Below are 55,870 nucleotides of genomic sequence, written 5' to 3'. Positions count from 1 at the left end.
TAAAGCGTCTGCATGTTGCGCATCCCGGGGCAGCGAGTTGGCGAGTCTAACTCGAACACGGCGAACGCTGGTCAAACCCGCAAGCGATTCAATGCGCCCGAAAGCCCCAGACTATCTCCACCACCCGCTCGGCAATCACCAGGTAAACCAGGATCAGCAACAGTTGCAGCGCCAGGTGATACCGCAGCTTGGCCAGCCGGCGAATGCCGTCGCTGATGTTCAACACCATCAACACGGCGGACAAAATAATCAGGCCCCAGCCCGCCACGCTGGAGGCGAACACGCCGATAAACAGTTCACGTTGCCCGAGCAAGGTATTGGTCCCCGCCGCAAACAGCAGCGCGCACACCAGCAGGTTTTTTACGTTGTCGAAAATCTGCGTGCTCAGGTCGTTTTCCAGCAAAGCTAAATAGCGTTTCCATAAGGTGTGCATGGGTCAGTTCCAGGTAGGGATCGCTCGCCAATCAAAGTAGTCCAATCGCCCGTACACTGCACTACTGCGCTGACTCCATGAGGATTTTTGCATGAAATTGATGATTGGCTTGGCCGCCCTGCTGTTGGTATCGGCCTGCTCCACCCACTCGCCCACCGCTGCACCGGCACAGGACGCCGCCGCGTCCACCTGCCTGGCGGGCGGTGGCACGATGAGGCAGGTCGGCAAGTTGCAGAGCTGGAAGTGCATCACGCCATACAAGGACGCGGGCAAGGCCTGCACTGATTCGAGCCAGTGTGAGGGTGAGTGCCAGACCAGCGTGACCACGCAATCGGGTAACGGCCCTGTAGCGGGCACGTGCCAGGTGGACAACAGTCACTTCGGCTGCTCGGCGACGGTGGAGAAAGGCAAGCTGGGCCGGGCGATTTGCGTGGACTGATGGGCGCCACCTAACCCATGTGGGAGCGGGCTTGCCTGCGATGAGGCCGTGCCAGCTGGCATTAGTGTTGCTGACCCACCGCCATCGCAGGCAAGCCAGCTCCCACAAGGTTTCTGCGGTGCAGCTTGGAGGTGCGCCACATCGGAGGGCCGGTTGGTTTGCGTGGACTAATGGGCGCCACCTAACCCATGTGGGAGCGGGCTTGCTCGCGAATACGGTGAGTTGAAGTGCGCCCCAAAAGTTGGACAGCTAATGGTTAGGCGACCGCGGACCGGGTTATGAAAACGCAAGCGCGTTACCTGGCGGACCGCGCCGGAGCGGCGAATGCCACGCCAGCCGCCATTTGACTGCACTCGGGCCCCTGATCAGCGCTGCACCGGGATGCGAATATCACCGCCACGGCACTGGCTCTTCACGCTCTTGGGGCAACCGGCAAAGCGCAGTTCCTTGCTCAGGCACACGCGCACTTCAGACAACTCCTTGCCCTTGCAGATCACCGCCATGCCATGGTCGCCCATGGCCGGGTTGCTCTTACGGAACAGCGCCGCGATTTCCCCAGCTTCCAGGTAATTCGGTACGTTGAATGGCTGCAATTGCTGCGGAATCTGCACCGCCGCCAATGCCTTATCGGTCGCCTCCAGGTAACCCGAAGCGTCCAGCCCGCTGCACGTACCGTGCTTGGTCCATTCATGCTTGAGCAAGGCCTGGGTGGGAAACATCAACGCGCCTTTGGCCAAGTCCTCTGTCGACAGTCGCGATTGCGCATCACACGACGCCGGCCAGCCGCCTTTGGCGTATTGCGGCCATAACCCATGCAGCACAAACCCATAGCCTTTGCCTGTGCACTGTTCGTTGCCGGGGTGCGTCAGGCAGAAGGTCGGCGACCACGACAACGACAGCACATAAAAATCAAAATCCCCCGCCGGCCGCTGCTCCCGGGGTGCCGCTTGCGTCGCCATACTGGCCAGCACCAGGCAAATTGCCATCCATGTTGTTTTGTAGTTCATCCCTCTAATCCTTGAAAAAAGTAAGCCGCTATTGTTGAAACCGGCGGCCATAAACGATAGTGGCCAAAGCAACACAACGGGTTGGAAAACTACTCAGGACGGTTGGGATTGCGCTGCAATACTTTGTCCAGAATTCGATCGGTCTTCAACGCCTCGATCGCCAGCGAAGGATGCTCGGCTTCGCCACGAATGTGCGCGTTCATCGCCAGCACATGATGCCACTGGATATGTTCGTGGTGAGGCACTTCGAGCACTTCGTTAACCTCGCCTTCAAGGCGCAACGGCTCGTTTTCGAATACCGCAAAGGTGATGCGGCCACGGCTGCCGATCAGCTCGACGCGATCTTCGCGACGGTCCGCGACGAAGTTCCAGCACCCCATGCCCAGCGCACCTGAGCCGAAGGTCCAGCAGGCCGTCACCGCATCTTCCGCCGCATACAGCCCGGCCTGGCGCGCGGTGAACCCGGTGACTTCGACGATATCGCCGGCCAGGTACTGCAACAGGTCAAACCCGTGGCTGGCCAGGTCGGCAAAGTAGCCACCGCCGGCGATCGTCGGGTCAGTGCGCCAGTTAGCGGCGCTGGTGTCGGCGGCGGCTGGCGGCTTGGTAAACGTCCAAATCACTTGGCGCAACTCACCGATGCGCCCGTCGCGCAGCCAGTCACGTACTTGCTGGAAACGCGGCAACGAGCGGCGGTAGTAGGACACAAACAAGTGCAGCCCGGCGCGCTCGAAGGTGCGCTGCATCAACGCGCTTTGCTCGGCGTTGAGGGCCATGGGTTTCTCGACGCAGCAATGCTTGCCGGCCGCGGCCACCATCAAGCTGTATTCGAGGTGGCTGTCAGGCGGTGTGGCGATGTACACCGCGTCTACTTCGGGGTCGTCAATCAGTGCCTGGGCGTCGGTATAGAAACGCGCAATGCCATGGCGTGCCGCATAATCGCGCACGGCCGCCTCACGGCGCCCCATCACCGCCACCAGGGCCGAGCCTGGCGCTTTGTAGAAAGCGGGTCCACTCTTCAACTCAGTTACATCACCACAGCCGATCATGCCCCAACGTACGGTAGTCATCTGTTGTCCTCGTCCGTTTTCATCAATCGGTCAGTATCCACATCCCCACCCCTGTGCGCCATAAGCACTTAGCATGACAATTGCATTACACTTTTATGACACTCATCCCGCGCGTGGGCACACTCGATGAAAATAAGGGCCACTGTCATTTGCGAACACGAGGGGCATATCCTCTTCGTGCGCAAGGCCAGATCAAAATGGGCACTGCCCGGCGGCAAGGTCGAGCGTGATGAGCGCCCGGTCGGTGCAGCCGAGCGCGAGCTGGAAGAAGAAACCGGGTTAAACGTGGACGGCTTGCTGTACTTGCAGGAACTTAAGGCCCGCGACACCGTGCACCACGTGTTCGAAGCCTCGGTGGTAAACATTGCCGACGCGCGGCCGCGCAACGAGATCGTCGCTTGCCGGTGGCACGCCTATGGCGCCCTGGACGAACTGGACACCACCGACGCCACCCGGCACATCGTCAGATCCTTCCTACGTCGCCTGTAATTGCGCGCTCTACACGCTGCTCAGCAAACCTCGCTTCATTACCTCACTTGCTTTCTGCCGTTCGACAAAGGATTTGACGAACGCGGCAGCGGCTGAAGATTTCGTCTTCGCTCGTCCAGCCTGTTTAATCGGGTCATCGCCGATATTTCCCTTTCCCTCGCAGGACGTTTCCGAGAAAACCCCAACCGCTTGCGCCTCCCAATTCAGCTAGCTAGTCTCCACCCGTCACTGCCAATTCAGTGACCGGGTTTAGCAGCCTGTAAATGACTAGTCGCGACGCTTCATTTTTTTGCAGCGTTTTTAACTGACTAGAGGTACTTCATGATGAACACAGGAAACGCGGATCAACCGTTCAGAGACAGTGACCAAACACTAAAGTACGCCGCGTATAAGCGCGCCCTGGATCACTATCTCTCCCCTGCTCCCTCACCCGATACGGTAGAACCGATGCTATTCACCGTTGACCCTGAAACCAGTTTTGAAAGTGCTTGGGTGCATGCCAGCAGCTTGTTGTGCTGTGCGTCTGCCACAGCGCAAGAGGCTGGCGAGCGATTGGACGGGACGTCGCAAACACTGGTGATTTCGGTGCTGCATCTGGTGGATATGGCGAGGGCTTTGGTGGATCGAGCGGTGGAGTGTGTAGAACCGGGTTGAGGTGAGGTAGACCGAGGCGCCTGTATCGCAGGCAAGCCAGCTCCCACAGAAAAGCAGAGCATTGAGTGGTGGCAGCTAAACTCGGTCAAAATTGTGGGAGCAGCAGTGCGCCGATTCGACTTGCTCGCGAATGCAGTGGGTCAGTCAGCTTATTTGTAACTGAACCACCGCATTCGCGAGCAAGCCCGCTCCCACAGTTGGATTCCAGTACATCAGACAGATGTGTGTGTTGCTGTGCTTCTGCTTCTACCACTCAGGTGGTTGAGACGAGTATTACTCAGGGGATGGCGGCGCTTGATGAAATGTTTGAAAGCATTGCGACGGGTTTTTACAGGTGGCGGCGTTCAAGGAGTAACGCCGTACACACACTGAGGAAATATCATGACCCGTCGCCTTTATAGGCTGGTTGCCGCCCTGTTGATCGTCAGCCTCAGCGGCTGCGTAATCCTCCCGGAACACCGGCATTGCTGCTGGCGCTACTACGGCGCAATCACTGCCCCAACCAGCACCGTCAATAGCTAGCCGAATGCCGCAAAGCCACGACGCCCGGCCTTGAGCTCGGTGCGCAGTTCGCCAATCAGGTTGGCGATGGAACGCACGCTGTCCAGGCCTTGGGGCGAGACCCGGGTCAGCAACAGGTCGACACGCCCGGACGCCGGCTCGAACACGCTGATGCGCAACGAGCCGTCGCTGTTGAGGCTGCAATCACACGACAGCGGCAGGAAGCCTGCGGCCATGATGCGGTTGAGTTCGGTGATCGGAATCATGACAAAACCCCGTCTCTGGGTTCGACCCTATAGGTGTGATGCATCCAGCATAGATAAGCTTTTGCCGGCCACAGAACAATTAATTCAAAAGTGATACATGTGCCGCATTTTGCCGTGTAAACGCTGGCGTGCTGGCGCCAAAAACCCAGCACGCGACCTCTCGTCTGCTGCGATGCCGAAGGCTTGACTCTCGGCGTCGTTCAAAACACGATCTTGGCTCTTTGCCATCATTCCGAGCCGCCGCCATGAGCCTGACTCCACCGAGCCCGCCCGACAGTGCCGTGTACAAAACGCTGCTGGAGTCAACCAAGGCCATCCCCTGGCGCATCGATTGGCAGACCATGACCTTCAGCTATATCGGCCCGCAGATCGAAGCGCTGCTGGGCTGGGCCCCGCAAAGCTGGGTGAGCGTGGACGACTGGGTCGAACGCATGCACCCGGACGACCGGGAATACGTGGTGAATTTCTGCGTGTCGCAATCGCGCGCCGGTGAGGATCACGAGGCCGACTACCGCGCGCTGACGGTAAATGGCGACTATGTGTGGATCCGTGACGTGGTGCATGTGGTGCGCAAGGGCGATGAAGTTGAAGCGTTGATCGGCTTCATGTTCGATATCAGCGAGCGCAAAAAGACCGAAGAGCACCTGATCCGCCTGCAGAAACAACTGGAGGAATATTCTTTCCAGGACGGCCTCACCGGCATCGCCAACCGGCGCATGTTCGACACCGTGCTGGAGCGCGAATGGGCCAGCGCCCAGCGCAGCCAGTTGCCGCTGTCGTTGATCATCCTCGATATCGATTTTTTCAAGCAGTACAACGATCACTACGGCCATATCAAGGGCGACGAAGCCTTGCGCCAGGTGGCGCGCACCTTGTCGCTGGCGGCCAACCGGCCACGGGATTTCATTGCGCGTATCGGCGGCGAGGAGTTTGTGTGGTTGCTGCCGGAGACGGATGCGGCGTCGGCGCGGCAGGTGGCACGGCGTTGCTTGCATCTGATTTGCCAGCAGCAGATCGAGCATGGCTTTTCGGCGGTTTCCAAGCTGCTGACCCTGAGCCTGGGGGTCGGTACGCATATCGTTACGCCCAACAGTAATATGCTGGCGTTTATCGAGTCAGTCGATAAGTTGCTGTACCAGGCCAAACGTAATGGGCGTATGCGGGCAGAGTTTGCCGACAGTGAAGTTTGACGCCGAGGTCAAATTTCGGGCAAAAAAAATCCCAAGTAGCTGATGGAAACTTGGGATTTAAAAATGCATAAACCGTGGGAGGTGAACGCCCGGCTATAGTATCGATTGAGAAAAGCCGGAACAAGATTATTTTAATCCTTTCGTCGGATTAAAATCGTCGTAAGTCATTCAATAACCACACATTTTTTAAGGTAGACGGGATTATAAGTGCCACTTTTTGGTGCAAGTACCGCTTATATTTCCTTGTATTAAAAATGGTTATTACCAAATGCGATGTAACGCTGTTGGAGGACTGCCCATTGAATTGACGGCACGTCTCGCGAAGTTCAGCGCTGTTTGACGCCGCCGCGCCGGCCACACGTTCCACTTGCCTGCAAAGGGCCAAACGCTCGACCACCTCTGCCCGTTCCCGATCGACTTGGGCATTAAGCCGCACGAAATAGCCGCCCAGTAACACCGCGACGCACACAACCCCAATCGCAAAGTAGCGAAAGCTGTAGGACGAAGGGGCTGGTGATGGGTTCATGGCATTAAGGCACCCTGCTCTTCTCATAACGAACGTCATCACCCTCGACGCGGTCAACCTTCGACCAGCCCAGCCGTTGGTAAAAACCGTTAGCGCGGATTTCGTCGCGCCCGTCCGTGACCAGGTACAGCGTGTCGTGGCGTTCAAACAAGGCTGCTTCCGCCACCGCCATCAAGCGGCGGCCCAGGCCACGGCCTTCGAAGCCGGGCTGTACGAACATCGCAAACACCTCGCCTGCGGCCAGGTCGACCATGGAAAAGGCGGCGGGCTGACCTTCCACTTCGGCGATCCACACGCACGGTGCTTCGCGGATGCTATCCGCCACCACCTGTGGGGTAATCCCCAAGTCGTTCATTTGTTCGCGGCTCAGGTGGTTTTGCACCACCGAGGTGCGGATAGCGAAGAGCGTGTCGATATCGTCCAGTGTCGCCACACGTATCAGCGTTTGCATACAGGCCTCCTGTTGAAGGATGCAATTGTATGCACATAGAAACATAAGGTTTGTGGTGGATTTGTAAAACGCGCGGCCTACAAGGGCTGCGCCTGTTGCTGACGGCGAAACTGCCCCGGCGCGAAGCCATGGGCCTTGCGGAAACAACGAGAAAAGTAGGCTTCATCGGTAAACCCGCAGCGCTGGGCGATAACTCCGATCATCTGCGCACTGTTGAGCAACAAAGTGCGCGCCAATTGCATGCGGCGATCAAGTACCCACTGGGAGAACGGTTTGCCGGTCTCCTTGCGCAACAGGTGGGTGAGGTAGTTGGGCGATAGGAAAGCAGCGGCGGCGGCATCCGTCAGGTTGAGGGTCGGCTCGTGCAGATGCTCGCGGATATAGCCCTGCACGCGCGCCAAGGCATCCTTGCGCCCGCGTCGAGTGGCGTTGTTGGCGGCAAATGCTTGCAAGGGCTCGGCGTACTGCTCGCAGACCAGGCCGATCAGTTGGAACACGTAGCCTTTTAACCGCTCGCGCGCGCCGAAGGTGCGATGGGCGTCCAAGGCACGCATATGCGTGAGCCAGGTGTTCACTTCGTCGAAGGCGGCGTCGTCGAGGATGAAATCCAGCTGCTCCTGAAAGCGAAACGGTGACAGCTCCGGCGCCTGGCCGATGGGGATGTCTTCCAGGTCCAGCGGGTCGCAGGTCAGTTGCGGCAGGAAAAACGCCTGGCTGAAGTTGATCAGCATGAACTCGCCGTCTTCAGGATGGGGAATCACGTGCAGGCGATGGGGCAGGATAAACGCCAGGGCCTTGTGCGGAAACGGCCGCACCGCGCCGCCGATATGCTGCACGGTGTCGCCGCCCAGGTTGATCTGGATCTGGAAGTACTCATGCCGATGCGGGCTGGTCAGCGCCGCCCGCCCGCGCTTGTCGCGGATATAGAAGTCGGGGCGGTCGCTGCGCTGCTCCATGCCATAGGTGGTGACGCGGGTGCCTGGCATAACGGTCTCTCGGGTGGCCTGGGCACCACTTTAGCCTCAACCTTGGCCGAGGGTGAAGCTCAGCTCGCCGATGCCGTCGATACCGGCCGTGACCACATCCCCCGGTTGCAATGCACCGACGCCTGCGGGTGTGCCGGTGAAGATCAGGTCGCCGGCCTTGAGCGCCACGGATTTGGAGGCGTGGCTGATGACTTCGCTGACGGACCAGATCTGATCAGCCAGGTCGCCGACTTGGTGTTGTTCACCATTGACCTTCAGCCAGATTTTGCCGCTGGCCGGGTGCCCTACCACACTCACCGGCTGCAAGGCCGTGCTGGGCGCCGACTCATCAAAGGCTTTGGCCCATTCCCACGGGCGCGAAAGCTTTTTCGCCTGGGCTTGCAGGTCGCGGCGAGTCAGATCGATGCCGACACCGTAGCCCAAGATGTGGGAAAAGGCGTCTTCAGGACTGATATCCACCCCGCCCTTGCCAATGGCCACCACCAGCTCCACCTCATGGTGCAGGTCGGCGGTCAGCGGCGGATACGCGATCACGCCTTCGGCAGGCACTACCGCATCGGCCGGTTTCATAAAGAAGAACGGCGGCTCGCGATCCGGGTCATGCCCCATCTCGCGGGCATGTTCGCTGTAGTTACGGCCCACGCAAAACACCCGGCGCAGCGGGAAACGCGCCGCGCTGCCTTGGATCGCCAGGGATGGAAGCTGCTCGGGGGTGAATACGTAATCAGTCATGGCCTGTGCCTCGTGGTTTACCTGGCGCCAGTATGGCGAGCGGCGCCAGGGCAAAGTTGGACAGGCTTACGCAGATTTTGCACTGGCCGGTGCAGGTAATGGGTTATTTACGCGCCACCTTATAACGCAGGCAATCCTGATAAAAACTCTGGCGAATCGCCTCGGGCTTGAACCGTGAACGGCTGTCATAGGTCTGCTCGGTGATGCCCATGGCCATCATGCGCATCCAGGATTTGCTGAACTTGATGGTCTGGATCTTCTGCCGCGCGGCATACAGCGACACGCCCGACAGCTTGAGTTCCTGGGCCCTGGCGGCGGTGCCCGCGCCCCAACTGCACATGTACTTGTCACCCTCGCGCAGCTCCCGTGCCTGCACGGCAGCTGCACCGCCTGCCATGGAGCAGGCGATCAGCATGATTCCAACAGTGCGCATTTGCATTCCCACCTAACCACCTGAAAATAAAAGCGATTCTGGCGCGGATTTTGTTACAAAGGGGCCATTAAATTGCCTTATCGGCCGAGCCGAACGAGCTTGCTCGCGCGGGGCTGCGAAGCGGCCCCAACACCTGACACCTCAGTCTGCCGGGTGTATACGAGTGTCCTGATGAGGGGCCGCTTCGCGCCCCAGCGCGAGCAAGCTCGCTCGCCACAAAAAGCTTGCTCATCCAGTTACCACTGATAAGTCGCACTCGCCTGCACGGTGCTGTTGGACTTGCTGGCGCGATTATCCAGGTAGCCGTAGGCCGCGGTGATGTCCAGGTTATCGTTGAGGCTGGCCTTACCTTCCAGTTCAAAGCCACGCGATTGCGGGTTGAACGACTCTGCGTAGCTGGCATACGGCGCCAAACCGTTATCGAACAGATAGACCACGCCGACGCGGCCGGTAAACGCCTTGCTATCCAGGGACGACTTGCTCTTGGCACCGGAGCGGCCATGGGCGCAAATCGGGCACGGATGAGCGTGTTTTTTTATTTGCCGCGTTTTTGCGCAATCAGTTGGATCGCTTTTTTGTGTAAGTCTCCTGGCTAGTTCTTCGCGGTTTTTACCCGCTTAAAGTCGTCCCTTTCTGATTTTCCCAGCCGTTCATCCAGGCGCTTTTTCCTGCGGCATGCTCCGACGCCTTGCCATTTTGCCGAGACGTCACGGATGACCAACGCTGCCCACATCGCCTTTATCGAACATGAACTCAACGGCTTCCATCTGAGCCTGGCGGAGTATCGCCAGCAGATGGGGGCCTGGTACGCGCGGGCGCTGGACTCGGTCAGCCACGCAACGGATTTGCCGTCACTGCTGGGCATGGATCGGGTGTTGCGGGTGGGGGCCTCACAGACCACGGCTAGCATGACCGACCCGGATGTTCTGGGCACCGTCGTCATGTGCCCGCTGGGCGGCGAGCTGAAGATCGAGAGCCTATTCGAGTCAGTGTACGACGTGCCGATCGGTGACATCCCGGTTGAGGTGATTCGGCTGGAGGACGGCAGTTCCACCGTTGTCATGCTCGATGAGCACGGCAAAGGCTCGCATACCTGCGTGGCCGGCGGGCGGTATCAGGTGCGGGTGCAAGGCGGCGCGTCGATTCAACAGGTGGACGCGTTGTTTGCGTCCTACGCCGGGCTGACGGCGGACCTCGAGCAATGGCTGCGCGAGCAATGGAACGACTTCAAACCCTATTGGCAGCAATCGACCGCCAGCGCGATTGGCAGCGGCGTACTGGCCGGCAGCTGGGCGGCGATCCGCGACGTGTGGGACAGCATCAAGCTGGTGCAGGCGATTCTTGAAGACCCGCTGAAGTACGTCGAACAACTCGGCAACGAGGCGGCCAAGTTGGCGCAGTTGGCCACCGATGCACCCAAAGTCATGGAAAAGGCCATGTTGCTCGCCAGCGATGAGGCCGCGCTGTACCTGATGGTGCGCACGGCGATGCTGTGGCTGGACGCACTGCCGCCTGGCGAGATCGCCGAGGTGGCGGCGGGGTTTGTGGTGTCGCTGCTGATCGACCTGGTGATTGGCGCAGTGTTGATGATCGCACTGCCAGCGGCGGGTGTGGCGTATCTGAGCTTGCGGCTGGTCAAGTATGGCGCGCGGATTCTTGAGGCGGCCGTTGGCTTTGTCAGGAGCCTGCTGGCGATTCTGACCCAATTCATGCAGGCGGTGGATCGCTATAAGGCCGTGGCGGTTCGCGGCGTGGTCGGTGGGCTGAAGCAAGGCACGATGCAGATGCGCTGGCGGGCGCGGCAGAACGCGGTGTTGAAGCACAAAGAGCATGTGGATGATGTGCCTGCCTCGGCGAAGAATCCACAGGGGGATGCAGCGGCGCCTGCGGATAAAACGGCCACCAATGGCTGCCCGGTGTCGATGGTCACCGGCGAGGAGTTGCTGACTCTTACCGATGGCGCGCTGGATGGGATATTGCCGTTTGAGTGGACCCGTTTGTACCGCACCAGTGCGGTGGAAGTGGATTGTGGGTTGGGGTTTGGCTGGAGTCACTCGCTGGCGCAGCGGTTGGTGGTGGACGGTGATTCGGTGGTTTGGACGGATCATGAGAATCGCAGTACTGAGTTTCCGCTGCCTACTGTGGCTAGGCCCGCGATCACCAACAGTTCGGCCGAAGCGGCGATTTACTTGGGGTCGCTGCCTGATGAGTTGGTGCTGGCTCAGGCGTCACGGTTTTATCACTTTCGCGACGGTGTGCTGACGGCGATCAGCGATGCGTATGACAACCGGCTGCGTATTTCGCGTGATCGTTTGGGGCGGGTTGAGCGGCTGGATAACGGTGCGGGTCGGTCGCTGTTTTTGCGCTATGAGCTGGGCCGCATTGTTGCCGTGGACTATCAGGTTCATCGCGCCAAAGGGTATGAACCCTACGTCTGGGTGACTGAGCAGAATCTTGTTTCCTACGCCTATGACGAAGCTGGACGACTGGTTTCAGCGACTAACGCTGTAGGCGAAAGTGAGGTTTATCGGTACGACGATCAGCACGTCATTCTTGAACGGCAGTTGGCCGGTGGGGCGAGTTTCTTTTGGGAGTGGGAACGGGCTGGTAAGGCGGCGCGGTGTGTCCGCCATTGGGCCAGCTTTTCGCAGATGGACACGCGGTATGCGTGGGAGGACGGCGGCAGGGTTACGGTTCACAACGCCGATGGTAGCCAGGAAGTTTATGTCCATGACCAGCGGGCGCGGCTGGTGCAGCGCATTGATCCGGACGGCGCTGAGCATTTCAAATCCTATGACGCCAAGGGCCGGCTGACGGTCGAGCAAGACCCGCTGGGGGCGGTGACGGCGTATCAGTACGACGAAGCCGGGCGTTTGGTGGCGCTGTTTCCTGGGGAGGATGAGCCGACTTCCTACGAGCATGACAACGGGTTCGTACGGGTCGTACGGCGTGGTGAGGCGGTTTGGAAATATGAGCGTAATGACCAGGGCGACATTACGCGTAAGACTGATCCTGACGGCAACGTTACGGACTACACCTACAACAAACACGGGCAACTGATTGGGGTTTGGTATCCGGATAATGGGTGCCATCGGCTGGTCTGGAATGAGCGTGGGCAGCTCGTTGAAGAACAACTGCCGAATGGCGGTATCAAGCGGTATCGCTATGACGATCTTGGGCGACAGACGGCACTTGAGGACGAACATGGCGCCCTGACCCAGTATCAACGGGACGGTGTAGGTCGGTTGATTCGCGTCCTACTTCCAGACGGCGCAACGCGGGAATACAGCTACAACCCCTACGGAAAAATCACCGCCGAACGCGATGAACTGGGCCACGTCACCCGCTACGAATACGCCGACGGCCTGCACCTGATCAGCCGGCGCATTAATTCTGACGGCACCCAGGTCAAATACTGCTACGACAACGCCCGGTTACTGCTGACCGAGATCGAAAACGAAGTTGGCGAGACCTACCAGCTTGATTACCACCTCAACGGGCTGATCCAGCAAGAAATCGGCTTTGACGGCCAGCGCACGGCCTACGTCTACGACCTCAACGGCAACCTGCTGGAAAAGACCGAACACGGCGACGACGGCAGTCAGCTTCTTACCCGTTACGAGCGAGACCCTTCCGGCCGCCTCGTACGAAAAACCCTGCCCGACGGCTGTGTTGTTGACTATGCCTACGACCGCCAGGGCAACCTCCTCAGCGTCGACGACGGCCACTGGGCGCTAGCCTACGAATACGACGCCCAAAGCCGCCTCACCGCCGAACAGCAAGGCTGGGGCACCTTGCGCTACGGCTACGACGCCTGCGGTCAGCTGAAAAACCTGCGCCTGCCGGACAACAATCGTCTCACCTTCAACCACGACAAAGGCGGCCACCTCGCCACCGTCGAGTTAAATGGTGCGCTGCTAACCTCCCACCTATTCAAAACCGGCCGCGAGCATCAACGCCAACAAGGCCAGCTCCTCAGTCATTACCACTACGACGAGCAAAACCGCCTGCACGCCCACGCGGTGACTCAAGAAAACCATGACCTCTACCGCCGCCACTACGACTACGACAAAACCGGCAACCTGACCCGCCTGCTAGACACTCGCAAAGGTGAACACCACTACCACTACGACCCCCTCGCCCGCCTGACTAGGGCCGACCACTCGCAAGACGTGCAGGAACGCTTCGGCCATGACCCGGCGGGCAACCTGCTGATGCAAGACCGACCCGGCCCGGACATCGTGGCGGGGAATCGGTTGATGATTCAGGGCGATCATCATTACGACTATGACGCCTTCGGCAACCTCATCCGCCAAAGGCGCGGCAAGGGTCACCAACTCGTCACCGAGTACCGCTACGACTGCCAGCATCGGTTGATCGGCATTACCCAACCGAACGGGCAAACGGCCAGCTACCGCTATGACCCGTTTGGGCGGCGGATCAGCAAAACCGTCGACGGCATAACCACAGAGTTTTTCTGGCAAGGCGACAAGCTGGTTGCTGAGCATCACGCAGATCGTCACCGCAGTTACATCTACGAACCGGACAGCTTCCGTCCGCTGGCACTGCTGGCAGGCTTTGGCCCGCAAGACACCCAACCATTCCACTACCAACTCGACCACCTCGGCACCCCGCAGGAACTCACCGCCCCCAACGGCGAAATCGTCTGGTCAGCGCATTACCGCGCCTACGGCCAAATCAGCCGCCTCGACATAAACAAGATCGACAACCCGCTACGCTTCCAAGGCCAATACTTCGACCCGGAAAGCGGGCTGCACTACAACCGCCATCGCTACTACAATCCAGATATTGGTCGTTACCTGACTCCCGACCCGGTGAAGCTGGCGGGTGGGATCAACGCGTACCAGTACGTGCCTAACCCTACGGGGTGGGTAGACCCGCTGGGACTGAATCGGTGTCCGGGTGGAAACGGATGTAAACCGACACATAACATTGAGGAGCCATCCTACGCAGCTCGTGTTAACGAGCACGAGCCCGAAGCCCCCATAGGGGCCGACAGTAAACTCTCCCGAAATGGGGCATTCAGAAGGGCGAAAGAAATTGGCGGCGTCCCTAAACACCAACATCCGGCACGCGTTTATCGAGAGACACTTACCGATCAAAATCGCTATACACAAGGACGTGTCTATGAGTTTAGATTACGCGAACGAAAAATTGAAATTCGCGAACACTCCCTTGGGCACAAGAAAGGTAATCATGCGCCCCATTTCAATACTGAAACAACTATCAAACACCGTAAAGTCCCACTGGAAATCGGCGATGACTCTCACACATACTTTAAGGAGTGACTAATGAAAACCGTCTTCATCCGAGAAGTCGGCATTCACCCATGGGGTCAGCTATACGCGACCAACGAGCACGAGTTTTCGACAATTTCCCTACTAAACCAGGACTTTGAAAATGTTTGGAAAACATGGTGCGAACTTGCATCCGCACTGACCTCGGAATGGCCAACAATCACAATGTGGTACACCGTGGGATTCCCGTACGAAAGTAAAACCCAGGAATATCTGGCTTTAAAAAATTTCGCAAAAACATCAAGCCCCAAAGACATTTTTAGAAAAAACGAGGCAACCTCGATCTATTCTGGAATAGAGCACTTGAGTTCAAAACCTGATCAGATAGACCCGACCGCACTCACTAGTTATCGTTACACCGTGACACTTATGCAGAAAAAAAACAGCGAACCCAGCGACGCATGGAACAATCTTAGTAATCTAAGCCACTTATCGACATCAGATGATTTCAAGCTCATATTGGCAGACCGAACCGTACTAGCGTTCAGCTTCTATGACGCAGAAACACACGGAGTAGCCCAAATTTTCTTCCACTCAGAGCATTTGCCCTTCCTAAACGATGCAATTAGCAGGATGGAAATCAAAGAAATTCAGCAAGAAGACGTCTACAGTTACATACACAGCTGAGTTATAGAAAATGATCCCGCCTCTTTGGAGTCGGCTTTGCCATACCCGTTTTTCATGATCGCCTGCCCGGAAAATGGAAAGACGAAGATTATAACACATAGCAGAACTGGGCTGACCCACTCCAAAACTAGAGACTTATAAATAACAAACCTCCCTCGCAGAGAGATTTTTAGCGTAGTAACACAGAAGTAAAACGGATACTTTTTTCTCACTGCAAAATCAAAATCAGCCTATATTGAACTCAAAGGTAAGTTTTTATCTCTGTATGCCCTTCCTTTACAAGGAAGCCACCCATTTCAATGAGCCTCCAAGTAAATGAAGACAATTTGCGTGCCGCTCACGACAGAAGCAATGAAATTGCTAGACATAAACAACTGCCCCGACGCTCTACTTGAGAGTGCGAAGCTTACGCAAGAAGAATACCAACAATTTTTAGAGTCTGGCGCGTTAGAAAGCATAAATATTGAAGCTGGAAAGATAATCGATGAATATGAGGACGAAATCATAAGTACTCCTGCAGATCTAAGCAAAACCTTGAAAATACTGAAGACACATTTAAGACCTGAAAACTCAAAAACACTAAATAAATTGATTCACTTAAACGTATTGGCAATCAATAAAAACACAGGATTATTTTTCTTTTTTTAACCCTGGAAACTTAAAACCAACGCCATTTTCGCCCAGCAACAATACAAGCGCGTGACATTAAGACATCTTAAAAGATCGGCGACGACTCAAAATCACTTCAAGAGATAGAAATGAAAACGCTCTACATAGATGAGCCTGGAGTCAAACCATGGGAAGGTAAGGACCAGATAAAAGACCCCGCTTCCACTACGATGACCTTGATTGATCACGACTTCGTCAGCGTCTGGAATTCCTGGTGCCATATCACGGAAACACTCTCAAAAAATTGGCCCTTTAAGCGAGAATGGCGATCGATAGGCGGAGCGGAATTCAACTCGAGAGCTGAAGAATACCTATTGAAAAGAAGCTTATCCAGCGAACTTAAAAATGGAGATTTTTTCAAAAAAAATGAAGCCAGCAGCGTTTACTCTATTGTCAAAAATCGACCGCATGACCCGAGAAAAATAGACCATCAGGCCCTGGAGGGCTCGCATGACGTTTTTTTATTACTTCAACAATCCAGCACGGGAATATGTGACCTCTGGAGCAGTATGACAACTTTTGAAAAGGGCATCACTGCCGTAAAAATCCGCGATTATTTAGAAGCACATCCAGACGTGATTCTATGTCGGTTTTACGAAAGCGATACACATGCAGCGGCCCAGCTTTTATTCTCGACCGAACATAAAGACGAAGTCACTTCAGCGGCAAACAAAATAGCATCTGGAAAAATAAGCGCTGAAGACGTTTATTGCTTCATCAACTCTTAACTTTCGAGCTGTTCAAAAAAAAGGATAGAATTGAGCCAATTAGCTACATTTCGCATCGCTCAGTCCCACCTCACCCCCACGCCACCACCAACAACCCCACCCCCAACACCAAACACAACGGCGAATAAAAATACGTATCCAGCCTTGCAAACCTCGACCCACCCACCTTCTTGAAAAACCCCACCAACTCCGAATCCCCAATCGCCCTGGCGAACATCACCACGGCTATCGCACTGATCCCCCATTGCAACGCCCCATGGGACACCGGCGAAAAATACAGCCCGGCTCGCAGGCAGACGAGCAGCGCTATCGCGACCAAGCCCATTGCGACCAGGAACGTGCCCAGCGCTGAGGGCTTGAACGCCGGTCGGGGGCCGTGGGCGAATTCGCCGGGCAGTTGGGGGATGGCGGCAAGGCTGCCGAGTTTGCCGCCAGCGGCCCAGTATAGGTGCACCATGCTGATGCAGGTAAAAACCCCAACGATCCATCGCGCGATGACAAAGCTCATGGCGGGCGCTCCCTGAAAATGTGCGAGTGATGATAGTCGCCCTGAGATTTTTTGTGGGTATTTCGTCGGCGGGTGATGGTAAAGTGCCGCCCCATGAAAATCGCTCGTGCCGACCGCTCGCTCATTGCCTGGATGCTCTATTGCTGCGTCCTGTTCAATGTGTTCGCGTGCAGTATTGGTCATGGGCAGATGGTGGGCATGCAGCTCAACGGTATCAGCGGGCAGTTTTGTACGGTGGACCCGCGTACCCAGGCGCCCAAGCAGAGCAACTCCACGGATGAGAACCTGCCGACGCTGTCGAAGGCGTTTGGTTGCCCGCTGTGTTCGACCGGCGGCATGGGCCCGGCGCTGAGTTCCAACCTGAATGTGGCGGTGTTGCCACAACCCCATGCGCCGCCACCGGCGGTGGTTCTCGCCGCTGATATCCCTGCCCGTTTCACCTGGCCCACGGCCAACCCGCGCGCGCCTCCCGCTTTCGCCTGACCCCTTCGCTTTCTGATCTGCACCGGCCAACGTTCCCATCGGGGAATACGCGCGGCTGTGCGTTGTTTTTCAAGCCAAGTTTTTCAGGATTCAACCATGAAACATTTACCCTTGTTGGCGGGCCTGTTCGGCTGCCTGCCTGTCTGTGGCTGGGCGCTCGAGTTGGCGCCTACCACCATCGATGGCGAACAAACCGCAGAGCCCGGCCTGACCCTGGATCAATCCAGCGGCATGGCGTCGCGCCTCGGCCTGAGCGTGCGGGAAACCCCGGCGTCGGTGGCCATCGCCACTCGTAACGATATCGAGCGCCATGGCGCCAAGACCTTTCGCGATGCGGCCAACACGTTGCCCGGCGTCAACGCCAGCGCGCCGCCGGGGTTTGGCGGGTTTGTGTCCTACCGTGGGTTTACCAGCAGCCAGATCACCCAGATGTTCAACGGCATCAACGTCGCCACCGGCTTGGCACGCCCAGTGGATGCGTGGATCTATGACCGCGTTGAACTGGTCGGCGGCCCCTCCTCCTTGATCAATGGCGCCGGCTCCGTGGGCGGTTCGCTGAATTACGTGACGAAGTTGGCAACCCGCGAGGAACAAGCCGCCGAAGGCCAGCTCACCTATGGCAGCTACGACACCGCCGGCATGGCTTTCGGCCTCAACCACGCGCTGACAGAACCGGGCGCCGAGGTGCAGCATTACGCGCGCCTGGACGTCAGCCGCAACACCAATCACAGCTACATCGACCGCGACCAGCGTGAAGCCTGGAGCCTGGCGTTTTCGCTGCTCAGTGACCTGACCCCCAACCTGTCCCACACCCTGGCACTGGAATACCAGGACGAACAGGAAGACAGCCCGTACTGGGGCACTCCGGTGCTCAACCCCAAGGCCGGCGAGCTGAAGATCGACCGGCACAACCGCTTCAACAACTACAATGTTGCCGATGGCCGGTACGAACAGCGCACGATCTGGGCACGTTCGATCATCGACTATCGAATCAACGACAGCACCACGCTGAAGAACACCCTCTATCACTTGGACAGCCAGCGCGATTACCGCAACCTGGAAACCTACCAGTACAACGCCGACAACAGCGCAGTGAACCGTTCGACCGCTTACCAAGTGCGCCATCAGGGCGAACAGAACGGCAACCAGTTCGAGCTGCGCCATGACGACACGATCTTCGGCCTGTCCACCACCTGGTCCGGCGGCTTTGAGTACAAGGTCAACAGCACCACCAGTTACCCGCTGAACAAACCGGGCAATAGCACCGTAGACCCGAACAACTACAACCCTGGGCACTTCTATGACATCCCAGGCACCAAACCCGGGTTTGTTAAGGACAAGACCAACGAAGTCACCACCAAAGCCTTGTTCGTGGAAAATCGCCTTGGCCTCACCGATAAATTGTCACTGCTCACCGGCCTGCGTTACGACGCTATCGACTTGGACGTAACCAACCACAGCAAAGTGACGGCCACCAACCCACGCCACTTCAAGCGCAGCTGGGAACCGGTGACCGGGCGTGTTGGACTGACCTACCAGTTCATCCCCTCGGCTAATGTGTATGTGCAATACAGCACGGCGGCCGAGCAGCCATCGACCACCACTCAAGTGTTCGACGTATCAACCGGCAAACAGTGGGAAGTGGGCAGCAAGTTTGAGTACCTGGAGGGTCGCGGTTCGGCCACGGTCGCGGCCTACAAGATCGAGCGCAAGGATTTCGCCGTCACCGACCCGCAAGACCCGAACAACAGCATCCCAGTGGGGGCGCAGTCGTCCAAGGGGATCGAGTTGGCCAGCTCATTGCGCATCACACCGAAACTGTTGGCGGAAGGTAACCTTGCCTGGGTGGATGCTGAATACGACGACTTCAACGAGAAAATCGCCAGCGGCGCCGTGGTCTCGCGCAAGGGTAATACACCGACCAACGTGCCAAAACGCGTAGGCAACCTATGGCTGACCTATGACTTCACGCCAGATTGGCAAGGCGGCGTGGATGCGCGGTATGTCGCACAAGTGTATGCGGACAATGCCAACACCATGACGGTGCCGGCCTACACGTTGTTCGGAACGTTCCTGCGCTACAGGGTCGACTCGCACACCTCGGTGACCGGCCGCGTGCGCAACCTGACGAATGAGGTGTATGCCGAGTTTGCGCATGTGTCGCCGGCGTATTACCTGGGGTCGCCAAGGACCTTCGAGGTGGCGATTCAAACCAAGTTCTAAGCCTGCCATGCAATCAACTGTGGGAGCCGGGCTTGCCCGCGATGGCGGTGTGACAGTCAACACATACATGACTGATACACCGCCATCGTGGGCAAGCCCGGCTCCCACAGGGTTCTGCATACCGTGTTAGCGCAAACTCGCTTCAACCTTCTGCGCCACATCCGCCGTCAACCACGCCTTCCACACCTCTGGATGCTCCTTGAGAAACACCTGAGCCACTTCCCGTGGCGCCGTGTGGTTCTCGCTCATCGCAGCCAGGGCTTTGTTCAGCGGCTCGATAGGAAACTGAACCTTGGTAAAAAACTCGGCGATCTGCGGGTGTTCCTGCTGGAACGGCGTCGACACGCCAATGCTCAGCTTGGACGCCAACGACCGAGTCGGCCTAGGGTTGGGGTTCTCCGCGTCGGTCAGTGTCTTCCAGGCATCGGCGTCAAACGGTGGTTCTTCCAGCTGGATCAGTTTGTAGCGCCCCATCAAAGGCGTCGGCGACCAGTAGTAGAACAACACCGGCTTGCCTCGACGAATCGATGAGGCAATTTCGGCATCCAGCGCGGCGCCCGAACCACTGCGAAAATTCACATAGCTGTCGTCCAGGCCGTAAGCCTTGAGCTTTTGTTTATTGACCACTTCCGAGGTCCAGCCGATCGGGCTGTTGAGAAAGCGCCCCTTGCCTGGAGATTCCGGGTCCTTGAACACGTCCTTGTAACGCGCCAGGTCCTGTACGCTTTTAAGCTCGGGGGCCAGAGGCTTGAGGCCTTTGGCAGGGTCGCCCTTGACCACGTATTCCGGCACCCACCAGCCTTCCGTAGCGCCCTTGACTGTATCGCCCAGGCCCACCACCTTGCCTTCGGCCTCGGCTTTGATCCACACCGGGCTGCGGCCGGCCCATTCTTCACCGATCACCTGGATGTCATTTTTTGCCAGGGCCGTTTCCAGGGTGATGGTGGTGCCGGGCAAGGTGTCGGTGGGCAGGTCGTAGCCCTTCTCGACGATAAAGCGCAGTACTTCGGTGATCAGGCTGCCGCTTTCCCAGTTCAGGTCGGCGAAATGCACCGGTGCCTGGGCAGCCGATACCGGCAATGAAACCACCGACAGGCTCAAGGCCGTCAGGGACGCTGCCAATAGGGTTCTCAATCCTTTCATGCCTTTGCACCTCGCGTTTTCGCAGCCATAGCGGACGGCTTTGCTGCCAATGCGCGAAGCCTCTGAATAGTTAAGTCAACTCAACTGTAGTAGAGGTTCCGAGAGAGCATAAATACACCCGAGGTTTATCGACTACTCACTGGCCTTGAACGTTACCAATTCACCCTTGCGCCACTTGGCGGCCTTGCCGGTCAAGGCCTTGAGGGTTTTGGTCAGGCCTTCCTGCAGTTGTTCGTTGGCGGCAAATACCAGCATCACGCTGTGGCCTTCCTTGAACACGATGCCTTGGCCTTCGGCCGAGGAAACAAAGGCGTAATCGCCCAAGCCATACACCGTCAACTTGATATCGCGGAACTTCAATTCGAACTTTCCACCTTCGCGGCTGGGCAACACGGCTGCGCGAAAATGATCGCCCACCTTGAGTTCCAGGTGTTGCTTGTCATCCACGACCAGCGCCGTCTCGGTATCGATTTCGGCGATGTAGATGCCTTCCGGCGTCTGCTCTGTGATGTAAACGAAACGGGATTGAAACTGCTTGACCAACTTTGCGCGCAAATCACCCAACACGAACAACGCGTGCATATCCAGATTACTGACTGCCAAGGAAACGCCCCCACATCAAAAAAGAGTACCAACCGCCAGAGCGGGCAGCACAAAAAAACGGCCGTAACGGCACGATCACACACGCGTTAAAAAACTGAAGAGATCCTGCTGCCGCGTCGTAAGACTAGTACAGACATGCGAGATGGACCTGACGAAGGTCTTCAGGCCCCACAGCAAATCACAGGTTCAACGGTCCGAGAATACGGGCCGACCAGCTTCAGAGAATAACCCAAATAAAAAGCGCAGTTTCCGACATCAAACACATAACAAAATACTTGGCATGGAACCAAGCATCGACTGCCAACGACAATACTAAAACAGCAACAGGGGACAAAACCACCCGAAACGCTGCTGGTGGGTCAACAAGATCGATCGACAGGAGCTGACCATGCAACCACGTCAACACGCCGTAATGTCTTCCAGCACTCGCTCATCATGCCCAGACGAGCGCCAATACTACTGCTTGCAAAGCGACAGCGGGTACTCCAATTCTGTTCTTTACCAAGTTGTACCTGCTGGGCGTAATTTCTTTCATATCCTGGAAGTCACCAGCGGCAGGATCAAAGGCTTTCGCAGCAACCACATCCAAGCCTGCGAGTTGGCCAAAAAACTCGAAGCCAGCCTGCACGCCCCTCACGCAGGGCTCGTTTCGTCATCTGGATGACTTTACTGCGCCGTCGCCCCTCAACAACTGCCATACTACCGCGTCCATTGAAGTTTGCCCCATAGGGGTCAGGTTTCATCAGTGCAGTTACCTTGAAGGGAAGGCTATACGTGACGGAATTTGATATTGGCGAATTTTTTATCCATGGCGATGCGAGGGAAGTAGACGGTGAATTTCAAGCGGTGATCATCATGCGGGCGAAACCACCGCTGACCACTGTCACAGCACACCAGGTAGAAAAAGACCGTTGGTTCAAAACTGTCGACGCCGCCGCAACTGCGGCAAAAGACGCCGCCAGGGCCCTGAAAACCGCTGTGGACTCAGGTGCACTCAATTCCTGACACGCCGATAGAACTCTGCCGCGCACCAAGCCTCACATGCACAACGACCATCACCTTGCATGGAGACTGAAATATGGACGCGCCAATCCCGACGCTCGAAACCCTGTTTGAACAACTGGGCCTGGATTCGACCCCCGAGGCCATCGACGCATTCATCGGCGCACACCCGCTGGGCGAAGATGTGAAACTGATCGATGCGCCCTTCTGGACGTCGCAACAGGCGAATTTTCTGAAGGAAGAGCTGCGTGAGGACGCCGAATGGGCCATCCCCGTGGACGAGTTGAACCAGCGCCTACATCAATCCCAGTAATACCCCTCAATGTAGGCTGTCTGACTGTTCCAGGCGCAACAGCGCTTGCCAGGCAGCCCTGCATTCCTGCGCTTCATCACGGCTGGCGAACGCCGTGCCGCGCTGCTCGCCATTGATCAGCACCACCCAACAGGCTTTCTGACCCAACGCACGCAGGGTTTCGGGAACACCACTGCCGATCATCACGGCGACATCGACTTTGTTTTGCATGGAGCTTCTCCGCAGCATTAGTTAGCTGGCTAACAATGTTGGCCATGCTACGGTTTTATTCCAGTTGGAAAAAGCTATCCCAGGAATAGCTTCATTGCATAATCAGCAACAATCCCTAACGCGCGGCCTTTGCCCCTTCCGGTTTATAGCCCAGGCGCAACCCACCCCAATGCCGGCCATTGACCATGATCGGCACCGACAAGTCGTGCATCAACTCGCCGGTGTCACGGGTATAGGTCTGCAACAGCACAGCCTGCTGATGACTGCCGCAACGAATGCCCGTGCGGTCTTCGAACTTACGTTTGGTGCGGTTCTGCACCGCGTCGATCTGCGCGTCACCGGTCAGGGCGTGAGAAAACGCCTTGTTGTGCGTCGGCACGTAACCTTGAGGTGTGCAGGCAATCGCAAACACTAAACCTTCATGACGCGGCAGCAGCGCTTCCTGGATCGCCGGCAATACCTGGTCGGTGTAACCGTCAAAACGCGTGTGATATTTGCTTGGGCTGGTATTCGGGATCGGCGTGTAACTGCGGTCAAACAAGTCCTGCAGGCTGATACGGTTTTGCACTACATCGGCCTCGAACTGTTCGCTAATGCGGTTTGCGCCTTCGCGGGCCAGGTCGTAGATACGCTGGTGATAGTCATCCAACCCGACTTCGGCCAAGCGCTCGCTGATGGTTTCGGCCTGCCCTTCCATCTGCACCGCCGCATCGGCCAGTTGGCGGGTTTGCAGGTCGCTCACGGTCAGGTCGCTGCGCATCTGCTCCACGGCATGGAACAAGCTGTCGAGTTGCGCACGGTTGGTGTCGGTGCCCTGGGCAATCTCATTGACCTGCCCTTCCACGTCCGCCGCCAGGCTGGCGATGCTCTGCAAGTGTTCGCCTGCGTGTTCCACTTGTTCGACGCCGGTGTGCAGGTCCGACGACAACTGGCGAATCTGCTCGACCACTTGCGCGGTGCGATACTGGATATCAGCAACCATCACACCGACCTCATCGGTGGCCATGGCCGTACGCCCGGCCAGGCCACGCACCTCGTCGGCAACCACAGCAAAGCCGCGCCCGTGCTCACCGGCGCGCGCGGCTTCAATGGCCGCGTTCAATGCAAGCAAATTGGTTTGGCTGGCGATGGATTGAATCACCAAGGTCACGCGCTGGATTTCTTCACTGCGCTGGCTCAGCGCCTCGATCAATTCGCGGCTGGCATTGGCGCGTTGGCTGAGTTGGTGCATGCGGGTGATGGACTGGGCCAGCACTTCGCGCCCTTCGGTGCTGCGTTGGTGAGCCTGGGTGGCTGCGCCCAGGGCTTGGCGGCTGAGCTGCGAGGTGACCTTTTCGGTACCGATCATGACTTCGGCGCTGCTAACAATTTGCTTGGCCGCGCTCAACTGTGACTGCAAGCGTGCCGCCAGCTGCTTGACCGAATAGGCCACGCCGGCAGCGGAAAGCGCGTTATGACTGGTGGTGTAGGAGAGATCGCGGGTCAGTTCACCCATCGCATCGGACGCGGCTGACGGCGTGAGTACGGGCTTTTGAGTTTTAACGCGAGGCAGCCAGATCACCAGCAAGGCCAATGGCAGGCACAGGTAGATCGGCCAGCCGGCAAACGCCAGGCCCAGGAGTACCAGCACCAGGGCGGTGCTCTGCAGGAGCGGCATCAGCCAGCCGGGCAGCACGCGCGCCACCGTCTGCGGTGGCACTGCTGCGCCCATCAGAGATCCGTCTCCAGCCATCATCGTTACCCCACTGTTTGTCGTTATTGTTGCTGCATTAAACGCCACTATCAGGCCATTATCTATGGGCTATTAGTGGAGGCGCTTGCAACAGATCAATAGACCTGGGCGTAACCGGTATTTCTCTTGGGCGCTGCATGCACAGCGCCCAACTTCAGCCCATCAGGCTTGGCGCTGGTGCTTGTCGATCTGCTCGTGGCGCTCTTGCGCTTCGATGCAGTACTTGGTGGTCGGGCTGATCAGCAGGCGCTTGAGGCCGATAGGCTCACCGCTGTCGTCGCACCAGCCAAAGGAATCTTCCTTGATGCGTTCCAGAGCGCGCTCAAGCTGCGGCAGCATGCGCTGGTCGCGATCGATGGCATTAACCAACCAGGTGCGCTCTTCTTCCACGGAAGCGGCATCAGCCGGGTCAGCCGGGGTGTCCAGGCTTTCGATGGCGATGCGGTTCTGTTCAATGCGCTCGTGGTGTTCCACTTTCATGTCTTGCAGCAGCTGCTCGAAAAAAGCGTGCTGTTCGGCATTCATGTAGTCATCCGCCGGCATGGCCAGCAACTTTTCCTTTGTCATTGATTTCTCTATAAAAAATACGTGCATTAAGGCGAATAAGGGAGCGTTTCGGCAGACCGTTGCAGGCCTCGGAAAGGCGCCTTCCATTTCAAGCGCCACCCGGCACTCAATTTACGAGGGGCGGCAGTCTAAGGCCGACTTGAGGGCTCAGCAACTGAAATGACAGGCATTTTTTCCCAATTAACCTCCAAAGGCACCAGGACGGGCTTGGCGAATGGTCATCGGAGTGCGTTTATAGCAGGAAAGTTCGTTAAGCAGCTATAAGCCACACGCTGCAAGCGACAAGCTGTAAAGCTCGTCTAACTTGCAGCGTGTGGCTTACCGCTTGCAACTGCGCTTCAGCGTTTGAGTTTGCGCTTATTGCGATACTGGTCGATCACCACCGCCACCACAATAATCAGGCCCTTGATGATGTCCTGGATATACGCATCCACCCCGACAAAGGTAAACCCGCTGGCCATCACGCCGAGGATCAACGCGCCGATCACCGTGCCAGTGATACGCCCTACCCCGCCCGCAAGGCTGGTGCCGCCGATCACGGCGGCGGCAATCGCATCCAGCTCATAGGACATGCCCATGCCGGCCTGGCCCGTCGCGGCACGTGCCGAGGCGACGACGCCAGCCAAACCCGCCAGCAACCCGGCGATGCTGTAGACGATGATCAGGTGGCGCTTGACGTTGATCCCCGAGGTGCGCGCCGCCTGCATGTTGCCGCCGATGGCGTAGGTGTACTTGCCGTACTTGGTGTAGCGCAGAGCGATATGGAAAATCACCGCCACCACCAGAAAGATGATTACCGGCATCGCGCCATGACCGATGGCGGTGTAGGAATCCGAGAGCATGCTCACCGGCTGGCCTTCGGTGTAGTAACGCGCCAGGCCACGGGCCGACACCATCATGCCCAAGGTTGCGATAAACGGCGGAATACCGGTCACCGCGATAATGCTGCCGTTGATCGCCCCCGCCAGCAGCCCGACCCCGAGGCCCATCGCCACCGGGATCCACACCGGCAAATCCGTCAGACTGGGAAACACCGCCCGGGAAAAGTCGGAAGTCTGCGCCAGACTCGCGGCGATCATCGCCGATAACGCCAGCACCGAGCCGGAAGACAAGTCGATACCGGTGGTAATGATCACCTGGGTCACGCCAATCGCCAGCAGGCCGATAATCGACACTTGCAGGATCATCAGCACCAGGCGCTGGGAGTTCATCAGGAAGCTCTGGTCGCGCACGATCCAGCCGAACACTTCAAACACCAGGCCGATACCGATCAGCACCAAGAAGATGCTTAATTCGGTGGGCAAACGCCTGCGGTTCTTGACCGGTGCCGTGGCAGGCTTGTTGTCTGTTATTGCGTTCATTGCCAATCACCTACTTATTCTGTGGCACAGGCCAACCGCAGGCCCATGCTGCTGTTCGTCAGTGGACTACGGTCAAACCGGAGGCCAGATGCATGACTTTTTCCTGGGTCGCATCCGCGCGGTCCAGGGTGCCCATCAGTTCGCCCTCGTGCATCACCATCACCCGGTCGCTCATGCCCAGCACTTCGGGCAGCTCGGAGGAAATCATGATCACCGCCATGCCTTCGCTGGCGAGAAAAGAGATCAAACGATAGATCTCGGCCTTGGCACCGACGTCGATGCCCCGGGTGGGCTCATCGAGAATCAGCAGCCGTGGGTTGGTCATCAGCCAGCGCGCCAGCAAGGCTTTCTGCTGGTTGCCGCCGGACAAGGTGTCGATGCACTGCTCCAGCGACGGGGTTTTCACCCGCAGCTTCTTGCACATGTCTTCGCACAGGGCGCGCAGGGCTTTCTGCTGGATGAAGCCGTTGCCCGAATAATGCGGCAGCACCGCCATTTCCATGTTTTCCAACACCGACAGGCACGGGAACAGGCCGCTGAGCTTACGGTCCTCAGTCAGCAGCGCAAACCCTTTCTCGATGGCCATGTGCGGGTCGCTGATGCGCACCGGCTTGCCGTCGAGGGTAATTTGGCCGCCGGAGCTTGGGGTGATGCCGAAAATGGTTTCGGCCACATTGGTGCGCCCCGAACCCATCAACCCGGCGATGCCGAGGATTTCACCGGCGTGCAGGTCGAAGGACACGTCCTTGAACACGCCGTCCAGGCGCAGGTCGCGCACCGACAGCAGCAGTTCGCCAATGGGCGTCTCACGTACCGGGAACAACTGGCTCAGCTCACGACCGACCATCATCGAGATCAGGCTGTCGCTGTTCATGCTGTCGGCGCGTTGCAAACCGATGTACTGGCCGTCACGGAACACCGCCACTTCATCGGCGATGGCGAACACTTCGTTCATTTTGTGGGTGATGTAGACGATGCCTTTGCCCTGGGACTTGAGGTCGGCAATGATCGAAAACAGGTGGGCCACTTCCTTCTCGGTAATGGCCGACGTGGGTTCATCCATAATTAGGATGTCGGAGTCGTAGGACACCGCCTTGGCAATCTCGGCCATCTGCCGTTCGGCGATGCTCAGGTTGCCGACCTGTTCTTCAGGGTCCAGATTGATGCGCAACCGCGCCAGCAACTCAGCCGTGCAGCGGTGCATTTCACGGTGGTTGACCATGTGCAGGCTGTTGAGCTGCTCGCGGCCGATCCAGATATTTTCGGCGATGCTCATGTGCGGCATCAGGTTAAGTTCCTGGTGGATCATCGCGATCCCCGCCTTTTGCGCCGCCAGCGGCGTTTCAAACACAATCGGCTTGCCGCGCAGGCGAATTTCCCCGGCGTCGGGCTGATAGATGCCGGCGATGATCTTCATCAGCGTCGACTTGCCCGCACCGTTCTCGCCCATCAGCGCCAGCACGGAACCGGGGCGTACGCGCAGTTGCACATCGGCCAAGGCCACAACGCCGGGAAAGCCTTTGCTGATATTGAGGATTTCCAGCAGGTAGGGTGCTTCCAGCGACGGCGGCTGGATACCGGGAGGCTGCGAGACAACCGCTTGAGCAAGCATATCGGGTACTCCATCAGCAGGGCGACCGTGGCCGCCCTGCTCGCTTATTGTTGTTATGAAGGGCTACTTGAAGTCTTTAACGTTGTCCGGGGTGATCAGCTTGAACGGAATAATCACGTTCTGCTCGACCGGCTCGTGCTTGGCCATCTTGCGCGCGGCTTCCACCGAACCGACTGCCTGCCCTTTCGCATCCTGGAACGCCGACGCGGCCATGTCGCCCTTGGAAATCGCGTTCAAGCCGTCCGGCGTACCGTCGACCCCAGCGATCAGCACAGTGCCAGGCTTGGTGCCCGCCGACTTCAAGGCCATGGACGCACCGATGGCCATCTCATCGTTGTTGGCCAGCACTGCATTGAACTCACGGCCTTGGGTCATCCAGTCGTTGACCAGGGTCATGCCGCGGTCACGCAGCCAGGTACCGGTCTGTTCCTGTTCGATGGTGATGCCCGGGTATTTGGCCAGGACTTCTTTCACGCCCTTGGTGCGGTTGGTGGTGGAGTTGTTCGCCAGGTCACCCAGCAGGATCACGATCTTGCCTTTGCCACCGAGCTTGTCAGCGATGTATTGCATTTGCAGGCGACCGGCCTCGACGTCATCGGACGTCACCGCCACCACATCTTTAGGCAGGTCTTTCTGGTCGGGGCGGCGGTTGACGAACACCAGCGGAATGCCGGCCTTGGTCGCCGCACTGATGATGTTCTTGGTCGAGGCGGTATCCACCGGGTTGACGATAATTGCGTCGACTTTCTGGCTGATAAAGTTCTCGACCTGGCTCAGTTGCTTGACCACGTCGGCGCGGGCGTCTTCAAACTGCAGTTGCACGCCGTCGCCCTTGGGATAGGACTTGGCTTGCTTGTCCATGTCTTCGCGCAGGTAGGTCAGGAAGGTGTCATCGAAGGCGGACATGGTCACACCCACTTTGATGTCGGCAGCCGAGGCAAAACCGCTGGCAAGCAGCATGGACAGGGCCAGCGCGGTGAAACGAATCGGGGTCTTCATGAACGGTCTGTCTCCAATTTCTTGTTGGTTTTTTGGACGTTGCGTTTTTCAGAGCGCGCAGGTCGGCAGTCGCACGATCGGTGCCCCCGGAATGCAGCACACCAGGGCGCCTTTGTTTTCGACGCAGAGCACATTAAGGAAGGAAAAATAAAACGGCCGGGCGCGGGGCAGACCACGTGGCGCTTTGGAGGGGCGTAAAACTCGCAGTACAGCGTTGAAGATTTTCATCTGACGGTACCTGGTTGTTTTTGATCTTGTTTTTGTTGAGTCGCCTGGATCAAGCCCGAGGCGTACTTTTTGCAACCTGGAAAAGACTTTATTAGAAAATAATTTCCATATCAACCTGTTTTAGAATTTTATTCTATTTTTGTCGAAACCACCTGTTGCCGCTCGTTACTAAGGCGTGCGGCGTCCAATATACGGGTGGTTTCCAGTGCGTCATAGGCGTTCACCGGCAGCGGTCCCTGCCCTTGCACAGCGCGTTGCAACTGCTGATAGAACTGCGTCCAGCAGCCTTTTTCCGAGGGCACCCGTTCGCGCTCCGCGCCTTGTTCAAACCAGCCCCAGCGCCGATGCTCTTCCGCGCCCCAATGCTCGCCTTCGGTTTTCGGCGACCTGCCGGCCATCAGCGCGTCCTCCTGGCCGTCCAGCCCTTCCACGGTGTAACAACCGAGGGTGCCACTGACGCGAAAACGCGGGGCCTGGCTGTTTTGCAGCGCACTGCCCCACAGGTGGGAAATCACGCCGTTGGCGTGGGTCAACGAGACAAAAAAACCGTGGTCGAGGCTGGGGTGTTCCGGGCTGAACTGTAATTGCGCGAACACCCGGTCCACCGGGCCGAACAACTGCATCGCCTGGTCCACCAAGTGGCTGCCAAGGTCACGCAGCCAGCCGCCGCCGCTGGCATTGCCCACGGCTTGCGGGCTGAAGCGCTCAACCCGCGATTCAAAGCGGGTGATCTGGCCCAGGGCACCGGCGTCGATCAGTTTGCGCAAGGTCAGGAAATCCGAGTCCCAGCGCCGGTTCTGGTAGACGCAGAGCTTCACGCCTTGGCGTTCGGCGGCAGTGATCAACGCCTGGGCCTGTTCGGCGTTGCTGGCGAACGGTTTGTCGCTGACCACGGCAACCCCGTGTTCGATAGCTTCCAGTACCAGTGCCGGGCGGCCCTTGAGCGTGGTGGAAATCACCAAGGCATCCACGCCGGCTTCGACGATCTGGCCGATGGAGTCGAACGCCTTGAGGCCCGGGTGGTCAGTCGCCAGTAGCTGACGGCGTTCCGGTGACCGCGTCACCACGCCGACAAAGGTCGCGCCGGGCAACGTTGCAATCAATGGCGCGTGAAAGAAGCGGCCGCCATGGCCGTAGCCGACTAGTCCAATTCGCATACATACACTCCTTCTAGAACTGAAAACCCAATCAAATGTGGGAGCTGGCTTGCCTGCGATAGCAGTGTGTCAGTCAATGAACCCGTCACTGAAAGACTGCTATCGCAGGCAAGCCAGCTCCCACACCGACTGCATTCCACCTGTCTAAATATGATTAGCCGTAGAAGCGTGGGCGATCCGGCAAGCTCACCTTGACGATCTGCTCACTGCTCTGCGCTTCGATACACGCATCCGCCGCGACCGCTGCGGCGAAACCATCCCACGCCGACGGCCCACCCACTTGCCCGGCGCGCACGCTATCGATGAAGGCCTGCAACTCGACGTCATAGGCGCCGATAAAGCGGTCCTTCCAATCCATCAGAATCGCATTCGACAGCTTGGCCCCGCTGCGCAGCTGCACCTGCGAAGGCTCCGGCAGTTTGGCGATGCCGGTCTCCCCCACCACTTCGCACTGGATGTCGTAGCCGTACTGACAGTTAACAAACACCTCCACATCGATGCGCGTGCCCTTGGCCGTCTCCAGCAGCACGATCTGCGGGTCACGCAGGTGGGCCAGGGCCTTGCTCGACTTGCGCGGAAACACCACCTGCACCGACACGTAGTCGTCGTCGAGCAACCAGCGCAACACATCCAGCTCGTGGATCAAGGTGTCGGTGATCGCCATGTCGGTCTTGTAGTTCTCGCCCACCGTAGGGTTGCGGTGCGCGCAGTGCAGCATCAGCGGCTCGCCGATCTGGCCGCTGTCGATCACGGCCTTGAGGGCGCGATAGCCTTCGTCATACGGGCGCATGAAGCCCACTTGCACCAGGCGCTTGCCGAAGGCAATTTCGGCGTCGACGATCTTGCGGCAGCCTTGCGCGGTCACGGCCAAGGGTTTTTCGCAGAACACCGGCTTACCCGCAGCGATGGCGGCAAGCACGAATTCCTCGTGGCTCGGGCCCCAAGAGGTCACCAAAATGGCCTCGACTTGCGGCGAGTTGATCAACGCATGGCCGTCCGCGTACACCTCGGCGGTAAGGTTCAAATCCGCCACCACCTTGGCGGCTTGCTCAAGGTTGATGTCGGTTACCGCCACCACTTGGCTGTTGAGCAGGGTCTGGCTGCAACGACGAATATGGTCACGGCCAATCGCACCAGTACCGATGACACCGATCCGCAACGAATTAGTAAGCAAAGACATGCAAACACTCCTCTTGTTATTAGTACTGCCGGGATTTCGCCAGCTGTTCATTGAGTTTTTTCGCCGCGGCATTCGTGCGTTCACTGGTGGACACCTGGGCCACACCCACCCGCCACCACGACAGGTAGCCGTGAATCATGGTCTTGGGCAGTACCTTGATATCAATCAGCGTCGACACCGTTTGCGTGCGCGCATCGGCCAGGGCCGCGTCGAGTTGCTCCACGGTGCTGACTTTGTAAGTCTTGCAACCATAGGCCGCCGCGCTCATGGCGAAATCCACCGGTACCAGGCCGCCGTCAAGCTTGCCGCTCTCGGGGTCGCGGAAGCGGAATTCGGTGCCGAAACTGCCCATGCCATTGCCGATCTGCAGGTTGTTGATGCAACCGAAGGCCATGTTGTCGAGCAGCACCACGTTGATCTTGCGCCGCTCTTGGATCGAGGTGGCCAGCTCCGAGTGCAGCATCATGTAGGAGCCATCGCCGACCAAGGCGTAAACCTCTTTAGACGGTTCGGCCAGCTTCACGCCGAGGGCGGCATTGATCTCGTAGCCCATGCACGAATAGCCGTACTCGACGTGGTAGGTGTTGACGCCCTTACTGCGCCAGCTGCGCTGCAAGTCACCGGGCAGGCTGCCAGCGGCGGCGACGATGATCGCGTCATCGGCCAGGCTGGCATTGAGCACGCCAAGTACGCGGCTCTGGGTCAGGCACGAGCCGGTCAGTTCGATAAATTCGCGCAGCACCGCGCGGTCCAGGTGGTCATCGACCTCGGGCACAAAGTCGTCGCCCTGGTATTGAACCTGATGCACGCGGTCCACTTCCGCATCCAACTGCGCCTTGGCGTCGCGGATCTGCTCGCCCCAGCCGGCGCGGTAGTCGCCCAAGGCATCCGCCAGCGCCTCAAGGGCGACGTGTGCGTCCGCCAGCACTTGTACACCGTCGAGTTTCAAGGCGTCGCAAGGGCTAATATTCAGGTTGAGGAACTTCACCTCGGGGTGCTTGAACAGCGACTTCGATGAGGTGGTGAAGTCGGTGTAACGCGTGCCGATACCGATGATCAGGTCCGCTTCGGGCGCCAGCAGGTTGGCCGCCAGGCAGCCGGTTTCACCGATGCCGCCGACGTTCAGCGGATGGCTGGACAGCACCGCGCTCTTGCCCGCCTGGGTCTCAGCGAAGGGAATATCAAAGCGTTCGGCAAACGCCTGCAGCGCGGCATTCGCGCCGGAGTACTTGACCCCGCCGCCACAGATGATCAGCGGCTTGCGCTTGCCCCGAAAGGCGGCCACCGCGTCAGCGATCATCGCTTTGGTCGCCGGACGCCGCTCGATACGGTGCACACGTTTTTGCAGGAAGTAGTCGGGATAGTCCCAGGCTTCGGCTTGCACATCCTGCGGCAAGGCCAAGGTGACGGCGCCGGTTTCCGCCGGGTCGGTGAGCACGCGCATGGCGTGGATCGCCGCCGTCATCAGTTGCTCGGGGCGGTTGATGCGGTCCCAGTACTTGCTCACGGAACGGAAGGCATCGTTGGTGCTGATGCTCAGGTCATGAAACTGCTCGATCTGCTGCAGCACCGGGTCAGGCTGGCGGCTGGCGTAGACATCGCCGGGCAACAGCAATAACGGAATACGGTTGGCGGTGGCGGTTGCAGCGGCGGTGAGCATATTCGCCGCGCCCGGGCCTACGGAGGCGGTGCACGCATAGATCTTGCGGCGCAGGTGCTGCTTGGCAAAGCCGATGGCAGCGTGGGCCATGCCCTGCTCATTGCGACCTTGATGCACCACCAGGTCGCCGCTGTCCTGCTCCAGCGCCTGGCCCAGGCCGAGCACGTTGCCGTGGCCGAAAATGGTAAAAACCCCGGCGACAAACTTGCTCTGCACGCCATCAACTTCGATGTATTGGTTATCCAGAAACTTCACCAGGGCCTGAGCCATGGTCAATCTTGTTGTGGTCATCACTTGCACCTTGAGTAAATGCAGATCCATTGATCAACAGAGATTTAATGTGGGAGCAGGCAAGCCAGCTCCCACAGGTTGATCGGCGTCAGGTCCGGTTTTTTTGTAAATGGGCGATGCTTGCCCCAATGGCTTGCTGGATGTCGGCTAGGCCATGCACGCTCTCGGCAAACGGTTCGAACGACAGGTAGCCGCCGTACCCAGTGCTGAGCAAGGTATCGATCTGCGCGGCATTGCCGAGGATATCGCCCTCGCCCACCAGCACGCGGTGGCCGTCGCGAATGGAGTTGAGCGGTGCTACAGCATCTTCGACGCCGGAGATATGCACCAGGCCGGTCAGCTGCGGGAAGAACGCCTGCTCGCCGGCCAGGTGATGGTGAAAGGTGTCGTGCACCAGGCGGAACACATCCAGGCCGCCGACGGACTGGATCGCGTCCACCGCCACACGCTTGCGGCGCAGCGCAGAGCCTTCGAAACCCAGCGGCTCGATAAAGCCCAGAAGCCCGTATTCGCGCAGGATCGGCGCCAACTCACTCAGCGCGGTGCGCAAACCGTCCGCGCGCAGGGCTTCGTTGCGCGTATCGCCGCGCTCATTGAACGGGCACATCACCAAGCCTTGGGCCCCGCATTCACGGGCATAAGTCGCGAGTTTGATCGCCTGGGCGCGGCGCTCGTCATTCCACACGTCAAACGGGTACAGCGCGTTGATCGACAGCACCGTGATGCCCTGCACCTCGCACAACTCGCGCACGCGGCTGGCCGGGGTGCCGTATTCGATTTCGTTGCCTTTGAGGTCGTTGCGAATCTCGATGGCATCGCACTTCAGGGCCGCCGCCAACTGAATGAAATCCGGCAGGGAAAGGTTGGGCGCGACCATGCGGTTAAGGGCAAAACGTAACGGCGACTTCATTATTGTTCTCCGTTCAAACCGGTTACAGGTCCAGCAGCCAGCTGTGCTGTGGGTCGTTATGGAAATGCCAGGCACGCTTGGGACCGGCCATCACGTTCAGGTAATAAGACTCGTAGCCGTACGGCACGCTGACCGGGTGATAACCCTTGGGCACCACCACCAAGTCGCTGTTTTCCACGGCCATGGCCTGGTCGATGCTGCGATCGTCGGTGTACACCCGCTGGAACACGAAGCCCTGGGGCGGGTTGATCTGGTGGTAGTAGGTTTCTTCAAGAAAACTCTGGTGCGGCAGGTCGTCGGTGTCGTGCTTGTGCGGCGGGTAGCTCGAGGAGTGCCCCGACGGCGTGCGCACTTCCACCACCAGCAGCGAATGGGCCGGCTCGCTATCAGGCAGGATGTCGCACACATAACGGGTGTTGGCGCCTTTGCCGCGCACACTGCGCTTGCATTGCTCGGGGCGGATCAGGCGCGGTGCAAAACCGGCCGCTCCCGGCGCGGCGCAGACAGCGATTTGCACATCGCTCAAGGCCGTGATCTGCGCATCGGTGCCTGGCGGCAGGTAGGCGGCGAAGGGTGATTTGTCTTCGAATACCGACTGGCGATCACCGAGGTTCTGCCAGTTGAAACCCTCGCCTTCGATATTTACCCGGCCGCTGAGCAGAACCAGGCACAACTCCTGATCACCGGCCGTGACCGGCAGGGTTTCACCGAGGCTCAGGCGGTAGGCGGCAAAGCCTACGTACTCCAGGCGCCCTTCTTCCAGGGCGACCATGGTTTGCCCGCGTTTGCTGCTTTTGACCAACAGGCTCATCACTTAAGTCCTCTCGTTGAGCAGCGCGCGCAAAGTGTCATAGCCCTTTTTCGCATAGATATAGCTGGGCGCCACGGCCGGGTCCTGCTCGGCTTCCACCACCAGCCAGCCCTCGTAGTGGGCCGCCAGCAGCACATCGAGCAGTTCGCCAAAGTCGATATCGCCATCGCCGGGCACGGTGAAGGTGCCGTTGACGATGCAGTCGGGAAAGCTCCACATCTGGTTGCGCGCCAGTTGCACCACCGGTTTGCGCACGTCCTTGAAATGCACGTGGCAGATGCGCTCGATGTGTTTGCGCAGCACCTCGATGGGTTCGCCGCCGCCCATGTAGCAGTGGCCCGAATCGAACAGCAGGCCGACTTCCGGGCCCGTTCGTTTCATAAGCTGGTCAATGTCTTCGGGGGATTCGACGTAAGCGCCCATGTGGTGGTGGTACGCCAGGCGCACGCCTTGGGACAAGGTGAAGCGCGCCAGCTCAGTGAGTTTATCGGCGTAGTCCTGCCAGGCGTGTTCGCTGTGAAAACGCGGGCGTTCGATCAGGCGCACCTTGGCGCCCTGGATCGAATCGGCGACTTCGCCGTAGACCAGCACCTTGGCGCCGTTGAGTTTCAGCAGCTCGACGTGGCCAGCGATGGCCTCGATTTCTTCCGCCACCGAGCGCCGCGCCAGGCGGCTGGAGTACCAGCCGGAGACCAGCGCCAGGTCATAGGGGCGCAGCACATCGCCGACGCCTTTGGCGTCCTTGGGGAATTTGCCGTTGAGTTCAAAACCTTCGTAGCCGATCTCCTTGCCTTCGCCCAGGGCGGTGCTCAAGGGCGTTTCACCGCCCAGGGCCGGCAGGTCGTCGTTGCTCCAGGAGATCGGGTTGATGCCAATTCGGATTGCGGGCATGGCTGCACCTTTTTGTTGTTTTTCAGCTATCACTGAGGTCTGGCTTTATGTGGGAGCTGGCTTGCCTGCGATAGCATCACATCGGCTTGGCAGGTGGACCGAGTCGCCTGCATCGCGGGCAAGCCCGGCTCCCACAAAAAGCAGCTCCCACATTGGATTGCATTTCAAGTTGAAGACTGTGTTTAGGTTCGGGCGCTGCGCCAGGCGTTGATGAGCTGTTCGAATGTACCCTGCACCTGCTGGATCAGGGTTTCATCATCAATTTCCCCCGCCATCCACGCGCGGCTGGGTTCCTGGAAAATCGTGCGGCCCACGGCGAACCCCCGGCAGGTAGTGCTTTGGCTGGCTTGCTGGAAGCCGTCGGCGAGAAACTCGGCCGAGGCGTTCAGGCCCAGCAGCACTACGCCACGGCAGTACGGGTCACGTTCCTGGATCAGCTCATCGAGCTTTTTCCAATCCTCGGCCGACTGCGCCTCGATCTTCCACCACGCCGGGTAGATGCCCAGGTTGTACAGGCGCTTGAGGCTGCGATAGAGCACATCAGGATAGGTCGACGGGTGATCCTTGGGCGGGATGACTTCCAGCAGCAGCTCATGGCCGCTGACCAACGAGGCCTCGTACACCGCTTTGAGTTGCGCTTCCTGTTCCAGGCGCAGCATCGGCTCGTCATCGGGGTGGTATTGCACCAGGCACTTGATGATCTGTTCTTGGGGCCAGGCGATCAGGTTGCTGCCCACCGAACGGCCGTGCTCGAACGCCAGCGGGCGCGAGTTCTGCACTTCTACCGGGCGGGCAATCCACCAGCCGCGACCGCTGGCGGCGTTGAGCGCGTCCTGGCCGAAACGCTGATCGGCCAACAGGCCCACATCGGCGTCGACACCTTGCTCGCGCAGTTTGCCCTCGACGCGTTCGATGGCTTGGATAAACAGCTGCTTGATGTCGCTGATACGTGCCGTGTCCTGGCCGCCTTTTTGCGCCAGGTCCACCAGTTGCCAGCGATGATCGAAGGCAAACACGAACAGCTGCTTCCAGGCTTTGCGCGGCACCGTGACGCGGTGCAGGCGTTGCAGGGTTACGTCTTGATCGGGCCGGGTGATAGGCACCGGGCTGTTGAACAGGTAATCCAGTTCGGCAGGCGTAGGCATGGCCGGTGCGCAGGCGTGGCGGGACACCACCAGGCCGCCGCAGGCATTGGCCAACTGGCTGCAACGTTCGTCGCTGGCATCCTTGAGCCAGCCGCTGAGGAAGCCCGACATGAACGCATCGCCGGCCCCCAGCACGTTGAGGACTTCAACGCGCACGCCGGGGTAGATTGCGCCGTCTTCCAGCCGCGCCGCAATTGCGCCGTGGATCACCGTGCAGCCCTGCGGGCCGAGCTTGACCACCAGGGTTGCCGGGGTCAGGTCCCGTACGGTGCGCAGCGCGGTGAGCAAATCTTCACTGCCGCCGGCGATCAAAAACTCTTCTTCGGTGCCGACGATCAAATCAAAACGAGGCAGGATTTTCTGCACGTGCTGGCTGACGTTCTGGTCGGCAACAAACCGTGTTTCGCCATCCGCCTTGCCCGCCAGGCCCCACAGCACCGGGCGGTAGTCGATATCCAGTACGCGCTGGACGTTGTGCTTGGCCGCGTAATCCAGGGCCTGAATGCTGGCCTCGTACACGCTGTCGGTGGAGAAATGCGTGCCGGTGATCAGCAAGGCTTTGCTGGAGGCAATAAAGGCTTCGCTGATGTCTTCGGCGCGCAAGGCCATGTCGGCACAGTTTTCGCGGTAGAACACCAGTGGGAAGGTTTCGCGGTCCTTGAGGCCCAACAGCACCAGGGCGGTGAGGCGTTCCGGGTCGACCTTGATGCCGCTGACATCGCAGCCTTCGCGGGCCAAGGACTCCACCAGGAAACGGCCCATATGGTCGTCCCCTACCCGGCTCAGCATTGCTGACTTGAGCCCCAGCCGCGCGGTGCCGAAGGCGATATTGGCGGAGGACCCGCCGAGGTACTTGGCAAAGCTGGACACGTCCTCAAGCCGCGCACCGACTTGCTGTGCATAGAGGTCGACGCCCAGGCGCCCGAGGCAAATCAGATCCAATTGACGCCCACTGGCAAAACGAGTCTGGCCCATGCTGGCTCCTGTTATTTTTATCAGCCTGCGTGGTGCCGCCGTGGTGACGGCACACGCTCTTGGTGCAAGCAGACTAGAACGTCCGGCGGCCGCAATCAATATTTATTCCATAATTATTTTTAGTGGAATATTTTTTCCAATAAGCCAGCATAATGGCATGCCAGCCGTCCTGCATCGTTTCAGCAGGCCACGGCCGCCGTGATGCCGGGGTATTTTTTTGCGCCTACCCTGTAGACTTGCGCCCACCCATCAGCGCCTCAGAAGAACACGCCAGAAGGATTACCCATGTCCCGCACCGATCCCGAGACCACCCTGGAAGACACTATCGCCAGCCCTCCGATCAATGCCGAGCGCCTGTTGCAGCTGATCACCGACGAATACGAGAGCCTGCCGCGCCAGCTCAAGCGCATCGCCAGCTACATGAGCCAGCAGAGCGACCGGATCATGGTCGACCGTATCAGCGACATCGCCCGCGAATGCGAAGTGCACCCCTCGGCCATCGTGCGGTTTTCCCAGCGCTTCGGTTTCAGTGGGTTCAGTGAAATGCAGGCGCTGTTTCGCGAGGCCTACACCCACAAGACCACGCCGGTGCAAAACTACCAGCAGCGTATCCGCAGCATGATCGCCAACAAGTCGCAGAAGGCCAGCGGCGGTGACCTGGCGCGCGAGTGCGTGAACGCGACCCTCTCCGGCATCGAACGCCTGGGGCTGGAGCTGGATGATGTGGCCTTCGAGAAAGCCGTGGACCTGGTGGTTAACGCCGACAATATCTACGTGGTCGGTGTGCGCCGCTCCTTCGCGGTGGCCGATTACCTGGTCTACAACCTGCAGCACACCAACAAGCGCATCCATCTGATTTCCGGTTTGGGCGGCAGTTATCGCGAGCAGATGCGCAGCGTGCGCGCCAATGACCTGGTGATTGCGATCAGCTTTACGCCGTATGGCAAAGAGACTCAGCACTGCTTGCGGATTGCCCAGCATCATCAGGCCAAGACCTTGATCATTACCGACAGCAACCTGTCGCCCCTGGCCAAGCGGGCGAACGCGGTGCTGTTAGTGAATGAGGGGTCGTCGTTTGCGTTTCGCTCGTTGAGCGCCACGTTGTGCCTGTGCCAGGCACTGTTTATTGCGGTGGCGTATCGGTTGGAGTTGAAGGTCGATGAGATTCATGAGCAGGTGGGGTTCGACGACTGACCGGATGACACTGACAATCCCCTGTGGGAGCGGGCTTGCTCGCGAATACGGTGTGTCAGTATCAGATAGGCTGACTGACCCCGCTTTCGCGAGCAAGCCCGCTCCCACATAAAGCCAGTGCCTACAGTTTGCTCAGTGCCTGGTTTTGGGGCGGCGTAGCAGTTTGTAGGCGGCTGGGATTACGAAGAGTGATAGCAACGGCGCGGTGAGCATGCCGCCGATCATCGGCGCGGCGATGCGGCTCATGACTTCGCTGCCGGTGCCGCCGCCCAGCAGAATCGGGAGCAAGCCGGCGATGATCACGGCCACGGTCATGGCTTTGGGGCGCACGCGCAGTACTGCGCCTTCGGTGATGGCGGCCAAAAGGTCGCCGTCCTTGCGCGCCGCCCAGGCGTTTTTCAGGTACAGCAGCATGATCACGCCGAACTCCGCCGACACACCCGCCAACGCGATAAAGCCCACGCCCGTGGCCACCGATAAGTTGAAACCCAGCCAGTACAGCAACCACACGCCTCCCGTCAGCGCAAAGGGCAGCGTGGCGATGATCAGCAATGCCTCGTCCACACGGCGGAAGGTCAGGTACAGCAAGACAAAGATGATCAACAACGTCGCCGGCACTACCAGCTTCAGGCGTTCATTGGCGCGTTCCAGGAACTCGAACTGCCCCGAATAACTGAGGCTCATGCCCGGTTGCAGTTGCACCTGCTGGTTGATTGCTTCACGCAGGTCTTTGACCACCGACGCCAAGTCGCGGTCGCGCACGTCGATGTAGACCCAGCCCGAAGGCCGTGCGTTTTCACTCTTGAGCATTGGCGGGCCGTCACTGACCCTGAGCCTGGCCACCGTGCCGAGGGTGATCTGGCTGCCTTGCGGTGTATAGATCGGCAGGTTTTCCAAAGCAGTTACCGAGTCGCGCCAAGCCTTCGGGTAGCGCAGGCTGATGGGGAAACGCGCCAGGCCTTCAACGGTCTCGCCAATGGTTTCGCCGCCAATCGCTCCCGACACAATCGACTGCACATCGGCAATGTTCAGCCCGTACTGTGCTGCTGCTGCACGGTCGATGTCCACGTCGATATAGCGCCCGCCGGTCAGCCTTTCAGCCAACGCCGAACTCACGCCGGGCACCCCCTTGGCGACCTTCTCCACGGCCTGGGTCACCGCGTCGATCTGCATCAGGCTTAAGCCTGCGACTTTCACGCCAATCGGGCTTTTCACCCCAGTGGCGAGCATGTCGATGCGGTTGCGGATCGGTGGAATCCAGATGTTGGTCAGGCCCGGCACCTGCACCGTGCGGTCCAACTCTTTGACCAGTTTGTCCGGGGTCATACCCGCGCGCCATTGGTCCCGGGGCTTGAATTCGATCGTGGTCTCGAACATCTCCAGTGGCGCCGGGTCGGTAGCGGTTTCGGCGCGACCGGCCTTGCCGAACACATGGGCGACTTCCGGCACACTTTTGATCAGGCGATCCGTGCGCTGTAGCAGTTCACCCGCGGTTTGCGTCGACAGCCCCGGTAGCGCCGAAGGCATGTAGAGCACGTCGCCTTCATCCAGCGGTGGCAGGAACTCACCGCCCAGTTTCGATAACGGCCACAGCACGCTGGCGACCATCAACAGCGACACCAGCAAGGTCGCGCGTGGCCAACGTAGCACCACGTCGAGGGCCGGTTGATAGAGCCTGATCAGGCCGCGATTGAGCGGGTTGCGTTGCTCGTCAGGGATACGCCCGCGAATCCAATAGCCCATCAAGACCGGGACTAGGGTCACCGACAACCCGGCCGCCGCCGCCATGGCGTAGGTTTTGGTATACGCCAGCGGGCCGAACAGCCGGCCCTCCTGCGCTTGCAAGGTGAACACCGGAATAAACGACAGGGTGATGATCAACAGGCAGAAAAACAGCGCCGGCCCGACTTCCACTGCTGCATCGGTCACCACCTTCCAATGCGCGTCGCCCTTTAAATCTCGCCCTGGATTGGCGTAGTGCCAGGCTTCGATTTTCTTGTGGGCATTTTCGATCATCACCACGGCCGCATCCACCATCGCGCCGATGGCAATCGCGATGCCGCCCAGCGACATGATGTTGGCGTTGATCCCTTGGTAGCGCATGACAATAAACGCGATCAACACGCCCACCGGCAGCGAGATGATCGCCACCAGCGATGAGCGCAGATGCCAGAGGAAAATCCCGCACACCAGCGCCACCACCAGGAACTCCTCCAGCAGCTTGTGGCTGAGGTTGTCCACCGCGCGGTCGATCAGTTTGCTGCGGTCGTAGGTGGCGACGATTTCCACGCCGGGCGGCAGGCTGCTTTTCAGTTGCTCCAGCTTGGTTTTGACTGCAGCGATGGCTTCACGGGCATTTTTGCCGCTGCGCAGGATCACCACACCGCCGACCGCCTCACCTTCGCCGTCGAGTTCACTGATGCCCCGGCGCAAGTCCGGGCCGAGTTGAATCGTTGCTACATCGCCGAGGGTGACCGGCACATTGTTGCTGTCGAGGCGCAGTGGAATAGCGCGGAAATCGTTGAGCGTTTTCAAGTAACCGGACGCGCGCAGCATGTACTCGGACTCGCCCATATTCAGTACCGAACCGCCAGTTTCCTGGTTGGCCTTGCCGATGGCGTCCGCCACTTGCGCCTGGGTGATGCCACGACTGGCAAGGGCCAGCGGGTCAAGCTGCACCTGGTACTGCTTGACCTGGCCGCCGATGGTCGCGACTTCCGCCACATTCGGCAGGGTCTTGAGTTCGAACTTGAGAAACCAGTCCTGAAGCGCGCGTAACTGCGCCAGGTCGTGCCGCCCCGTGCGATCCACCAGCGCGTATTGATAAATCCAGCCAACCCCGGTGGCGTCCGGCCCCAGCGCCGGTTTAGCCGACGCCGGCAGCCGCGCCTGCAACTGGCTGAGGTATTCCAGCACCCGCGAACGCGCCCAATACAGGTCGGTGCCTTCGTCAAACAGCACGTAAACATAGCTGTCGCCAAAGAACGAAAAACCGCGCACGGTCTTCGCCCCCGGCACCGAAAGCATGGTGGTGGTCATTGGGTAGGTGACCTGGTTTTCGACAATCTGCGGCGCCTGGCCCGGGTACGGCGTGCGGATGATCACCTGCACATCCGAGAGGTCCGGCAAGGCATCGACCGGCGTGTTTTGCACGGCCCAGACGCCCCACGCAGTGATGAACAGCGTGGCGAGCAGTACCAGAAAACGGTTGGCCACCGACCAACGAATCAGCAAGGCGATCATGGCTGAGCTCCGGGCTGCATGCTCATTTCAAAAGTGCCGGACGCTGGCGATACTAATCCGCGCAAACTTGCTTCAGAGTCCAGCAAAAATTGGCCGGACGCGACCACCTGCTGGCCTTCCTGCAAGCCGCTGCGGATCACGGTCTGGTCCTGGTTCTCGGCGCCCACCTCGACTTCCAGCGGTCGAAAGTGCCCGCCTTCCTCGGCCAGCATCACCAACACGCGCTTGCCGGTGCGGATCAACGCTTCGCTGGGCACCTGCAACACCGCTTGCCCGCTGGTTTGTGCCAGGCGCACCTGGGCGGTCATCCCGGGGCGCAAACTGCCGTCGGCGTTGGGCAGTTCGACGCGAACCTGCACGGTGCGGCTGTCGATGGCGTTGGCCGGCAGGATCGCGCTGACGCTGGCGTTGACCGTTTTGCCCGGCAACCCGACAAACTGCGCCGCCACGCGTTGCCCCACGGCCAACGCCGCGCCTTGAGCCTGGGGCACAGCGACCTGCAACCACACCTGATCCAAGCCATTGACCCGTGCCAGGGTCTGCCCCGCCGCTACGGTCATGCCTTCGCGCACGTCCAGGGTTTGCAGCGCGCCGCCCAACGGCGTGGTGACGGTCAACACCGACTGCACCTGGCCGCTGCGTTCCATCTGGGTGATCAGCCCGGTAGGCATGCCACTCAAGCGCAGGCGTTGGCGGGCAGCCGCCAATAAACCACTGTCAGCGGTATGACGCAGGGCGAGGAATTCTTCCTGGGCTGCGGCCCATTCCGGCACCAGAATGTCCGCCAACGGCGCGCCGGCCTTGAGCACATCCCCCGGCGCCCGCGCGTAGACCCGTTCGACAAACCCGCCGACCCGCGCTTGCACCACGGCGACATCGCGCTCGTTGAAGGCGAGGATGCCGGACAGGTCCAGGGTGGACGTCATCACGCCACGGCTGACCGTCGCCAGGCGTACGCCGATGTTCTGCGTCTGGCGTGGGTCGATCTGCACACTGGGCGTGTCAGCAGAGGCACCCTCGGCGTAACGCGGCACCAACTGCATGTCCATGAAAGGCGACTTGCCGGGCTTGTCGAATTTCTGTTGCGGGAACATCGGGTCGTACCAGTACAGGGCCTGCTTGTCGTTTTTGGCCGGTTCAGGCGCGCCCGGCTGCAACTGCGCCAGCCCGTAGCCCGCGCCCAGGCCAAGAGACAACAGCACTGCCGCGATTCGATTATTCATGGGTGGGCTCCCAATAGGCGAAGTACAGCTGGGCGCCGATCAAGGCGCGCTGTTCGATGGCTTCCAGCTGTTTGAAGCGGGCTTCGACCAGCTCCCGGCGGGCGCTGACCACACTCATCAAGTCGCCCTTACCCGCGCGATAACTGGCGAGGCTCAGGGCTACCTTCTCTTGCGCCAGCGGCACCAGGCTGTCCTGGCCGCGTTGCACGGCACGGTCCAGGCGTTGGTAAACCGCCAAATCGTCATCGAGCAGCTGGGTATGTTCACGGGTGGCGGCTTCGCGTTCAGCGTCGAGTTGGTCCAGCTCAGCCTGTTTGGCGGCAATGCCCGGGGTTTGCCGACGGCCTGGAAAAATCGGTAGGTCGAAGCTCAATTGCAGGCTGACCATATCGCCGTATTCGCGGCCGCGGCGTTGGTAGTCCACTTCCCAACTCCAATCCGAAGTCTTCTGCGCCTTGGCGTCCTGCAAACGCGCTTGCGCTTCGCGGGTACGCGGCACGAAGGCTTGCAACTCGGGATGTTGATGCAGGTTGTGGCTCAAACCGTGACTGTCGAAGGTCCAGTTGGGCAACTGGCCGCTGGGCGCTTCATTAGCGGCCGGGCCGATCCAGCGTTTGAGGGCGGCGCGAGCCTGGGCCCGTTGTTGGGTCAATTCATCTTCGCGTTCGGCCAGTTCTGCGGCTTCCTGCTTGGGAATAACCGTATCAGCGGCCTGCCCACGGCCACCGGCCAACTGCGCCCTCACGCTGTCTTGCAACAGGCGATTCTGTTGGTAGAAGTCTTTGAACAACGCCTCTTTGCGCTCCACTGCGAACGCGCGAATCCACGCCTGGGCGGTGGCTTGACGCACGTTGAGGCGTTCGATGCGGCCCTCAGCCGCCGCCCGTTCTACCGTCGCATCGGCCAGCTCAATACGAGCCTTGCGTTTGTCTCGGCTGGGCACCTGTTGCTGGATGCCGATCATCTGCTCGGTCATGTCATCGCCATACAACGTGCCGCGATTGGGCCCGCCGACGGGGAAATTCTGCAGGCCCACCACCAGTTTCGGGTCGGGCAGTTCGCCGGCCGGAATGGCGGCTTGGGTAGCCGCGTGCAGCTTGGCCGTCTCAGCGGTCAACGAAGGTGCGTTGTTTTGCGCCAGACGTAAGGCGTCATCCAGGGTCAGCGCAGAGGCCTGCGCGGGCCATGTCAGCACGCCCACCACCAGAGCGCGCAAGTAGAGGGAATTCATGATGAAGATTCCTGATCTGTTTGACTGCGTTCCGCTTTACGCGGCCCACAGCAAGGCCATCCCGAATACGGGATGAGTCTTCAGGTGCGACAGGAATCAGGAACGGGGTGGGCGCCAGACGCCGGACGGCGTGCGGTCGGGGATGAAATCAGAGGAGAGACCGGCAACCAGCGGATGGGCCAGGGTCAGCGGGGCCTTGAGCACCGGCATGGACAGTTGCAGCAGGCTGCCGGTCTTGCATTCCTGGCCGGGTTTGCAGGCCTTGCCATGGTCGGCGCCGTCCTGGCAGCAGTCCGGGGCCATGTCGGTCATCATCTGCATGTCCGACATCTTCATCGGGCAAGGCTCGCTGCTCGACGGCACACCCGCCATCCCAGTCAGGGGAAGCGTGAGGCTTAACAGCATGACCAGGATTAAACGCAGAAGGCGGCTAATAGAGGCGCGAGTCTAGCCAAGCGCGCGTTAAGCCGCTATTAATAATTGCGCGAGCACTCGGCCGTGATAACGGATCTGCGCCAGGGTCAGCGCGGTATAGCCGATGATCACTGTAGGCAGCAGGCTCACACCCACACAAAACTTGCCCAGCGGCTGTAGCGTCAGCCCAACGGCGGCGCGAGTGCAGAATTCGCTTTCCTCGACACCGGCCAGCAGCCACAACACACAATGCAACCCGGCTTGCTGACCGCTCACCCTGCAATCATCCGGCTGACACTGCGCCGCTCCCACAAGGGACCGAGCCAGGCTCAGGTTTAGTGCATGAAGATCGCGATCAGGATGATGACCGGGATAGGTACGCCGAGGAACCAAAGCAGTAATGAGCGCATGTTGTTCTCCTTAATTAACGAACGTAGTTTTCAGTTTCGACGTACACCACGACATCCCGGCGACGGCCGCCGAAGGTTGCAGCGAAGCTGGCGAAGAACGCACCGATCAACAGCGCAATAAAGGTCCACAGCGAGGTATAAGCCGCCACCTTCGCAGCAGTATCGGCGGCCTGTTTGGCTTTCAATTTGGCGTCTTCGATGGCTTTGCGTGCGTCGCCGTAGACCTTGTCGATCCGCGCTTGAGCATCGGCCTGGCTGAGGTTGGTGCGCTGGCTGATCAACTGGGCGAGGTAAGTACGGTCTTCAGGGGCCAGTTGGCCGTCGTTGCTCAGGGTGCGGGTGAAGATGCGTGCCACTACGCCATGCACAGCGTCATCGCTGACGGCAGCTGGGCGGTCGTCACGAAACAGGCTGTCGACGTAATAGTCAAAGTCGCCACTGTTGGCGCCTTTGGCTGCGCTGCCGGCAGCCTGGGTCAAGCCACTGGCAGCACCGGCCGCGACACCTGCACCGGCTTTAACGCCGCCGCTGACTACGCTGCTGACCGAACCGACCACCAACACTGCGGTCACCAGCGTGGCCACTGCCCACGCGAGGAAACCATGGGCGGTGTCGCGAAAGTACACCTCATCGCCATGCATATTGGCCCACTTCACGCGCAAACGACCGACGATATACCCGCCCAGCCCCGACGCGACGATCTGGGTAAATGCCAGCCAAACAATCGTGGAAATGCCAAGCCCCTTGGCGCTGATGCCGCTGTCGGCCCACGGCGACACCGCCGAAAAACCCAGGCCGAAGCCCAGCAGCACCAGGATAAGCGACAGCGCAGCCGCAGCGGCGGCACCGGCAAAAATCGCCCCCCAGGAAACCCCGGAGTGCGTGCTCGACTCTTGCAGCGTGGATGAGGATGTGATCATTGTTGTTTTGCTCCCAGCAGGAAAAATAGTGTTACAACTCTCAAAAGGGACAGTGCAGGCAGCATGCCAGTCCGCATAAAAAATAAACTCGTTACATTTCAAATAGTTAATTAAATTGAACCCACGTGAACCATGCAAGTTGCAAGAAATGACCGAACAGAGCGTGCTTTATGCAATCCCTCAACAACCCCCGCCCCCTGTGGGAGCTGGTTTACCTGCGATAGCGGTCTACCAGGCAAAAAAGTGAGTGAGTGGTGCACCGCCATCGCAGGCAACCCTGCCCCCACAACGGACCGCGCCCAGCATGAAAGTTGTGTCAGTTTTGCCAACATGAAGTTTAATTTAGGAAGCGTTCAGGCATTTCTTGGCAAAATGCCCCCACTTCTAGTGTGAATCGCTCACCAGGTAATCCTATGACCCGTATTTTGACTATCGAGGATGACGCCGTAACAGCCCGCGAGATCGTCGCCGAGCTGAGTAGCCATGGACTGGATGTGGATTGGGTGGACAACGGCCGTGAAGGCCTGGTCCGCGCTGTGAGTGGTGATTACGACCTGATCACCCTCGACCGTATGTTGCCGGAACTCGATGGCTTGGCCATCGTCACGACCCTGCGCACCATCGGGGTGTCGACGCCGATCCTGATGATCAGCGCCCTCTCCGACGTCGACGAGCGCGTGCGTGGCCTGCGCGCCGGTGGCGATGACTACCTGACCAAGCCGTTCGCCTCCGACGAAATGGCCGCCCGCGTCGAAGTGCTGCTGCGGCGCAAAAGCACGGTCAAGGAATTCGAAACCGCCCTGCGCGTGGCCGACCTGGAACTCAACCTGATCAGCCGCGAAGCCAGCCGCGCCGAGCAGCCGCTGAGCCTGCTGCCCACCGAATACAAGCTGCTTGAGTTCCTGATGCGCAACACCGGGCAAATCCTGTCACGGATGATGATCTTCGAGGAAGTCTGGGGGTATCACTTCGACCCGGGCACCAACCTGATCGACGTGCACATCGGTCGTCTGCGCAAGAAAATCGACCCGCCGGGCCTCACGCCGCTGATCCGCACGGTACGAGGTTCCGGTTATGTCATTGCTGAACCCCTCTAAGGGCTGGCGTTCCTCCAGCAGCCGCTTGCTGGCGCTGTACAGTTCGCTGTTTGTGGCCTGGAGCTGCATCCTCATGGGGGTGCTGTACTACGAGGTGTCGGGATACCTGGGCGACTTGTCGCGCCACTCGCTGATGCAGCGCCAGCACCTGTTCCAACGCTTCGACGGTGAAGAACTGGTGGAAGCCCTGACCACCAGCATGACCTTCGACATGAAAGGCGTGGACGCCTACGGCCTGTTCGATGAGCAATTTCGCCCGTTGAGCGGGCCGATTCGTGCGGTGCCGCCCGACCTGCCGCTGGACGGCAAGATCCACGCCCTGGCTAATTGTGTCGCCTCCAACGACCCAAAACTGCCAAAGGACAGCTGCGACGCCGTGGCCACCCACACCGATGACGGCCGCTGGCTGGTGCTGGTGCGTGCCAACGGTTCACTGTTTGGCGTGACCCGGATCATCTGGCACGCGCTGTTGTGGGCGCTCTCCCTGACGATTATCCCGGGCGCTGCCGGTTGGCATTTGTTGCGCCGCCGTCCGCTGCGGCGTATTCGCGGGATCCAGGCCAGCGCCGAGGCCATCGTTGCCGGCGACCTGACGCATCGCCTGCCGCTGTCCGACCGGCGTGACGAACTGGACATGCTCGCGGCCATCGTCAACGCCATGCTCGACCGCATCGAGAAGCTGATGAACGAGGTCAAGGGCGTGTGCGACAACATCGCCCACGACCTGCGCACGCCGCTGACGCGTTTGCGCGCGCAGCTCTACCGCATCAGGCAAGAGGCAGAGCAAGACTCGGGCTACGCGGTAAAACTCGACGATGCGATTGCCGAAACCGACACCCTGATGGCGCGCTTTCGCGGGCTGTTGCGCATCTCGGAATTGGAAGACCACCAGCGCCGCTCAGGCTTTTTGGTGATGGACCCGCTGCCGTTGCTGCGCGAGCTGCATGACTTTTACCTGCCCCTGGCCGAAGAAGGCGAATTGCAGTTGCGCCTCGACGTGCCCGAGTCGCTGCCCTGGATCACCGGCGACCGCGCATTGTTGTTCGAAGCCCTGGCCAACCTGTTGAGCAACTCGATCAAGTTCTCGCCACCGGGCGGTGAAGTGATCCTGCGCGGCGTGAATGAGGCGGGAAGCACGCGCATCGAAGTGCACGACTCCGGCCCGGGCATCCCGGCAGCGGAACGCGACGCGGTGTTCCAGCGGTTCTATCGCGTGGACGAAAACGACCAGCAAGGCGGGTTCGGGTTGGGCTTGTCGATTGTGGCAGCGATCATCAACTTGCACGGGTTCAAGCTGGAGGTCGGCAGCAGCCAGAGTGGTGGTGCGCGGTTGGTGCTGGAGTGTCGGCAGCAGCTGATGCCCGAATAGCCCAAACACCACAAAATAATGTGGGTATCTACGCAACTTTTTGTGTTGCGCTAAGCTTTTGACGGGGTTTTTAGGTAGATATGAGTACATATCCGTTGCTGCGGTAACGGTGGCTATTGGTTCCGCCCTTACGGCGGGTCACTTTTGGAAAAGAGCCCCAAAAGTAACCAAAAGGGCTCTTGCCCCACCACTCGGCACCTCGCCTAGGCTCGGTGTGCCCTCACTCCGGCTTGAATCCGTGGGCCGCCGCCATGGGCCATCCTTGGCCCATCGCGGCTAACCCGGCGTCCTGCCGGGTTACCCACGGATTCAAGCCTGCGTTCGGCCATCGTGGTTAACGGGGCGCCTCAGATCAAGATCAAAAGCAAGAGCACGGCGGCCTAGTAGCCGACCTGAGTGGTTGAAGCAAAAGCAGAGCAGAAGCAGAGCACCACCCTATCTAGCTGATGTGATGAGATCCCAATGTGGGAGCTGCAGTGCCTCTTAAATCAGGCCGGAAAGTTAGCCCGCAGCGCCTCAAGCCCACCGTTGTACACGCCGGTAAACAACTCCTCCACCGCCACGTCCGTAGTCCCCACCGCCGGGGTAAACACGCCGGACCAGGTCACTTTCGCCGACGCCTCCGTCAACGCCTCAACCTGCAACGTCGCCAGGTAGGCACTCACCGGAAACGGCGACTGCTCAATGGTGTAGGTATAAGTGCGCGCCACGTTATCGAAGCTCTGCAAACGCTCAACCACGACGCCGCCATCTGCAGTTTCCAAATGACGCACACGCCCGCCGTCGCGCGCCTCGCTCTTGACGATCAACGGCAGCCAATCCGGCAGCGCGTTAAAGCCACCGACCAATTGCCAAACCTGATCGGCCGAAACCGGTACTTCAATAACAGAAGAAGCTGTTGCCACAATAAATACTCCAACAAAGTAAAAAAATTCAGATCGCCATGCTGTCGACAACACCACCGTCGACCCGTAACGCGGCACCTGTGGTTGCAGAAGACAGGGGTGAAGCAATGTACGCCACCAGGTTCGCCACTTCATCCACATTCGCCGCGCGCTGGATGATCGAGGTGGGCCGCGCATAACGCACAAACACGCCTGCCTCTTCCCGCGCGCTGCGCCCAGACTGGGCTGTGGCGCCTTTAAGCATCTGTTCCAGGCCATCGAAAAAGGTCGACCCCGGCAGAATTGCATTCACCGTCACCCCAGTACCCACCAACCAGTACCGAATAAGCCAACTGACACTCCGCTTGCGCGAGCAAGCCCACTCTTACATTTGGATCGCGGCGCCTCAGCTAACCAGTTCCCGCAGCCGGAACCACAACATCCCCAGCGCCAGCAGCGGTGAACGCAAGGCCTTGCCGCCCGGAAACGTCATGTGCGGCACCTGGCTGAAGGTATCCAGGCCTTGGCTATGGCCGGCATGAATGGCTTCGGCCAAAAGCTTTGCGCACCAGTGCGTCACGTTCAGCCCATGCCCGGAATAGCCTTGGGCATAGAAGACATTCGGGTATTGCTCGAGCCGCCCAACTTGGGGAAAACGATTGGCGGTAATGCCGATCTTGCCGCCCCACTGGAACTCGATGGCGGTACCTGCCAACTGCGGGAACACCTTGAGCAGCTTCGGTTGCATATAGGCGGCGATGTCCGCCGGGTCACGCCCGGAGTAATGGCAGGCACCGCCGAACAGCAGGCGGCGGTCAGCGGAAAGCCGGTAGTAATCCAACCCGACTTTCTGGTCGCACAGCGCCAGGTTCTGCGGGATCAGTTGCTTGGCGACGTCCTTTGATAAAGGCTCGGTGGCGATGATGTAGCTGCCCGCTGGCAGTACTTTGCCGCTCAAGCGTGGCTCCAACTCTTCCAGGTGTGCATTGCAGGCCAGCACTAACTTAGCGGCACGCACCGTGCCTGCGGCGCAGCGTACTTGCACGGTGTCGCCGTGGATCAGTTCGAGGACCTGGGTGTGCTCGAAAATCCGCACCCCGAGCGACTCGGCCAACTGGGCCTCGCCGAGTACCAGGTTCAGCGGGTGCAGGTGCCCGGAGCCCATGTCCACCAGGCCACCGGCATAGGCCGTCGAGCCGACCACTTGCTGCATGTCCTGCGGTTCGACCAGCCGCGTTTCATGCGCATACCCAAGCGCCGCCAGGCTCTGCTGTTCGCCCTTGAACGCGGCGAATTGCGCCGGGGTATTGGCCAGCTCGCAAAAGCCCCAACGCAAATCGCAGTCAATGCTGTGCTGACGAATACGCTCGCCCACCAGCGCCACCGAATCAATCCCGGACCGCTCCAGGTAACGCACGCCCTCCTCGCCTACATACTTGGCAAACCCCGACACGTCGTGGCCGATGCCGCGAATCAACTGCCCGCCGTTGCGCCCGCTGGCGCCCCAGCCGATGCGCCGGGCCTCCAGCAGAATCACCGAGAGCCCGCGCTGGGCCAGCTCAATGGCCGTGTTGACGCCGGTGAAACCACCGCCGATCACACACACATCGGCGCTGAGGTCGGCGCCCAGCGCTGGACGCTCGGGCATGGCATTCGCCGAAGCCCGATAGTAGGACTGGGCGTGGTCTTGGGACTGAGTCATTTATTGGTCTTCACTTTGCTCCAGGCGCGGGTCATCAGGCGCATGGTCGTCGGGGTCGGCGTGGTGGAAATATAGAGTTTGTCGAGCACTTCCTGGGAGGGGTAAACCTCAGGGTTATTCACCAGTTCCGGCGCCATGAAGGGTTTGGCGGCGGGGTTGGCGTTGGCATAACCCACCGACGCACTGACCTTGGCGATCACCTCAGGGTCGAGCAAATAGTTGATAAAGGCGTGGGCTTCTTTCAGGTTGCTCGCGTCGGCCGGAATGGCCAGCAGGTCGAACCACAGGTTGGAGCCCTCCTTAGGAATCGAGTAGGCGATATTCACGCCATTCTTGGCTTCCTTGGCGCGATTGGCCGCTTGGAATACGTCCCCTGAATAGCCGAAGGCCACGCAGATATCGCCGTTAGCCAAGTCCGAAATGTACTTGGAGGAATGGAAATAGGTGATGTAGGGCCGCAGCGTCAACAGCTTGGCTTCGGCCTGCTTGTAATCCTCAGGGTTCTCGCTGCGCGGGTCCTTGCCCATGTAGTTGAGGATCGCCGGGAACAGTTCATCTGCCGAGTCGAGGAAGGCGACGCCGCACTCGTGCAGCTTCTTAATGTTCTCGGGTTCGAACAGCACCGCCCACGAGTCGATGTGGTCGACGCCCAGCACCTGCTTGACCTTGTCGACGTTATAGCCAATGCCATTGGTGCCCCACAGGTACGGCACCGAGTGCGCGTTGCCCGGGTCGTTGTTCTCCAGCAACTTGAGCAGCTTGGGGTCGAGGTTCTTGAAGTTGGGCAACTGCGAGCGGTCGAGTTTCAGGAACGCCCCGGCTTTCACCTGGCGCGCCAGGAAGTGGTTGGACGGCACCACCACGTCATAGCCGGTGCGGCCTGCGAGCAGCTTGCCTTCCAGGGTCTCGTTGGAGTCGAACACGTCGTAGATCACCTTGATCCCGGTCTTGGCCTGGAAGTCAGCCAAGGTGGTCTCGCCGATATAGTCGGTCCAGTTATAGACGCTCACCGTCGGCGCGGCCTGGCCGGCACTGCTGAACGCCGCCACCAGGGCCAGCGGGAGAAGCTTTTTCGCAAGACGCATATCGACACCCCTTTTAGTTTTTTAGACGCTCAACAGCAGGAACTCACGCTCCCAGGAACTGATCACCCGCTTGAAATTCTCATGCTCGGCGCGCTTGACCGCGACGTAGCCGCGCACGAACTTTTCGCCCAGGTACTGCTTGACCGTGTCGCAGTCCTCCATCCGCGCCAGGGCATCTTCGAGGGTGAACGGCAGTCGCAGGTTGCGGCGCTCATAGGCGCGGCCTTCCACCGGCGCGCTCGGCTCGATCTTTTCGATCATGCCCAGGTAGCCACACAGCAGACTTGCGGCAATCGCCAGGTACGGATTGGCATCGGCGCCCGGCAAACGGTTTTCCACGCGCATCGCCTCGGGGCTGGAAGTTGGCACGCGCAGGCCGACGGTGCGGTTTTCTTCGCCCCACTCCACATTGACCGGCGCCGAGGTGTCGGGCAGGAAGCGGCGGAACGAGTTCACATTCGGGGCGAACATCGGCAGCAGCTTGGGGATGTACTTCTGTAAGCCGCCGATGTGATGCAAAAACAGTTGGCTCATCTTGCCGTCGGCATCGACAAACACTGGCTTACCGGTGGCGATGTCCACCACGCTCTGGTGCAAATGCATGGCGCTGCCCGGCTCATCGGCCACCGGCTTGGCCATGAACGTCGCCGCCACGTTGTGCTTCAGTGCGGCCTCGCGCAGGGTGCGTTTGAACACGGTGATCTGGTCGGCCAGGTCCAGCGCATCGCCGTGGCGGAAGTTGATTTCCATCTGCGCCGGGCCGTCTTCGTGGATCAGCGTATCGAGGTCAAGGCCCTGTAATTCGCACCAGTCGTAGACATCTTCAAACAGTGGGTCGAATTCGTTGGCGGCGTCGATGGAAAACGACTGGCGGCCGGTTTCGGCGCGACCGGAGCGACCAACCGGGGTTTTCAACGGCAGGTCCGGGTCTTCGCAGCGCTGGGTCAGGTAGAACTCCATTTCCGGCGCGACAATCGGCTGCCAGCCTTGGTCGGTGTACAGCTGCAGCACCTTCTTCAGCACGTTGCGCGGCGACAACTCGATGGGGTTGCCCTGCTTGTCGAAGGTGTCATGGATCACGATGGCGGTGGGTTCGATCGCCCAAGGGATGACGTACGTGGCATTGGCCACCGGGCGGCAGATCATGTCGATGTCGGCCGGGTCGAGCAGGTCGTAGTAGACGTCGTCGTTGACAAAGTCCCCGGTTACCGTTTGCAGCAACACACTTTCCGGCAGGCGCATGCCTCGCTCATGCAGGAACTTATTGGTGGGCGCAATCTTGCCGCGTGCGATGCCAGTCAAATCACTGATCACGCATTCGACTTCGGTAATCTTGTGTTCTTTCAGCCAGGCGTGCAGCTGATCGAAGGGGGCGTTCATAAGGACCTCGTCATGGGTTGGATGATGCGCCGGCTTGTACTCCTGGCGCATTGAGGTCTATCTTGGGCCAGCCTTGTAACGGCATCTATCCACTTTGCACGCAGCACAACGCACCAATAGAGTGCGCACGGATCACCCATGACACAGGCAACAGATTTGCGCGTACAGGCCTTCACCACCGGTGATGTGGCCGCTCAATGCAGTGCGACACCCGGTTGGGTGCAGCAGTACCAGCAGATGTCCCCGGGGCATTTTGCCGGGCAGGTTCGCTACCTCGACCTGCAAGGCGTGCAGGTGTACGAAGAGTGCATGAACACCCGCGTGGAACAGCATTTCAACGCACCGCCAGGCTCACTGGCGTTCTGTTTCGACGGCAGCGACAACGCGCTGTATATGCTCAATGGCGAAAGCCACAACACCTGGATCACCCCGGAAAACTACCGCGAAGTGGCGGTGGTGTTCGGCCCGCAGTTCGTGCAGCGCCATGGTTTGGATGTGGCCAAACTCGAGGGCCTGTTCATGGCGCCGCTGACCTGCCAGCAGAACGCGCTGTTCACCCGCTGGCTCAGTGGCACCCTCACGCGCTTGTCTGCGACCGTCGACCCGATCAGCCGCGATGCCCTCACCCAACAGTTGCTCGACGACTGCCTGTTCATCCTCGACAACGCCTGCGTGTGCCTGGACCGCAGCTCACTGCAACGGCGCAGCGAAGAACGCCGGTTGATGGCACGCATCGGTGAATGGGCGGCGGATGCGCCGGATGAAACCGTCAACCTGCTGGAACTGGCGCAGATTGCTGGCGTGCCGTTGCGCCAATTGCAGCAAGGCTTCAAGACCTACACCGACATGAGCCCGGCGCAGTGGTTGCGCTTGCGCCGCTTGAACGGGGCGCGGCGCGAGTTGCTGAGTTCAACGGACACTACCGTGGCGGAAGTGGCGATGAATTGGTCGTTCTGGCATTTGGGGCGGTTTTCCAATAGCTATCGGGCGTTGTTCCAAGAGCTGCCGAGCGAGACCCTCAAGCGCTCCAGCTGAAATGCAATCGCCCTGTGGGAGTTGGCTTGCCTGCGGTAGCCTTAGGTATCTACACAACTTTTTTACGGGTTGAGTGCTGGGGTTGTCTCCGGGCCGCTGAGTACATATCCGTTATTTGGGTGATGGCTGATATGGGTTCCGCTCTTACAGCGGGTCACTT

Annotated in this window: 55 protein-coding genes and 2 pseudogenes (1 of these 57 cut by a window edge); 19 read left to right on the top strand and 38 right to left on the bottom strand. The window is 59.3% G+C overall.

The annotated features are described in order from the left end of the window. Both ACI77I_RS17635 and ACI77I_RS17630 read right to left on the bottom strand, forming a co-directional pair. A protein-coding gene (locus ACI77I_RS17635; RefSeq protein ID WP_406998059.1) for a hypothetical protein crosses the window boundary here: on the bottom strand, nt 1–14 show its beginning. Its footprint begins 382 nt before the window's first position; 14 of the gene's 396 nt are visible here — the first part of the coding sequence; the start codon lies at nt 12–14; its stop codon lies beyond the left edge, outside the window. A gap of 74 nt (nt 15–88) precedes the next feature. Next, complete coding sequence (locus tag ACI77I_RS17630) at nt 89–433, bottom strand: hypothetical protein (RefSeq protein ID WP_242155789.1); 345 nt, start codon at nt 431–433, stop codon at nt 89–91. 91 nt (nt 434–524) lie between these two features. Between ACI77I_RS17630 and ACI77I_RS17625 the strand changes: the two genes are divergently transcribed. Next, on the top strand, nt 525–872 hold the full coding sequence (locus tag ACI77I_RS17625; protein WP_094952686.1) for a hypothetical protein: 348 nt from the start codon (nt 525–527) through the stop codon (nt 870–872). A gap of 365 nt (nt 873–1,237) precedes the next feature. Here ACI77I_RS17625 and ACI77I_RS17620 read toward each other — a convergent pair whose 3' ends face one another. Both ACI77I_RS17620 and ACI77I_RS17615 read right to left on the bottom strand, forming a co-directional pair. Beyond that, complete coding sequence (locus tag ACI77I_RS17620) at nt 1,238–1,879, bottom strand: ribonuclease T2 family protein (RefSeq protein ID WP_094953545.1); 642 nt, start codon at nt 1,877–1,879, stop codon at nt 1,238–1,240. Nucleotides 1,880–1,968: 89 nt separating this feature from the next. Beyond that, nucleotides 1,969–2,949: a Gfo/Idh/MocA family protein gene (locus tag ACI77I_RS17615; protein ID WP_406998058.1), complete on the bottom strand. Its 981-nt coding sequence runs from the start codon at nt 2,947–2,949 to the stop codon at nt 1,969–1,971. A gap of 126 nt (nt 2,950–3,075) precedes the next feature. Between ACI77I_RS17615 and ACI77I_RS17610 the strand changes: the two genes are divergently transcribed. The 3 genes from ACI77I_RS17610 (at nt 3,076) to ACI77I_RS17600 (ending at nt 4,614) form a co-directional block, all read left to right on the top strand. Further along, nucleotides 3,076–3,438 carry an NUDIX hydrolase gene (locus ACI77I_RS17610; RefSeq protein ID WP_263274977.1) on the top strand — a complete coding sequence of 121 codons (363 nt, stop codon included), beginning with the start codon at nt 3,076–3,078 and terminating at the stop codon, nt 3,436–3,438. 321 nt (nt 3,439–3,759) lie between these two features. Next, nucleotides 3,760–4,092: a DUF6124 family protein gene (locus ACI77I_RS17605; RefSeq protein WP_242155786.1), complete on the top strand. Its 333-nt coding sequence runs from the start codon at nt 3,760–3,762 to the stop codon at nt 4,090–4,092. 381 nt (nt 4,093–4,473) lie between these two features. Beyond that, nucleotides 4,474–4,614, top strand: coding sequence for a hypothetical protein (locus ACI77I_RS17600; RefSeq protein ID WP_263274976.1), 141 nt, complete (start codon nt 4,474–4,476; stop codon nt 4,612–4,614). On the opposite strand, the gene ACI77I_RS17595 is transcribed toward ACI77I_RS17600, so the two are convergent. Further along, complete coding sequence (locus tag ACI77I_RS17595) at nt 4,611–4,859, bottom strand: DUF1652 domain-containing protein (protein ID WP_094953548.1); 249 nt, start codon at nt 4,857–4,859, stop codon at nt 4,611–4,613. The two genes, ACI77I_RS17600 and ACI77I_RS17595, sit on opposite strands and share 4 nt — an antisense overlap. Nucleotides 4,860–5,104: 245 nt before the next feature. On the opposite strand from ACI77I_RS17595, the gene ACI77I_RS17590 reads away from it, so the two are divergent. Next, complete coding sequence (locus tag ACI77I_RS17590) at nt 5,105–6,049, top strand: sensor domain-containing diguanylate cyclase (protein ID WP_094953549.1); 945 nt, start codon at nt 5,105–5,107, stop codon at nt 6,047–6,049. A 530-nt stretch (nt 6,050–6,579) separates the two neighbouring features. On the opposite strand, the gene ACI77I_RS17585 is transcribed toward ACI77I_RS17590, so the two are convergent. The 5 genes and pseudogenes from ACI77I_RS17585 to ACI77I_RS17565 all read right to left on the bottom strand — a co-directional run. Beyond that, nucleotides 6,580–7,026 carry a GNAT family N-acetyltransferase gene (locus ACI77I_RS17585; RefSeq protein WP_094953551.1) on the bottom strand — a complete coding sequence of 149 codons (447 nt, stop codon included), beginning with the start codon at nt 7,024–7,026 and terminating at the stop codon, nt 6,580–6,582. A gap of 77 nt (nt 7,027–7,103) precedes the next feature. After that, nucleotides 7,104–8,012, bottom strand: a complete 909-nt coding sequence (locus ACI77I_RS17580) for a helix-turn-helix transcriptional regulator (RefSeq protein WP_406998057.1) — start codon at nt 8,010–8,012, stop codon at nt 7,104–7,106. A 36-nt stretch (nt 8,013–8,048) separates the two neighbouring features. Next, complete coding sequence (locus ACI77I_RS17575) at nt 8,049–8,744, bottom strand: fumarylacetoacetate hydrolase family protein (protein ID WP_406998056.1); 696 nt, start codon at nt 8,742–8,744, stop codon at nt 8,049–8,051. A gap of 103 nt (nt 8,745–8,847) precedes the next feature. Then, nucleotides 8,848–9,177 (bottom strand): hypothetical protein, encoded by a 330-nt coding sequence (locus tag ACI77I_RS17570; protein WP_406998055.1) that lies wholly within the window; start codon nt 9,175–9,177, stop codon nt 8,848–8,850. Between the two features lie 260 nt (nt 9,178–9,437). Continuing rightward, nucleotides 9,438–9,671, bottom strand: a pseudogene (locus ACI77I_RS17565) (TonB-dependent receptor domain-containing protein); the annotation flags it as partial. A gap of 219 nt (nt 9,672–9,890) precedes the next feature. Between ACI77I_RS17565 and ACI77I_RS17560 the strand changes: the two are divergent. The 4 genes from ACI77I_RS17560 to ACI77I_RS17545 all read left to right on the top strand — a co-directional run bounded on the left by ACI77I_RS17560 (nt 9,891) and on the right by ACI77I_RS17545 (nt 16,519). Next, a complete protein-coding gene (locus tag ACI77I_RS17560) occupies nt 9,891–14,486 on the top strand; it encodes an RHS repeat-associated core domain-containing protein (RefSeq protein WP_406998054.1) in 4,596 nt (1,531 codons plus the stop codon). A 3-nt stretch (nt 14,487–14,489) separates the two neighbouring features. Continuing rightward, entirely contained in the window at nt 14,490–15,122 is a 633-nt protein-coding gene (locus ACI77I_RS17555; RefSeq protein ID WP_263274973.1) for a hypothetical protein, read from the top strand. A gap of 351 nt (nt 15,123–15,473) precedes the next feature. Next, entirely contained in the window at nt 15,474–15,770 is a 297-nt protein-coding gene (locus ACI77I_RS17550) for a hypothetical protein (protein ID WP_263274972.1), read from the top strand. Nucleotides 15,771–15,880: 110 nt separating this feature from the next. Continuing rightward, on the top strand, nt 15,881–16,519 hold the full coding sequence (locus ACI77I_RS17545; protein WP_406998053.1) for a hypothetical protein: 639 nt from the start codon (nt 15,881–15,883) through the stop codon (nt 16,517–16,519). A 70-nt stretch (nt 16,520–16,589) separates the two neighbouring features. On the opposite strand, the gene ACI77I_RS17540 is transcribed toward ACI77I_RS17545, so the two are convergent. Continuing rightward, on the bottom strand, nt 16,590–17,027 hold the full coding sequence (locus ACI77I_RS17540; protein ID WP_094953794.1) for a DUF3995 domain-containing protein: 438 nt from the start codon (nt 17,025–17,027) through the stop codon (nt 16,590–16,592). A gap of 93 nt (nt 17,028–17,120) precedes the next feature. Between ACI77I_RS17540 and ACI77I_RS17535 the strand changes: the two genes are divergently transcribed. Both ACI77I_RS17535 and ACI77I_RS17530 read left to right on the top strand, forming a co-directional pair. Then, nucleotides 17,121–17,510: a DUF2946 domain-containing protein gene (locus ACI77I_RS17535; RefSeq protein WP_263274969.1), complete on the top strand. Its 390-nt coding sequence runs from the start codon at nt 17,121–17,123 to the stop codon at nt 17,508–17,510. 96 nt (nt 17,511–17,606) lie between these two features. Next, a complete protein-coding gene (locus ACI77I_RS17530) occupies nt 17,607–19,733 on the top strand; it encodes a TonB-dependent receptor (RefSeq protein ID WP_406998052.1) in 2,127 nt (708 codons plus the stop codon). A gap of 126 nt (nt 19,734–19,859) precedes the next feature. Here ACI77I_RS17530 and ACI77I_RS17525 read toward each other — a convergent pair whose 3' ends face one another. Further along, nucleotides 19,860–20,876: an ABC transporter substrate-binding protein gene (locus ACI77I_RS17525; RefSeq protein ID WP_094953797.1), complete on the bottom strand. Its 1,017-nt coding sequence runs from the start codon at nt 20,874–20,876 to the stop codon at nt 19,860–19,862. 132 nt (nt 20,877–21,008) lie between these two features. After that, nucleotides 21,009–21,458: a hypothetical protein gene (locus tag ACI77I_RS17520; protein ID WP_406998075.1), complete on the bottom strand. Its 450-nt coding sequence runs from the start codon at nt 21,456–21,458 to the stop codon at nt 21,009–21,011. A 409-nt stretch (nt 21,459–21,867) separates the two neighbouring features. On the opposite strand from ACI77I_RS17520, the gene ACI77I_RS17515 reads away from it, so the two are divergent. The 3 genes from ACI77I_RS17515 (at nt 21,868) to ACI77I_RS17505 (ending at nt 22,794) form a co-directional block, all read left to right on the top strand. Further along, nucleotides 21,868–22,143, top strand: coding sequence for a hypothetical protein (locus tag ACI77I_RS17515; protein WP_094952521.1), 276 nt, complete (start codon nt 21,868–21,870; stop codon nt 22,141–22,143). Between the two features lie 110 nt (nt 22,144–22,253). Continuing rightward, entirely contained in the window at nt 22,254–22,484 is a 231-nt protein-coding gene (locus ACI77I_RS17510) for a hypothetical protein (protein WP_406998051.1), read from the top strand. A 73-nt stretch (nt 22,485–22,557) separates the two neighbouring features. Further along, nucleotides 22,558–22,794, top strand: a complete 237-nt coding sequence (locus ACI77I_RS17505) for a DUF2789 domain-containing protein (protein WP_094952519.1) — start codon at nt 22,558–22,560, stop codon at nt 22,792–22,794. 6 nt (nt 22,795–22,800) lie between these two features. Here the strand turns inward: ACI77I_RS17505 and ACI77I_RS17500 are convergent, their stop codons facing one another. The 14 genes from ACI77I_RS17500 to iolC all read right to left on the bottom strand — a co-directional run bounded on the left by ACI77I_RS17500 (nt 22,801) and on the right by iolC (nt 38,523). Continuing rightward, nucleotides 22,801–23,004, bottom strand: a complete 204-nt coding sequence (locus ACI77I_RS17500; protein WP_094952518.1) for a hypothetical protein — start codon at nt 23,002–23,004, stop codon at nt 22,801–22,803. Nucleotides 23,005–23,119: 115 nt separating this feature from the next. Further along, a complete protein-coding gene (locus tag ACI77I_RS17495) occupies nt 23,120–24,352 on the bottom strand; it encodes a methyl-accepting chemotaxis protein (protein WP_406998074.1) in 1,233 nt (410 codons plus the stop codon). Nucleotides 24,353–24,898: 546 nt separating this feature from the next. Then, nucleotides 24,899–25,303 (bottom strand): TraR/DksA C4-type zinc finger protein, encoded by a 405-nt coding sequence (locus tag ACI77I_RS17490; RefSeq protein ID WP_010564800.1) that lies wholly within the window; start codon nt 25,301–25,303, stop codon nt 24,899–24,901. A gap of 338 nt (nt 25,304–25,641) precedes the next feature. Next, nucleotides 25,642–26,664 (bottom strand): ABC transporter permease, encoded by a 1,023-nt coding sequence (locus ACI77I_RS17485; RefSeq protein ID WP_094952516.1) that lies wholly within the window; start codon nt 26,662–26,664, stop codon nt 25,642–25,644. A gap of 58 nt (nt 26,665–26,722) precedes the next feature. After that, on the bottom strand, nt 26,723–28,276 hold the full coding sequence (locus tag ACI77I_RS17480) for a sugar ABC transporter ATP-binding protein (protein WP_406998050.1): 1,554 nt from the start codon (nt 28,274–28,276) through the stop codon (nt 26,723–26,725). A 63-nt stretch (nt 28,277–28,339) separates the two neighbouring features. Further along, entirely contained in the window at nt 28,340–29,275 is a 936-nt protein-coding gene (locus tag ACI77I_RS17475; RefSeq protein ID WP_094952514.1) for a sugar ABC transporter substrate-binding protein, read from the bottom strand. Between the two features lie 48 nt (nt 29,276–29,323). Next, the gene (locus ACI77I_RS17470; RefSeq protein ID WP_094952513.1) at nt 29,324–29,503 is read right to left on the bottom strand and encodes a hypothetical protein; all 180 of its coding nucleotides are present in this window, start codon (nt 29,501–29,503) and stop codon (nt 29,324–29,326) included. A gap of 128 nt (nt 29,504–29,631) precedes the next feature. Continuing rightward, nucleotides 29,632–30,660, bottom strand: coding sequence for a Gfo/Idh/MocA family oxidoreductase (locus ACI77I_RS17465; RefSeq protein WP_406998049.1), 1,029 nt, complete (start codon nt 30,658–30,660; stop codon nt 29,632–29,634). Between the two features lie 154 nt (nt 30,661–30,814). Further along, nucleotides 30,815–31,840 carry a Gfo/Idh/MocA family protein gene (locus ACI77I_RS17460; RefSeq protein WP_094952511.1) on the bottom strand — a complete coding sequence of 342 codons (1,026 nt, stop codon included), beginning with the start codon at nt 31,838–31,840 and terminating at the stop codon, nt 30,815–30,817. Nucleotides 31,841–31,859: 19 nt separating this feature from the next. Beyond that, nucleotides 31,860–33,791 carry a 3D-(3,5/4)-trihydroxycyclohexane-1,2-dione acylhydrolase (decyclizing) gene (gene iolD / locus ACI77I_RS17455; protein ID WP_406998048.1) on the bottom strand — a complete coding sequence of 644 codons (1,932 nt, stop codon included), beginning with the start codon at nt 33,789–33,791 and terminating at the stop codon, nt 31,860–31,862. 88 nt (nt 33,792–33,879) lie between these two features. After that, nucleotides 33,880–34,701 carry a TIM barrel protein gene (locus ACI77I_RS17450; protein WP_406998047.1) on the bottom strand — a complete coding sequence of 274 codons (822 nt, stop codon included), beginning with the start codon at nt 34,699–34,701 and terminating at the stop codon, nt 33,880–33,882. 22 nt (nt 34,702–34,723) lie between these two features. Continuing rightward, nucleotides 34,724–35,512 (bottom strand): 5-deoxy-glucuronate isomerase, encoded by a 789-nt coding sequence (iolB, locus tag ACI77I_RS17445; RefSeq protein WP_242155765.1) that lies wholly within the window; start codon nt 35,510–35,512, stop codon nt 34,724–34,726. A 3-nt stretch (nt 35,513–35,515) separates the two neighbouring features. Continuing rightward, nucleotides 35,516–36,403, bottom strand: coding sequence for a myo-inosose-2 dehydratase (gene iolE / locus ACI77I_RS17440; RefSeq protein ID WP_094952508.1), 888 nt, complete (start codon nt 36,401–36,403; stop codon nt 35,516–35,518). A 182-nt stretch (nt 36,404–36,585) separates the two neighbouring features. Next, nucleotides 36,586–38,523 (bottom strand): 5-dehydro-2-deoxygluconokinase, encoded by a 1,938-nt coding sequence (iolC, locus tag ACI77I_RS17435; protein ID WP_406998046.1) that lies wholly within the window; start codon nt 38,521–38,523, stop codon nt 36,586–36,588. Here iolC and ACI77I_RS17430 point away from each other — a divergent pair. Both ACI77I_RS17430 and ACI77I_RS17425 read left to right on the top strand, forming a co-directional pair. Further along, the gene (locus tag ACI77I_RS17430) at nt 38,522–38,725 is read left to right on the top strand and encodes a hypothetical protein (RefSeq protein ID WP_141240592.1); all 204 of its coding nucleotides are present in this window, start codon (nt 38,522–38,524) and stop codon (nt 38,723–38,725) included. The two genes, iolC and ACI77I_RS17430, sit on opposite strands and share 2 nt — an antisense overlap. Before the next feature lie 83 nt (nt 38,726–38,808). Further along, nucleotides 38,809–39,717, top strand: coding sequence for a MurR/RpiR family transcriptional regulator (locus tag ACI77I_RS17425; protein ID WP_017136418.1), 909 nt, complete (start codon nt 38,809–38,811; stop codon nt 39,715–39,717). Nucleotides 39,718–39,849: 132 nt separating this feature from the next. Here ACI77I_RS17425 and ACI77I_RS17420 read toward each other — a convergent pair whose 3' ends face one another. From ACI77I_RS17420 to ACI77I_RS17395, 6 genes are all read right to left on the bottom strand, one after another. After that, entirely contained in the window at nt 39,850–42,960 is a 3,111-nt protein-coding gene (locus ACI77I_RS17420; protein WP_406998045.1) for an efflux RND transporter permease subunit, read from the bottom strand. After that, nucleotides 42,957–44,183 carry an efflux RND transporter periplasmic adaptor subunit gene (locus ACI77I_RS17415; RefSeq protein WP_094952505.1) on the bottom strand — a complete coding sequence of 409 codons (1,227 nt, stop codon included), beginning with the start codon at nt 44,181–44,183 and terminating at the stop codon, nt 42,957–42,959. Before ACI77I_RS17415 ends, ACI77I_RS17420 begins: the two co-directional genes overlap by 4 nt. Further along, complete coding sequence (locus tag ACI77I_RS17410) at nt 44,176–45,414, bottom strand: TolC family protein (protein ID WP_406998044.1); 1,239 nt, start codon at nt 45,412–45,414, stop codon at nt 44,176–44,178. The genes ACI77I_RS17415 and ACI77I_RS17410 overlap by 8 nt, the downstream gene beginning before the upstream one ends. A 96-nt stretch (nt 45,415–45,510) precedes the next feature. Then, the gene (locus ACI77I_RS17405; RefSeq protein WP_083358062.1) at nt 45,511–45,849 is read right to left on the bottom strand and encodes a hypothetical protein; all 339 of its coding nucleotides are present in this window, start codon (nt 45,847–45,849) and stop codon (nt 45,511–45,513) included. A gap of 27 nt (nt 45,850–45,876) precedes the next feature. Next, nucleotides 45,877–46,104, bottom strand: a complete 228-nt coding sequence (locus ACI77I_RS17400) for a hypothetical protein (protein WP_263274958.1) — start codon at nt 46,102–46,104, stop codon at nt 45,877–45,879. Between the two features lie 148 nt (nt 46,105–46,252). Beyond that, a complete protein-coding gene (locus ACI77I_RS17395; RefSeq protein WP_406998043.1) occupies nt 46,253–47,158 on the bottom strand; it encodes a hypothetical protein in 906 nt (301 codons plus the stop codon). A gap of 413 nt (nt 47,159–47,571) precedes the next feature. Between ACI77I_RS17395 and ACI77I_RS17390 the strand changes: the two genes are divergently transcribed. Together ACI77I_RS17390 and ACI77I_RS17385 are read left to right on the top strand one after the other, a co-directional pair. Further along, complete coding sequence (locus ACI77I_RS17390; RefSeq protein WP_003219726.1) at nt 47,572–48,255, top strand: response regulator transcription factor; 684 nt, start codon at nt 47,572–47,574, stop codon at nt 48,253–48,255. Then, entirely contained in the window at nt 48,233–49,624 is a 1,392-nt protein-coding gene (locus ACI77I_RS17385) for a HAMP domain-containing sensor histidine kinase (protein WP_094952502.1), read from the top strand. The genes ACI77I_RS17390 and ACI77I_RS17385 overlap by 23 nt, the downstream gene beginning before the upstream one ends. Nucleotides 49,625–50,112: 488 nt before the next feature. Here the strand turns inward: ACI77I_RS17385 and ACI77I_RS17380 are convergent, their stop codons facing one another. From ACI77I_RS17380 to ACI77I_RS17360, 5 genes and pseudogenes are all read right to left on the bottom strand, one after another. Next, nucleotides 50,113–50,529: an SRPBCC family protein gene (locus ACI77I_RS17380; RefSeq protein WP_406998042.1), complete on the bottom strand. Its 417-nt coding sequence runs from the start codon at nt 50,527–50,529 to the stop codon at nt 50,113–50,115. Nucleotides 50,530–50,557: 28 nt separating this feature from the next. Next, nucleotides 50,558–50,842: pseudogene (locus ACI77I_RS17375) on the bottom strand (SDR family oxidoreductase); the annotation flags it as partial. Between the two features lie 72 nt (nt 50,843–50,914). Further along, nucleotides 50,915–52,210, bottom strand: coding sequence for an FAD-binding oxidoreductase (locus ACI77I_RS17370; RefSeq protein WP_094953820.1), 1,296 nt, complete (start codon nt 52,208–52,210; stop codon nt 50,915–50,917). Continuing rightward, nucleotides 52,207–53,295: a polyamine ABC transporter substrate-binding protein gene (locus tag ACI77I_RS17365; RefSeq protein WP_242155750.1), complete on the bottom strand. Its 1,089-nt coding sequence runs from the start codon at nt 53,293–53,295 to the stop codon at nt 52,207–52,209. The genes ACI77I_RS17370 and ACI77I_RS17365 overlap by 4 nt, the downstream gene beginning before the upstream one ends. A gap of 21 nt (nt 53,296–53,316) precedes the next feature. After that, nucleotides 53,317–54,675, bottom strand: coding sequence for a glutamine synthetase family protein (locus ACI77I_RS17360; RefSeq protein ID WP_406998041.1), 1,359 nt, complete (start codon nt 54,673–54,675; stop codon nt 53,317–53,319). 138 nt (nt 54,676–54,813) lie between these two features. On the opposite strand from ACI77I_RS17360, the gene ACI77I_RS17355 reads away from it, so the two are divergent. Continuing rightward, nucleotides 54,814–55,710: a helix-turn-helix domain-containing protein gene (locus ACI77I_RS17355; protein WP_406998040.1), complete on the top strand. Its 897-nt coding sequence runs from the start codon at nt 54,814–54,816 to the stop codon at nt 55,708–55,710. Nucleotides 55,711–55,870 lie beyond the last annotated feature (160 nt).

It is taken from the genome of Pseudomonas sp. D47 (assembly GCF_045447305.1).
Taxonomy (GTDB): Bacteria; Pseudomonadota; Gammaproteobacteria; order Pseudomonadales; family Pseudomonadaceae; genus Aquipseudomonas.
This window is presented reverse-complemented; position numbering and strand designations above follow the sequence as displayed.

Excerpts from the sequence above, each read along its gene's own strand:
- ACI77I_RS17430 (WP_141240592.1), top strand. The coding sequence starts at position 38,522 with ATGCTGGCTCCTGTTATTTTTATCAGCCTGCGTGGTGCCGCCGTGGTG.
- ACI77I_RS17620 (WP_094953545.1), bottom strand. The coding sequence starts at position 1,879 with ATGAACTACAAAACAACATGGATGGCAATTTGCCTGGTGCTGGCCAGT.
- ACI77I_RS17580 (WP_406998057.1), bottom strand. The coding sequence starts at position 8,012 with ATGCCAGGCACCCGCGTCACCACCTATGGCATGGAGCAGCGCAGCGAC.
- ACI77I_RS17560 (WP_406998054.1), top strand. The coding sequence starts at position 9,891 with ATGACCAACGCTGCCCACATCGCCTTTATCGAACATGAACTCAACGGC.
- ACI77I_RS17425 (WP_017136418.1), top strand. The coding sequence starts at position 38,809 with ATGTCCCGCACCGATCCCGAGACCACCCTGGAAGACACTATCGCCAGC.
- ACI77I_RS17460 (WP_094952511.1), bottom strand. The coding sequence starts at position 31,840 with ATGTCTTTGCTTACTAATTCGTTGCGGATCGGTGTCATCGGTACTGGT.
- ACI77I_RS17370 (WP_094953820.1), bottom strand. The coding sequence starts at position 52,210 with ATGACTCAGTCCCAAGACCACGCCCAGTCCTACTATCGGGCTTCGGCG.
- ACI77I_RS17465 (WP_406998049.1), bottom strand. The coding sequence starts at position 30,660 with ATGCGAATTGGACTAGTCGGCTACGGCCATGGCGGCCGCTTCTTTCAC.
- ACI77I_RS17555 (WP_263274973.1), top strand. The coding sequence starts at position 14,490 with ATGAAAACCGTCTTCATCCGAGAAGTCGGCATTCACCCATGGGGTCAG.
- ACI77I_RS17355 (WP_406998040.1), top strand. The coding sequence starts at position 54,814 with ATGACACAGGCAACAGATTTGCGCGTACAGGCCTTCACCACCGGTGAT.
- ACI77I_RS17485 (WP_094952516.1), bottom strand. The coding sequence starts at position 26,664 with ATGAACGCAATAACAGACAACAAGCCTGCCACGGCACCGGTCAAGAAC.
- iolC (WP_406998046.1), bottom strand. The coding sequence starts at position 38,523 with ATGGGCCAGACTCGTTTTGCCAGTGGGCGTCAATTGGATCTGATTTGC.
- ACI77I_RS17360 (WP_406998041.1), bottom strand. The coding sequence starts at position 54,675 with ATGAACGCCCCCTTCGATCAGCTGCACGCCTGGCTGAAAGAACACAAG.
- ACI77I_RS17515 (WP_094952521.1), top strand. The coding sequence starts at position 21,868 with ATGCAACCACGTCAACACGCCGTAATGTCTTCCAGCACTCGCTCATCA.
- ACI77I_RS17500 (WP_094952518.1), bottom strand. The coding sequence starts at position 23,004 with ATGCAAAACAAAGTCGATGTCGCCGTGATGATCGGCAGTGGTGTTCCC.
- ACI77I_RS17450 (WP_406998047.1), bottom strand. The coding sequence starts at position 34,701 with ATGAAGTCGCCGTTACGTTTTGCCCTTAACCGCATGGTCGCGCCCAAC.
- ACI77I_RS17505 (WP_094952519.1), top strand. The coding sequence starts at position 22,558 with ATGGACGCGCCAATCCCGACGCTCGAAACCCTGTTTGAACAACTGGGC.
- ACI77I_RS17575 (WP_406998056.1), bottom strand. The coding sequence starts at position 8,744 with ATGACTGATTACGTATTCACCCCCGAGCAGCTTCCATCCCTGGCGATC.
- ACI77I_RS17475 (WP_094952514.1), bottom strand. The coding sequence starts at position 29,275 with ATGAAGACCCCGATTCGTTTCACCGCGCTGGCCCTGTCCATGCTGCTT.
- ACI77I_RS17470 (WP_094952513.1), bottom strand. The coding sequence starts at position 29,503 with ATGAAAATCTTCAACGCTGTACTGCGAGTTTTACGCCCCTCCAAAGCG.
- ACI77I_RS17540 (WP_094953794.1), bottom strand. The coding sequence starts at position 17,027 with ATGAGCTTTGTCATCGCGCGATGGATCGTTGGGGTTTTTACCTGCATC.
- ACI77I_RS17390 (WP_003219726.1), top strand. The coding sequence starts at position 47,572 with ATGACCCGTATTTTGACTATCGAGGATGACGCCGTAACAGCCCGCGAG.
- ACI77I_RS17520 (WP_406998075.1), bottom strand. The coding sequence starts at position 21,458 with ATGCACGCGTTGTTCGTGTTGGGTGATTTGCGCGCAAAGTTGGTCAAG.
- iolD (WP_406998048.1), bottom strand. The coding sequence starts at position 33,791 with ATGACCACAACAAGATTGACCATGGCTCAGGCCCTGGTGAAGTTTCTG.
- iolE (WP_094952508.1), bottom strand. The coding sequence starts at position 36,403 with ATGCCCGCAATCCGAATTGGCATCAACCCGATCTCCTGGAGCAACGAC.
- ACI77I_RS17625 (WP_094952686.1), top strand. The coding sequence starts at position 525 with ATGAAATTGATGATTGGCTTGGCCGCCCTGCTGTTGGTATCGGCCTGC.
- ACI77I_RS17570 (WP_406998055.1), bottom strand. The coding sequence starts at position 9,177 with ATGCGCACTGTTGGAATCATGCTGATCGCCTGCTCCATGGCAGGCGGT.
- ACI77I_RS17480 (WP_406998050.1), bottom strand. The coding sequence starts at position 28,276 with ATGCTTGCTCAAGCGGTTGTCTCGCAGCCTCCCGGTATCCAGCCGCCG.
- ACI77I_RS17490 (WP_010564800.1), bottom strand. The coding sequence starts at position 25,303 with ATGACAAAGGAAAAGTTGCTGGCCATGCCGGCGGATGACTACATGAAT.
- ACI77I_RS17385 (WP_094952502.1), top strand. The coding sequence starts at position 48,233 with ATGTCATTGCTGAACCCCTCTAAGGGCTGGCGTTCCTCCAGCAGCCGC.
- ACI77I_RS17365 (WP_242155750.1), bottom strand. The coding sequence starts at position 53,295 with ATGCGTCTTGCGAAAAAGCTTCTCCCGCTGGCCCTGGTGGCGGCGTTC.
- iolB (WP_242155765.1), bottom strand. The coding sequence starts at position 35,512 with ATGAGCCTGTTGGTCAAAAGCAGCAAACGCGGGCAAACCATGGTCGCC.
- ACI77I_RS17585 (WP_094953551.1), bottom strand. The coding sequence starts at position 7,026 with ATGCAAACGCTGATACGTGTGGCGACACTGGACGATATCGACACGCTC.
- ACI77I_RS17605 (WP_242155786.1), top strand. The coding sequence starts at position 3,760 with ATGATGAACACAGGAAACGCGGATCAACCGTTCAGAGACAGTGACCAA.
- ACI77I_RS17410 (WP_406998044.1), bottom strand. The coding sequence starts at position 45,414 with ATGAATTCCCTCTACTTGCGCGCTCTGGTGGTGGGCGTGCTGACATGG.
- ACI77I_RS17420 (WP_406998045.1), bottom strand. The coding sequence starts at position 42,960 with ATGATCGCCTTGCTGATTCGTTGGTCGGTGGCCAACCGTTTTCTGGTA.
- ACI77I_RS17545 (WP_406998053.1), top strand. The coding sequence starts at position 15,881 with ATGAAAACGCTCTACATAGATGAGCCTGGAGTCAAACCATGGGAAGGT.
- ACI77I_RS17415 (WP_094952505.1), bottom strand. The coding sequence starts at position 44,183 with ATGAATAATCGAATCGCGGCAGTGCTGTTGTCTCTTGGCCTGGGCGCG.
- ACI77I_RS17530 (WP_406998052.1), top strand. The coding sequence starts at position 17,607 with ATGAAACATTTACCCTTGTTGGCGGGCCTGTTCGGCTGCCTGCCTGTC.
- ACI77I_RS17590 (WP_094953549.1), top strand. The coding sequence starts at position 5,105 with ATGAGCCTGACTCCACCGAGCCCGCCCGACAGTGCCGTGTACAAAACG.
- ACI77I_RS17535 (WP_263274969.1), top strand. The coding sequence starts at position 17,121 with ATGAAAATCGCTCGTGCCGACCGCTCGCTCATTGCCTGGATGCTCTAT.
- ACI77I_RS17550 (WP_263274972.1), top strand. The coding sequence starts at position 15,474 with ATGAAATTGCTAGACATAAACAACTGCCCCGACGCTCTACTTGAGAGT.
- ACI77I_RS17595 (WP_094953548.1), bottom strand. The coding sequence starts at position 4,859 with ATGATTCCGATCACCGAACTCAACCGCATCATGGCCGCAGGCTTCCTG.
- ACI77I_RS17495 (WP_406998074.1), bottom strand. The coding sequence starts at position 24,352 with ATGATCGGTACCGAAAAGGTCACCTCGCAGCTCAGCCGCCAAGCCCTG.
- ACI77I_RS17600 (WP_263274976.1), top strand. The coding sequence starts at position 4,474 with ATGACCCGTCGCCTTTATAGGCTGGTTGCCGCCCTGTTGATCGTCAGC.
- ACI77I_RS17630 (WP_242155789.1), bottom strand. The coding sequence starts at position 433 with ATGCACACCTTATGGAAACGCTATTTAGCTTTGCTGGAAAACGACCTG.
- ACI77I_RS17610 (WP_263274977.1), top strand. The coding sequence starts at position 3,076 with ATGAAAATAAGGGCCACTGTCATTTGCGAACACGAGGGGCATATCCTC.
- ACI77I_RS17395 (WP_406998043.1), bottom strand. The coding sequence starts at position 47,158 with ATGATCACATCCTCATCCACGCTGCAAGAGTCGAGCACGCACTCCGGG.
- ACI77I_RS17615 (WP_406998058.1), bottom strand. The coding sequence starts at position 2,949 with ATGACTACCGTACGTTGGGGCATGATCGGCTGTGGTGATGTAACTGAG.
- ACI77I_RS17525 (WP_094953797.1), bottom strand. The coding sequence starts at position 20,876 with ATGAAAGGATTGAGAACCCTATTGGCAGCGTCCCTGACGGCCTTGAGC.